This window comes from Streptomyces sp. NBC_01166, from assembly GCF_045039765.1.
GTDB lineage: Bacteria > Actinomycetota > Actinomycetes > Streptomycetales > Streptomycetaceae > Streptomyces.
Window position 1 is genome coordinate 1,829,158 of the sequence record NZ_CP108613.1, and the last position, 55,626, is coordinate 1,884,783.

Consider the following 55,626-nt stretch of genomic DNA (forward strand, 5'->3'; position numbering starts at 1 on the left):
CCCGCCGTCGTGCACGGTGACTACCGCCTGGACAACGTCCTCATCGGTCAGGACGACCGGATCAAGGCGGTCCTGGACTGGGAGATGTCCACGCTCGGCGACCCGCTCACGGACCTCGGCCTGCTCGTGATGTACAGCTCCGACCTGGGCCTGCCCGAGTCGCCCGTCTCGACCACCAGCGGCGCCCCCGGCCATCCCGGCCCCGCCGAGCTGATCGAGCGCTACGCCGCCCGGTCCGGCCGCGACACCTCCGCCATCTCCTGGTACACGGCCTTCGCGTGGTTCAAGCTCGCCGTGATCCTCGAGGGCATCCACTACCGCTACACCCTGGGCCAGACCGTCGGCGCCGGCTTCGACCGCATCGGCGACCTGGTCCCGGTCTTCATCTCGCACGGCCTCACCACCCTCCAGGAAGGCTGATCACCCCGTGGACTTCGCATTCGACGCCCGTACCGAAGAGCTGCGCACCAAGCTGCTCACGTTCATGGACGAGCACGTCCACCCCGCCGAGGAGGTGGCCGAGGAGCAGCGCGCGCGGCTGGCGTCGCCGTGGGACACCCCGCAGGTCGTGGAGGACCTGAAGGCGGAGGCGCGCAGGCAGGGCCTGTGGAACCTCTTCCTGCCCGACGCGGAGTACGGCGCCGGGCTGACCAACCTCCAGTACGCCCCGCTGGCCGAGATCACCGGCCGCAGCCCCCACCTGGCGCCGACCGCGCTGAACTGCGCGGCGCCGGACACCGGGAACATGGAGGTGCTCTTCCAGTTCGGCTCGGAGGCGCAGAAGAAGCAGTGGCTGGAGCCGCTGCTCGCCGGGGAGATCCGCTCGGCGTTCGCGATGACGGAGCCCGACGTGGCCTCGTCGGACGCGACGAACATCGAGACCCGGATCGCCCGTGACGGCGACGAGTACGTCATCAACGGGCGCAAGTGGTACATCTCCGGGGCGATGAACCCGGACTGCGCGATCTTCATCGTGATGGGGAAGACCGACCCGGACAACGAGGACATCCGCCGTCAGCAGTCGATGATCCTGGTCCCGCGTGACACCCCGGGCCTGGAGGTGCGCCGTGCGATGCAGGTGTACGGCTACGAGGACCACTCCCACGGCGGCCACGCCGAGGTCGTCTTCACCGACGTACGCGTGCCCGCCGCCAATCTGATCGGCGAGGAGGGCGGCGGCTTCGCCATCGCCCAGGCGCGGCTGGGCCCGGGACGGATCCACCACTGCATGCGGCTGATCGGGATGGCCGAGCGCGCGATCGAGCTGATGTGCCGGCGGGCCGTGGCCCGTACGGCCTTCGGCAAGCCGCTGGCGCAGCAGGGCGTGGTCCAGAACTGGATCGCGGACGCCCGGGTGACGGTGGAGCAGCTGCGGCTGCTGGTGCTGAAGACGGCCTGGCTGATGGACACGGTGGGCAACCGCGGTGCGCACACCGAGATCCAGTCGATCAAGATCGCCACCCCGCGGGCGGTGTGCGACATCCTCGACCAGGCGGTGCAGCTGTACGGCGCCGGCGGCGTCAGCCAGGACTTCCCGCTGGCCGAACTCTGGTCGTCGGCACGGACGCTGCGGCTGGCGGACGGGCCTGACGAGGTGCACCAGCGGTCGCTGGCGCGGCGCGAGATCAAGAAGTACCTCTGAGCCCGATGCGGGGAGGCGCCCCCCGTGGCACCTCCCCGGCCGGTCAGAAGGTGAGCCCCCAGCTGTCGATGTAGCCGGTGTCCTGAGCGGCGACGTCCCGGACCTGGAGCTTCCAGGCCCCGTTGGCCGCCTCGGCGGACGCGTTGACCGTGTACGTCGCGATCACGTTGTCGGCCGAGTCGCTGCCGCTGGAGTTCTTCAGCCGGTAGGCGGTCCCGTCCGGCGCGAGCAGGTCGACGACGAGGTCACCGCGGTAGGTGTGCTTGATGTCGACGGCCACCTTGAGGGCCGAAGGGGCGTTGCCCGTACGGCCGGTGACGGAGACCGGCGAGGTCACGGCGGCCCCGTTGTCGGGGACGGCGACATCGGCGGCGTTGGTGAACACCGTGCCGGTCGGCGGGGTGACCGTGCCCGCCGACAGGGTCCAGACGGCGTGGGCGACCGCGTCGCTGTTGCGGTCCAGGGCCGTGTCGTTGATGTTGGCCGTCGTGTCGCACGAGGAGTGGTAGCAGCGGTCGAAGGACTGGCCCGCCGTGCCGCCCCACTTCTGCGCCTGGGCGCTCGTCTTCGTGTAGTCCGCGCCGGAGAAGAGCCCGCCCACGGGGACGCCCGCGTTCTTGAACGGGGCGTGGTCGGAGCGGCCGTCGCCTTCGGTCTCTATCTCGGTGGGTATCGACAGACCCGCGTAGTAGTCCTTGAAGGTCTGCTCGATGACCGGGTCGTCGTCGTAGACGAAGTAGCCGGGGTTGGGCGAGCCGATCATGTCGAAGTTGAGGTACCCGGCGAGCTTGGAACGCTCGGCGGTGGCCAGGTTGTTGACGTAGTACTTCGAGCCGACGAGTCCCAGCTCCTCGGCGCCCCACCAGGCGAAGCGCAGGTGCTTGTCCGGCGCGAGCTGAGCCCGGGAGACCGCGAGGGCGGTCTCCAGCACGGCGGCCGAGCCCGATCCGTTGTCGTTGATGCCGGCGCCGGAGGTCACCGAGTCGAGGTGGGACCCGGCCATAAGGACCTGGTTCGGGTCGCCGCCCGGCCAGTCGGCGATCAGGTTGTACCCGGTGGCCCCGCCGGAGGTGAACTGCTGGAGCGCCGTGGTGTATCCGGCGGCGTCCAGCTTGGCCTTCACGTAGTCGACGGACGCCTTGTAACCGGCCCTCCCGTGGGCCCGGTTGCCGCCGTTGGCGGTGGCGATCGACTGGAGCTGGGTGAGGTGCGCCTTGACGTTGGCGAGCGGGATGTCGGGGGCCGCGGCGGCGGCTCGGGGTGCGGCCTGGGCGGCCGGGGCGGCTGTCGCCAGCAGGGCGGCGACCGCGAGCGCGGCGGCGGAGAGGGATCTGCGACGGGCAGGTCTCATCGGGGGGCTCCGGATTCCGTTCGGGGACTGACGGAACGTGCGGGGGTCCCCGGGCGTGCACGACCGGGGCCTGGAGCGGTGGGGCTGGAAGCGCGCCCCCGATGCTCGGGTAGATGACCGAGCACCGTCAAGGGTGGATTCCGGACAGGCGTGTTCGCTGACCGGACACGCTCCTCTGGAACCGACGTACGCGTGCGCCGGAGCGTCTGGCGGCGGGGCACGCGCCGGGGGCGCTCGTCTGTGGTGTTCTGCCTGTTCAGCACGTTTCGCGCGCCGTGGCCCGGCCTCTTGGCGGGGTGTTCCGGTGGCCGCACACTCCGATTGGGATCCCGGTCGGGAGCCCCGCCCATGGCGTCGCGTGAAACGAGAGGCCCTCCATGCTCCCGCTCCGTCTGTCCGCCGCAGCCCTGTCCGCCGCGGCCCTCCTGCTGGCCGCCGCCTCCACCACCGCGTCCGCTCACACGCACGACACGAAGACGCACACCACCGTGCCGGACATCGCCGGCGGAGGCTTCGAGACGCCCGTCGTCCCGGCTCCGTCCCTCTTCACCACCTACCTCGGCGGGCAGGCCGTCGGCCCCTGGGCGGGCGGCGGCAACAGCGTCGACCTGACCTCCGACCGCCTGTGGGACGCCGCCGAGGGCAGCCAGTCGCTGGACCTCAACGGCAGTACGTCCGGCAGCGTCTCGCAGGAGATATCGACGCACCCCCTGACCTCGTACGTCGTCAGCTTCGAACTGGCCGGCAATCCGGCCTGGGCGCCCGCCCTGAAGACGGGTGAACTCAGAGTGGACGGCGTCCCCGTGAAGACGTTCAGCTTCGACGTCACGGGCCACGGTTTCCGGAACATGGGCTACACCCGGCAGACCGCCGTCTTCACCAACCTGCTGAAGAGCTCCGTCACCCTCACCTTCGCCAGCACCAGCCCCGGCCTCGGCGGCCCGGTCATCGACGACGTCCGGGTCCGGAGCTGCCTGCTGGTGCTCTGTCCGCCCGTCTCCTGATGCCGGATTCGCCGGGGCTTGTCAGTGCCGTCCGATAGCTTCCGGGGTATGGGGAGTTCTGGTGGGTCGCTGACGACCCGGTCCACGGCCGGCCTGCGCGGCCTCATGGAATCGGCCGGCTTCACGGAGGTCGAGGACGGGGAGTCACCGGCGGAGGGCTGGCAGGTGGCCGACTTCGCGGAGTACGGCCGACGCAGCGTGGCGGATCTCGTACGGCAAACCGGCGCCCCGGCGATCCTGGTGTCCTTCCTGGACAGCGATGTGGCGTTCGTCGAAGCGGTCACACCGGAGGGCGGGACGTGGGAGGCCGTCCTCAACCGCGACATGGCCGATGACTACGGCATACCGCTCGACCGATTCCCGGTCGGAGCCGCCGCGAGAGAGGCACTGGCCTGGGCGACCGCCGCAGGACTGACGGCGGATGAGGAGCTCCTGCATCAGGCCCTCACCGGGGCGGCGGCGTTCGCGGAGGAGCTGTCGTCGCTGCTGTTCACCGCTCTGGGCCTGTCGGGCCGGAGCTGAACGTCCAGGGGGCGGCGCAGCGCCCGGAGGGCCCGGTGCGCCGGGGCACCTCCGGGCCGGCCGCCATGTGCGGCCGGCGGGGCGGGCGCCGGGACGCCGTCAGGGGCGCAGCGCCCTCAGCAGCAGGTCGGCCAGGTGGTCCGCGACCTCCTGCTGGCTGAGCGGGCCGTCCGGGCTGTACCACGTGGACAGGTGGTGGACCGAGCCGAAGTGGTAGTCGACGACCAGGTCGGCCGGGGTCGCGGCGGAGAAGACTCCGGCGTTCTGGCCCTCTTCGATCAGGGCGCGGAAGCGTTCGTGGTAGCGCCGCCGTTCCATCCGGACCTGCTTGTTCTTCTCCGGGCTCAGGTGGTGCATCGAGCGGAAGAAGATCGAGGCGTCGTCGAGGTTGTCGATGGTGGTGACCACCACGTCCGCCGCCGCGTCACGCAGCCGCTGCTCGATCGGCGCCTCGGCGTTCGCGTAGGCGTCGAGCCGCTCCTGCTGGAGCCGCAGCACCCGGGCGTAGACCTCCTGGAGGAGGTCTTCCTTGGAGCCGAAGTAGTGGTAGAGCGCCCCTTTGGTGACGCCCGCCGCCTCGACGATCTCCTGGACGGAGGTGCGGTCGTACCCCTGTTCCGCGAAGAGCCGGGTGGCGGCGGCCAGCAGCCTCTGGGGGACGGGCGTACCGTTCCCGTCCGTCGCCTTGGCCATTGCCGCCACCTGTCCTCTCGTACCGTGCGTGAACTGTTCTAACGGGGGGAACGCAGTTCCCGCCTGAGGATCTTCCCACTCGCCGTCTTCGGGAGCTCGGTCAGGATCTCCACTTCACGCGGGTACTTGTAGGCGGCCAGCCGTTCCTTGCAGTACGCGCTGAGCTCGCCGGGCTCCGTCGCGGCGCCCGGCCGCAGGCTGACGTAGGCCCGGACGGTCTCCCCCCGATAGGCGTCGGGGACTCCCACGACGGCCGCCTCGCGGACCGCCGGGTGGGTGTAGAGGACGTCCTCGACCTCCCGGGGCCAGACCTTGAAGCCGGAGGCGTTGATCATGTCCTTCTTGCGGTCCACGACGTAGAGCCAGCCCGCCGTGTCCATGAAGCCGATGTCCCCGGTGCGCAGCTCGCCGTCCGGGAAGGCGGCCTCGGTGGCCTCCGGAAGGTTCCAGTAGCCGGAGACGACCTGCGGTCCGCGTACGGCGATCTCGCCCTGTTCGCCGAAGGGGACGTCGTCGCCCTTCTCGTCGATGATCCTGACCACGGTGTCGGGCCCGGGGACGCCGACGGACAGGGTCCCGGACACGGGGTCGACGGGCGCCTCGTGCTCCGGTGGTACGGAGGCGCAGGGCGCGGTGCACTCGGTGAGTCCGTAGCCGTTGCGGATGTACGGGCCGAACCCCTCGCGGAACTTCTCGACCAGGGCGGGAGGCAACGGCGCGCCGCCCGAGGAGATCACCTCGAAGGAGGCGAAGTGCTCCCGGGTGACGTCCGGGTGCGCGGCGAGCGCCATGAAGGCGGTCGACGGGCCCACCGTGTAGGCGGGCCGGTGCTCGGCGAAGGCCTCCAGGACGACGCTCGCCTCGAAGCGGTACGCGAGGACCAGAGTGCCCGCGTTGGCGATACAGGCGGCGAGCTGGCAGACCATGCCGGTGATGTGGAAGAGCGGGGCGAGCGCGAAGTAGGACGAGCCCTCCTCGATGGGGTGACCGGCCCGCTGACGCTCCGCGTTGATCATGATGTTGCCCTGGGAGTTCATGGCCCCCTTGGGGGTGCCGCTCGTCCCGGACGTGTAGCTGATCAGGGCGGTGTCCGACGCGGTGAGCTCCCGGCCCTCGGGGGCCGCGAGACCGCGACGGGCCACCTCCACCAGATCGGAGGCCCGGTCGCCGGGGCCGGGCGCGGGGAGCCGCTCGAAGCCGAGCACGCGCGGGTCGTCGGCCGACTGGAGGTCGAGCTCGCAGGCCGTGAGAACTGTCGTCACGCTCGGTGCGGCCTCCGCGGTGGCCCGCAGATAGGACTCCCAGGCCCGGTCGGAGCAGATGAGGGCGGTCACCTCCGCGTCCTTCAGCACATGCCCGACCTCGCCGGACTTGTACATCGGGTTGAGCGGGACGACGGTCGCGCCGGCCTTCCAGGCCCCGAGCAGCGCGAGCACGAAGTGCGGGGTGTTCTGGAGCATGATCGCGACCCGGTCGCCCCGCCGCAGCCCCTCGGCAGCGAGGTGCCCCGCCACGGAGTCGGACAGCTCGTCCGTCTCGCGGTAGCTGAGCCGCCCGTCGAAGTAGGCGAGCGCGGTGTGGTCCGGGGCCCGTCCGACGGCTGCCCGGAAGGCGTGCACCATGGTCTCGGCGGGGTGGACGGGGGCGAGCTGGGCCTCGCTGAGCAGGGCCGTCCAGGGCTTCGCCGCGTAGATCGACTCGGTCATGCGCCGGCCTCCTCCCACTTCTGCTGCAGGTGGTTCATGTTGCCGATCCAGTGGTCGGGGTCCTTGGCGCGGGCACGGTAGTAGCCGGCCACCTCGGGGTGCGGCAGGACGAGGAAGCGGTCCTGCTCCATGGCGTCGAACAGGGCGTCGGCGACGGCCTCCGGCTCGATCGCGGTGGGCGCGAGCACGAGGTCGCCCGCGGAGCCGGCGGCCGTGAGCATGTCCGTGCGCACACCCTGGGGGCAGATCGTGTGGACCTTGATCCCGCGGTGCCGGTAGGTCAGTGAGAGCCACTCGGCGAAGGCGACGGCGCCGTGCTTCGTCACGCTGTACGGGGCGGCGCCGATCATGGTCAGCAGGCCGGCCGCCGACGCGGTGGAGACGAAGCGGCCGCTGCCGCGCTCCAGCCACTCCGGCAGCAGTGCCTTGGCCGCGCGGACGTGCGCCATGACGTTGACGTCCCAGGCCCGGGCCCAGACGTCCTCCTCCGCGAAGGCGTCGCCGCCCGAGGCGAGGCCGGCATTGGCGCAGTACACGTCCACGGTGCCGCCGAGCGCCTCGCGCGCGGCGTCCACGATGACGGAGGCGTCGCCGGCCACGACCGTGCCGCCGATCTCCTCGGCGAGCGCCTTGACCCGCTCGCCGTCCAGGTCGTTGACGACGACCCGCGCGCCCTCCGCGGCGAATCTGCGGGCGAGGGCGGCCCCGATGCCGCCTCCGGCTCCCGTCACCACTACGCCAGCGCCCTGCACCGTACTCATCGGTCCCGCCTCTCTCAGCCGTCTTCCTGGCAGACTAACCAGTCGGTATGTGATCGGGGAAGGGGTTCGGGGCAGGACTGGGAATCTGCCCAGTCATGGGCGTTCCGTGCGGCCCGCACCCGCGCTAGCGTGCGTGACCATGACAGTCGACGCGATCATGGAGGTAGCGGAATGACCCTGTCCAGACGTGGTTTGCTGGCTGTCGGCGGTGCGATGGGAGCCCTCGCGACCACCACCGCGGGGCCGGGGACGGCCGTCGCGGCCGGCCGGGGACACGGCGCCGGGGGTGCCGGGGTACGTACCGGCTTCGAACGGCTCGCCGCCGACGGTTACCGGCTGCTGGCCGGGCAGAAGGTGGGTGTCGTCACCAATCCGACCGGGATCACCGCCGACGTACGCCACATCGTCGACGTGATGCACCCCGACGACCGGGTGAACCTGACCGCGGTCTTCGGCCCCGAGCACGGCTTCCGGGGAACGGCGCAGGCGGGCGGCTCGGAGGGGCGGTACGACGACCCGGCGACCGGGCTGCCGGTCTACGACACGTACCTGAAGAGCGGGCAGGCGCTTGCCGACGTCTTCACCGCGTCAGGTGTCGACACGGTGGTCTTCGACATCCAGGACGCGGGCGCCCGCTTCTACACGTACATCTGGACCCTGTACGACTGCATGGAGGCGGCGGCGCTGGCGGGCAAGCGGTTCGTCGTCCTGGACCGGCCGAATCCGGTGACCGGCCGGGCGGCTCTGGGGCCCGTCCTCGATCCGGCCTTCGCCACCTTTGTGGGTCGCCGGGAGATCTCCCAGGCGCACGGGATGACGGTGGCGGAGCTCGCACTGCTCTTCAACGCGGAGTTCCTGGCGGACCGTCCGGTGGAACTGGACGTGGTGAAGATGTCCGGATGGCACCGCAAGGACTTCTTCGACACAACGGGCCTGCCGTGGGTGCCTCCGAGCCCCAACATGCCGACACCGGAGACCGCGGTGGTCTACTCCGGGACGTGTCTGTTCGAGGGGACGAACCTCTCCGAGGGCCGGGGGACGACACGGCCGTTCGAGCTGCTCGGCGCGGAGGGCATCGACCACCGGTGGGCGGCGGCCGCGAACGGCCTGGAGCTGCCCGGGGTCGCCTTCCGTGAGGCGTACTTCGCGCCGACGTTCTCCAAGTTCCAGGGGAAGACGGTGGGCGGGGTCCAGGTGCACGTCCAGGACCGGGAAGCCTTCGACCCCGTACGCACGGGAATCGCCCTGCTGGTCACGGCGAAGCGGACCTGGAGCGGGTTCGCGTGGCGGGCGGACAACTGGATCGACAAGCTCACGGGCAACACCCGGGTCCGCACGATGATCGACGCGGGGGCGGACACCGACGAGGTGGTGGGCGCCTGGGCGGCGGACCTGGCGGCGTTCCGGAAGGTGCGGCGGGAACACCTGCTGTACCGGTGAACACGGAGGCGGGGTGGCACGGGCTCGGCCCGCACCACCCCGCCTCCGTCTCACCTCACTTGCGGAAGTAGCCGGTGATGTCCGCGATCAGGTCCAGGCTGCCCGACCGGTTGTAGAAACTCACCTTGCCGTTCACCACGGGAACGATCACCAGGTTCGGAGCCGTCTCACCCTTCACCAGGTTCAGGTTCGACGCGGCCGTCCGCGTCGTCCCGTCCGGATAGACCGACACGTAGCTCGTCGGCGCCGTCACGTTCGTCGCCGTCACGTTCAGCACGACCGCCGTGACACCCTCGGCCGGCACACCGTTGACGCCCGCCACCTGCAGCGTCACGACACTGTCCGCACCCACCGGCGCCTTCGCCACACCCAGACCCTCACGCGTGTCCATCACACGCTTCGGACCGAGGTTGATGTGGGACGCGCCTTCGTCGCCGGAGGTGAAGTAGCCGGTGATGTCCGCGATCAGGTCGAGCGTGCCCGACCGGTTGTAGAAACTCACCTTGCCGTTCACCACGGGAACGATCACCAGGTTCGGAGCCGTCTGACCCTTCACCAGGTTCAGGTTCGACGCGGCCGTCCGCGTCGTCCCGTCCGGATAGACCGACACGTAGCTCGTCGGCGCCGTCACGTTCGTCGCCGTCACGTTCAGCACGACCGCCGTGACACCCTCGGCCGGCACACCGTTGACGCCCGCCACCTGCAGCGTCACGACACTGTCCGCACCCACCGGCGCCTTCGCCACACCCAGACCCTCACGCGTGTCCATCACACGCTCCGGCCCGAGGTTGACGTGCGTGGAACCCTCGCCGACGGAGGTGAAGTAGCCGGTGATGTCCGCGATCAGGTCCAGGGTCCCCGACCGGTTGTAGAAACTCACCTTGCCGTTCACCACGGGAACGATCACCAAATTCGGAGCCGTCTCACCCTTCACCAGGTTCAGGTTCGACGCGGCCGTCCGCGTCGTCCCGTCCGGATAGACCGACACATAGCTCGTCTCCCCCGTCACGTTCGTCGCCGTCACGTTCAGCACGACGGCACCCACACCGGTGGCCGGGACTCCGTTCGTGCCGGTCACCGGGAGGGTGACCACACTGTCCGGACCGACGGGCTCCTTCGGTGCGCCCAGTCCCGTACGCGTGTCCATCAGACGCTGCGGGGTGAGGGGCACGAACTTCTTCGGACTCGGCACGTTCACGTTCACCGCGGCGGTGGTCGTGGCCTTGCCGGACTGGTGGACGGCCTTCACCGCGACCTTGTGGCTGCCCGGGACGAGTGTCGTGGAGGCGGTGCGCGCCTTGCCCGCGACGGTGGTCACGCTCTTGCCGTCGACGAGGAGCTCGAACCCGCCGATCAGCGAGGTCGGCGTGGTCGTCGACCAGTTCACCGAGACCGGGCCCGGCGTCTCGTAGCCGGAGTCCACGGCGAACGCCCCGCCGGCGACCGAGGTGACCTTGAGTGCCTGGACGGGGCCCGCGGCCAGTGTGCGGATGGCCGGAAGCTGCGGGTAGAGCTTCATGCCGGGGCACTCGGTGTTGAAGCCGTCCCGGTGACCCGAGATCTGGTTGAACGAGTAGGACTGGCCGGCGACGAACTCCTTGCCGGAGTAGTTCTTCTGCGTGGCGCCGGCGACCAGCGTGGTGCTGCCGGCCGGGTCACCGCCGTACTGCCCGAGCTTGTACGCGGCCACCCGGGCGGTCGCCTCGAGAGCGACGTTGGGCGCGCCGGTGTCCGTGTAGTTGCCGATGATCGCGACACTGGTCGACTCGCTGTTGAAGCCGTACGTGTGCGCGCCCATGACGGGCTGGTCGATGCCGCCCTGACGGCCCTCGAAGATCGTTCCGCACTTGTCGACGAGGAAGTTGTAGCCGAGGTCGCGCCAGCCGTTCGTCTTCACGTGGTAGACGTGCAGGGCTCGCACGACGGCCGCCGAATCCGCGCAGTTGTAGGTGCCGTCGGTGGTGTGGTGCACGAAGACGGCCTTGATGACGCCGCCTTCCAGGTAGATCGGTCCCTCGTTGTTCAGGGACTCGTCGGCGCCCCACTGCTCGCGGGTGACGACCGGGGGCTGCGGAACCGTCGACGGCGGGCCCGGGTCGACCTCGGCGGACGCGAAGGCGGCGGGCTGTGCGTCCGTGCCGCCGCCCGGTGCAGCGCCGGTCCCGGCGGCGGGGTCGACCATGTCGAGGCGGAGGCCGGCCGGCAGGGTGCCGGAGGCCGCCCCGTCACTCACCCGCACCTCGGCGCCGTCCGAGCGTCCGACCCAGACGGGCTCCGTGGAGCCGCGTTCCGTGGGGCGCTCGCCGTCGAGGCCGGGAAGGTACGGCTCCAGCGCGATCCAGTCGGTCCACTCGCCGGTCCCGGCGGCCCGGGTACGTACCTCGATCGTGCCCTTGATCTCGGCGTCGGCGTCGGGCCAGGACAGGCCCAGCATGCCGAACGGTTCGGTGGTACGCCGGGAGAGGGTGGCCTCGCCACGTCCCTCGGACTTCAGGGCGAGCTTGTGCACCTCGCTCCTGACCGGACCGTCCTGGCCCGCCGCGCCGTAGACCCCCGTCCCGGCGGCCGGCCGGCCCTCGTTCCGCACGTTTCCCGCATCGGCGCCGTTCGCGACGTTCTGGAACCCCAGAACGGCGACGACGCCGAGGGCGGCGGCCACAGCCGTACCGCGCACACGATTCAATCTCAAGTTGTCCCCACCCCTTGATGAACACGTCATTGTTGAACGGCGAAATGCTACTGGTCGGCACTGACAACCGACGGCAGGTTTTCCGCCGAAACGTATCCGTCCTGCGAATGACGAGGGCCCCCGCACCGCCAGGAACAGCGTTACGGGGGCCGATTTCTGTCGTCTCGTCAGTTACGGGCGGTTCGCGCCGGGCCGGGCTCAGCGGTGCGAGGGGAACTCCACGACCTGCTGGTAGGTCGGCCGGTTCTGCCAGTGGATCGACTTCTGTGAGATCCCGCCCAGCGGGCGGTGGACGATCGCGTCGGTGCACCACTGCTCACCGGCCTCACAGCTGTCGTCACCCGGGTAGACCGTGGTCGCTGGTACGGCGGCCGCCTCCTTCAGGGTGCTGAGGAGGGCGGACCGGCAGGCGCTCAGGTCGCCGTTGCCGCAGTACGTTTTCGCCAGCGGCCCCTTGACGGTCTGCCCGAGGACCTGGCGCAGGTCCTTGTCGGCGAAGCCCCACCAGCCGTACTGGAAGGCGGAGCCGCTGTGCGCCCCGCTCGGCCCGTGGCTGGCCGCCGGGGACTCGTCCGTGGCCAGGTTCGCGGTCAGGGCGGTGTAGAGGCCGTCACCCAGTCCGGGGCGGAACTCCGCCTCGACCAGTTTCGGCCACCACGCGTCCATGATCCGTACCGCGTCCGCGTGCGTGTACGTGTGGGAGCCCGGGCTGGTCTCCTTGCGCTGAGACCCGGCCGCCCGCCAGGAATCCAGCTGCTGGACCACCGCGTTGAGCTCCGGGTCGGTGACCGGCTGGGAGCGGAGCACCTTCAGGAGCTCGGGCAGCAGCTGCTCGCCGCGCAGATCGGTGAGCGCCGCTTCCTCCATGGCGCGGGTGAGGGAGGCACGGGTCACCCCGCCCTCCTCGACCAGTTCGGACACCCGGTCGTCGAGCAGGTCACCCCGGTGCACGGCGCCGAAGCCGAACGCGGCGGTGGAGTAGTCCTCGGCCTGACGGTTGTTCCAGGAGATGTAGTAGTCCTGCCCGCTGGAGTGCGGGTGCTCGGCGAACGGCGTGTAGTCGGTGGTGTTGGCCGCCGGATCGTAGCCCCGCCACTCGTACGCCTTCTCGGCCTTGACCGGCAGCGCGGCGTCCACCCCGTCCGCTCGCACGGGGTTCATGCCGCTGTTGTAGTAGGCCGTGGTGCGGGAGTCCGCGTAGAACCAGTTGAAGGCGTAGTCGATGTGGCTCGCCGCCTGCTGGAAGGAGGCGGCGTCCGTCACGTACGCCGGGTCGTTGAGCAACTGGAAGCCGATGATCGAGTCGGCCTCGTGGCGGTAGGTGGTGCGCAGCGAGGTGTACGCGACGGGCTTGCCGTCCACCGTGGCGCGGTGGGTGACGATGCCGTAGTCCGTGCGCCACACCTGCATGCGGTATGAGCCCTTGGCGGTGGAGTCGGCGACGGTGGGCTTCCAGGAGTTGGCGCGTTCCAGCTTCTCCATGGCCGTGCAGGCGCCGTCGTTCCGGTAGTGCGTGGAGTCCTTGGTGGGGGCGGAGCCGTCGGGTTCGCAGAGCTCGACGGCGTACGTGTCGGTGATGTCCTGCGCCGCCGAGGTGGCGCTCCAGGCGTAGTCCTGACCGCGGCCCATCTGGATGTACATGCCGACTCCGGCGAAGGAGACGCCGCGGGCGCTGATGCCCGGGCCCTGGAGCTCCTGGAGCATCATCAGCTGCGGGGCGAAGTAGCCGGTCTGGGGGCCCATGACGGCGATCGGGTTGCCGCTCGCGGTGTGCCGGCCGGACACCAGGAGGGCGTTGGACATGCCCCGCTTCTGGGCGGCGTCGCCGGATCCGGGCAGCGATCCCTCCGGGATGACGCCGTCGTCGTACATCCCCTGGGCCGGTGCGAGGCGGGCGGGCGCGTCGACAGGGTTTTTCCTGTCGGTGCCCGCCGAGCCGGTCCGGTCGTATATCAGCGGTTCCGGGGTGACGGATCCCGCGTCGGGAAGAGCCGTCCCCCGGGCCTTGTCGGGCTTGCCGGCGTACGGGAACGAGGTGCCGTCGTGAACGGTGAGAACGGCCTCGGGGTCGTTGCGCTGGCGGAAGGATTCCCAGACCCGGGTGCCCTCCTCGACGCCGTACTTCTGCTGCGCGGCGAGCAGCGAGAGGGCGGCCTGGACCTCACCGCCGCCTCCGCCGCCGAACTGTCCGCCGACGACCGAGGCGATCGAGATCAGGTCGGTCAGCTCGAACGGCTGGATCTCGCCGATGTTCGTGATCGAGTCGATCTTCCCGGTGAGGACGTACTCGCCCGGGAAGTAGCGGCCCTTCTTGGACTTCTCGCGGTAGGAGTTGATCCCGTCGACGTAGGCCTGCGCGTCGGCCATCGCCTGCTCGCCGCGCGCACCCTCGGTGGTCCTGATCCGTTCGACCTGCGCTTCGAGGTCCGCCTCGGTGTACGGAGCCTGTGGCCAGAACTGCTGCTCGAGGCCCTGGTTGGCCAGTGCCCCGCCGGCGAAGGAGGTCAGCTGGCCGCGCCCGATGTGCCGGAACAGGTCCATCAGCCACAGCCGGTCCTGTCCGGCGGCGAACCCGGCGCCGAACTCCGTGCCGTAGCGGGTGGTGCCCTTGATGTGGGGCACGCCGCTCTTCTTGTCGCGTGTGATCGTGACGTCCTCGCGCGGCTTGGTCACGGACTCGACCTGATCGGCGGCGACCCCGAAGGAGGCGTCGTTGAAGAAGTCGGTCAGCTTCCGGTCGGTGAGGCCCGTATGCCCCTCGACCAGGCCGTTGTAGCGGTCGAGCTGGTCGTCGCTGTGCGCGGGGTGGGTGCCGAACGCCTTGTTGCCGAGGATCTCGACGAGCGTGGCGTTGCCGTTCTCGCCGGGCGGCAGGATGTCGGCGCACTGGCTGCCGCAGTGGTCGGTGACGGCGAGGGGCTCCGGCTCCGCCGCTCCGGCGCTGGGCGCCGAGGCGAGCAGGGACGTACCGAGAGCGAGGACGGCCGCGACTGTGGCGGCTCTGAGCGTGCGGGTGCGTGGGGGCATGCGTGCTCCTCCGGGTGGCCGATGCGCCGGAGGTTACTGGCGGTACACCCCGCCGGTAAGATGAACATCAGTCACTTTTTCCGAATCGCCACATGCGCACACCCGACCTCACATGGATCGTCTCAGCCCGTGGACGCGTTTCACCTTTGGATGGAGCCGAATCGGGCAGTCGTACGTCCATCCCTTGACGCCGAAGTACGAGCGACGGAGGTGGCAGTGCCATGGCCGGTTTCCGGAGTCTTGCGAGACAGGTCCGCGATCCGCGGGGCGATCTGGCTTTGCGGCGGTACTCGCTGCGCAAATGCCTGGAGCGATTCGCCCCGTACGGTCATCGGGCGACCTGGGATCATCTGTGCGCGCGGCACGGAATCGAGCCCGAGGACCGGGCCCCCGACCCGGTGCGCCTGATCCGCGCACTGGAGGAACTGGAGGAGGCGCGGGCCGTCTGGCTCGCGTACGAGGCGGGCTTCGCCGAGCGGCGGCGCCGTGAGAAGCACGACGGGCTGCGGCGGCCCGGCGCATTCGACGACTGGCACCGGCGGACCTGGGGCGGCAACGGGATCGCGCACTGCGAGGATCCGGGGGTCCATCCCGGCGCACCCCTGGCCGAGGTCCTGGGACGGCTGATCGCGGCCCTGGGCGCCAAGCCCGGCGCCGCGTGCCCGGTCTGCACGGGAACCGGCATCATCTGGCGACAGGACCTGGACCGCGAACCGTGGGCCGGTCCGGTCTGCACGGGCTGCGGCATCGTCGTCCCCCGGCCCGTCCTGACGGCGAAGGCGCTGGCCGAGGCCAGAAGGGCACGGACCAGGGCCCTGGCATCGGCGGCCTGAGCACCGCGGTCACGGAGCGACAGGGGCGCGCTCAGGAACGGTCGGCCGCGCCCCGCTCGGGCATCAGACGCGACCCGGTCATCCGGTCACCGAAGACGTCATCAGGGTTGGACAGCACACAGGTCTCCAGCGACAGGCAGCCGCAGCCGATGCAGTCGGTGAGGTGGTCGCGCAGCCGGCCCAGCTGCTTGATGCGCTCGTCCAGCTCCGAGCGCCAGGCACGCGAGAGCCGGGCCCAGTCCTCATGGTTCGGCGTGCGCTCCTCCGGCAGCTCGGCCAGCGCCTCCCTGATGGTGGCGAGCGGGATGCCCACCCGCTGCGCCGCCCGGACGAACGCCACCCGGCGCAGCGCGTCCCTGGTGTAGCGGCGCTGGTTGCCGCTGGTGCGGCTGCTGCTGATCAGGCCCTTGGACTCGTAGAAGTGCAGGGCGGACACCGCGGCGCCGCTGCGTGCGGAGAGCTGGCCGACGGTGAGTTCATGGAGTGACTGCGGGATCTGTGGCACTCCCCCCACCCTAATGGCCGCTTTCCGGCCTGTGCGGCCGCTCGGAAAACCCGCCGGTCCGTCGTTGACAGGACCGCGCGGCCCAACCATGCTGAGCAAGCGCTTAGACACCGCCCTGGAGGGCGACCGACAGCCGGAAGGCAGGGACCAGGAACATGGCAGAGCCGAAGATCTTCACGTCCGCACAGGAGCTGCGGGACGGGGTGGGCCAGGAGCTCGGTCACAGCGATTGGCTGGAGATCGAGCAGAAGAGGATCGACCAGTTCGCCGAGGCCACGGGCGACCACCAGTGGATCCACGTGGACCCGGAACGCGCCGCGGCCGGGCCCTTCGGCACCACGATCGCGCACGGCTACCTGACGCTGTCGCTGCTGCCGGTGCTCGTCCCGCAGATTCTGCGCGTCGAGGGCGCGAAGATGGGCATCAACTACGGGACCAACAAGGTCCGCTTCCCCTCGACCGTCCCGGTGGGCTCGCGGCTGCGCGCCACGGCCGTGCTCAAGAACGTCGAGGAGGCGGGCGGCGGCGTGCAGGTGACCGCCCTCGTCACCGTCGAGCGCGAGGGCGGCGACAAGCCGGCCTGCGTCGCGGAATCGGTCTCGCGCTACTACTTCTGATCCCGGGGCGCGCCCGCCCTCCGGAGCGCGCCGCGGTTTCCGATCCGTACGGAGTGCGCCGGGCCCGCGGGGGCGCCCGGCGTCACTTCTGGGCGCCCACCATGCGCAGGACGAGGTCCGCGTAGAGGGTGCCGACCTCCTCGGGCGTCCGGCTGCCCTGCGCGTTGAACCAGCGCGCCACGTCGATGCACAGGGACAGCACGGCGAGCGTGGTGCCGGGAACGTCCGGTACGTCGAACTCCCCCGCCCGGACACCGTCTCCGATGATCCGGCGCACCACGGCGTCGGTCTGCCTGCGCAGGGCCACGATCTCGGTGCGGTGGTCCTCGCCGAGAGCCTCCAGCTCGTACTGCACGACCCGGGCCGTGGTGTGCCGCTCCGCGTGCCAGCTGACGAAGGACCGGACCGCCTCGGCGAGCCGCTCGGCCGCCGTGCCGTCCTTGCCGGCCGCCGTCTCCAGGAGGAGCAGGGCCCGGTCGTGGCCGATCCTGCTGATCCGGTGGAGCAGCTCTTCCTTGGTCTTGTAGTGGATGTAGAGCGCGGCCGGGCTCATACCGGCCCGGCCGGCGATGTCACGGGTCGTGGTGGCGTGGTAGCCACGCTCCGCGAAGGCCTCGACGGCGGCGACGAGCAGTCGCCGGGCCGCTTCGGGCGTCACCTCGCTCCACGGCGTGTTCTCGCCGTCGGTCTCCTCCGCCGTGCTCATCGCCACGTGCCCCTTTCCGCTGGCAGGACGAACACCATACCGCGAACCTGAGCAAGCGCTTAGAGCACTCATGGGGTGAGACCGGTCAGAGCTTCTGGAAGGGATCGTGCTCGGCGAGGATCTTCTCCAGCCTGGCCTGGTCGACCCGGCTGACGATCTGCCCCGCCTCCTGCCGGTCCCTGATGACCTTGGCGAGGGTGAAGCACGAGGTGACCAGATAGAGGACGCCGATGGCGAGGAAGGCCCGCACCCAGGCGTCGGCGTCGAGGAAGAAGATACCGAGGGCCACGGCTCCCATGGCCACGCCGAAGGAGAGGACGGCCTGTCCGTAGAAGGCGGCGGTGCTCTGCTGCTTGACCGATGTTGTCTCACTCATGTGCACAGCATCCGGCGCCGGGGTGCGCCCCGGTATCCGTCGGCGTACTCAGCCGGTACTCATCGACGGCGGCGCGCGGGCCGGGCGGCCGGGCGACGGCTCCGCCCGGGGCCGGACCCGGCCCCGGGCGGAGCCGGACCTCAGGAAGACATCGCGCCCCGGTCGGACTCGCTGCGCAGTACGCAGAACTCGTTGCCCTCGGGGTCCGCGAGGACGGCCCAGCCCGCGCCGCCGGGTTCCCGGCGGTCGGCGACCAGGGTGGCACCGAGGCCCAGCAGGCGCTCGACCTCTTCCTCGCGCGAGCTCTCGGGGCGCAGGCACAGATGGACCCGGTTCTTGACCGTCTTCGGTTCCGGCACCTGGTTGAAGTACAGCGCCGGGCCCTCGGGCAGCACCACCTGGGTCTCGTGATCACCCGGCCCGTCCTCCGGGTGCGGCGGGCACCCGGTCACCTCACCCCAGAACCGGGCCAGTTCATAGGCATCCACACAGTCGATCGCCACGTTCTGCAGTACTGAGACCATGCGCGGAAGCCTGCCCGAGCACCACCCGGTCCGCCAGCCACTTGCTCGCGGACCTCCGGCACACCGGCTTCCGGACCGCCCCTAGAAGGCCGACACCCCGGTCAGCGCCCGGCCGATGATCAGCTTCTGGATCTGACTGGTGCCCTCGTACAGCGTCATCACGCGGGCGTCCCTGACCAGCTTGCCGACGGGGTACTCGTCGATGTAGCCGTAACCGCCGAACACCTGCAGGGCGTTGTTCGCCGCACGGACCGCGGCCTCGGAGGCGAAGAGCTTCGCCGTGGACGCTGCGGTGGCGAACTCCTGGCCGCGGTCGATGAGATCGGCGACCCGCCAGGTCAGCATGCGGGCGGCGTCGACGTCCACGGAGATGTCGCTGATGAGCTCCTGGACGAGCTGGTAGCTCGCGATGGACTTGCCGAACTGCTCACGCTCCCCGGCGTAGCGCACGGCGGCGTCCAGGGCGGCCTGCGCGATGCCGACACAGCCGGCCGCGACCGACATCCGGCCCTTGGCCAGGGCGGACATGGCGATGGAGAAGCCCTTGCCCTCGGGGCCCAGGAGCGTGGAGGCGGGGACGCGGACGTCCTCCAGGACCAGTTCGGCCGTGGCCTGGCCGCGCAGCCCGAGCTTGCCGTGGACGGTGCGCCGGGTCAGGCCGGGGGCGTCAGCCGGCACCAGGAAGGCGGAGACACCGCGGTGGCCGGGGGTGTCGTCGGTGCGGGCGAACAGCAGGACGACGTCGGCCCAGGTGCCGTTGGTGATGAACATCTTGGAGCCGTTGATGACGTAGTCGTCGCCGTCCCGCACGGCCCTGGTCGTGAGGTTCCCGGCGTCCGAACCGGTGCCCGGCTCGGTGAGACCGAAGCAGCCGATGGCCTCACCCGCGGTGAGTTTCGGCAGCCACTGCTGCTTCTGCTCCTCGCTGCCCCACGACGAGATCGTCTTGGCGACCAGGCCGAGCGATACGGAGACGATGCCGCGCACCGAGGAGTCACCACGGCCGAGCTCCTCGGTCACCAGGCAGTACGCGAGGTGGTCGCCGCCCGAGCCGCCGTACTCCTCCGGGATCGTCAGCCCGAGGAAGCCGAGGGCGCCCAGCTTCTTCACGATCGACTTGTCGACACTCTCGGCGCGGTCCCACTCGACGACATGCGGGGTGATCTCCCGCGCGACGAAGTCCTCGGCGAGCTGCCGGACGGCATCCTGCTCCTCGCTCAGCTCCAGGTTCATCCTGCGACACCCCACTTTTAATTAGCACTGCTAGTTTTCTGCTTGCAGGCCCTACTATGTGCCGCATGGCCCGACCGCGCAAGCCCCTCCTCAGCAGAGACCGCATCGTCGAGGCGGCGAGCGCGCTCGTCGACGCGGAAGGCCTGGACGCCGTCTCGACCCGCCGGCTCGCCGCGGAGCTGGGTGTGAGCGGGCCGTCGCTCTACAACCACTTCCGGAACAAGGACGAGATCCTCGACGCGGTCGCCGACGCCGTGTCCGCGCAGGTCGACCTGTCGATGTTCGAGGAGGACGACGCTCGCGACTGGCCCGCCGCCCTGCACGACTGGGCCGTCTCCTACCGCGCGGCGCTCGCCGAGCACCCGCACATCGTCCCGGTGCTCGCCCAGGGGCCCGGCCGCCGCCCGGCCGGCCTGCGGGTCGCGGACGCGGTCTTCGGGGCCATGGTGCGGGCCGGCTGGCCGCCCGCCCAGGCCACCTACATCGGCGCGCTGATGCGCTACTTCATCACCGGGTCGGCGCTCGGCTCCTTCGCCCGCGGTTTCGTCGACGACGAGACGGCGTACGACCCCGCCGACTACCCGCACCTCGGCCAGGCCCATCTGCTGGCCGACCGCCGGCAGCAGGTCGACGAGGGCGCGTTCGAGACCGGGCTGCGCGCCCTGCTGGACGGCCTCGCTCTGCAGTACGAGCAGACGGCCCCCGGCCGCACGGTTCGGCCCGCGCCGAACGGTGCCTGACGCATCCTGGACCCATGGCCCGTACGACACCGCACGATCCGGCCGCGCCACGGCTGGCCGCTCTGGCCTCCCTGCTCGCCGACGAGACCCGCGCCGCCTTCTGCCTGGCCCTGCTCGACGGCCGGGCCTGGACCGCGGGCGAGCTGGCCCGAGGCGCGGGCGTGGCCGCCTCGACAGCGAGTGAACATCTGTCCAAGCTGGTCGCGGGCGGACTGCTGGCCGAGGAGCGCCAGGGCCGCCACCGCTATCTGCGGCTCGCCGACGGGCGGATCGCGCAGCTGGTCGAGGAGCTGGCCGCCCATGCCGCTCCCGGTCCAACGACTCCCCCGCGCACCTTGCGCGAGGCGAACCTCCAGCATGCGCTGGCCCGGGGGCGCACCTGTTACGACCATCTCGCCGGCCGGCTCGGCATCCGCATCACCGACGCGATGACCGAGCGCGGACTCCTGCGGCAGGACACCGGTTTCGCGCTGACCGAGGACGGCCTGGAATGGTTCGGCGCGCTCGGTATCCCCCTGGCCACCGCTTCGCGGAGGCCCCTGGCGCGGGGGTGTCTGGACTGGACCGAGCGCCGGCAGCACCTGGCGGGGACCGCGGGTGCCGCGCTGTGCCGCCATCTGCTGGACGCCGGATGGTGCGAGCGGGTCGGGACGGGGCGCGCTGTCCGGGCCACCCCTGCGGGGCTCCGCGCCCTGTCGGCGTACCTGTCCATCGAGCCGGCGACGATTGACGTGAGCTGACAATTCGGTGGGCCCCGAAGCGTTCCCGGCTTACCGTCGTGGCCATGACGACGACACCGACAGCGCGCCCCGCCGCACCGGCCGCCTCCGGACGCGACTGGCGCGCCCCGGCCGCCGCGTGCACCACGGTCATCCTCTGGGCCTCCGCGTTCGTCTCCATCCGCAGCGCGGGCGAGGCGTACTCGCCGGGGGCGCTGGCCCTGGGCCGGCTCCTCGCGGGCACGCTGACGCTCGGAGCGATCCTGCTGGTACGCCGCGAGGGGCTGCCGTCCCGGGCCGCGTGGCCGGGCGTCATCGGCTCCGGGCTGCTCTGGTTCGGCCTGTACATGGTGGTGCTCAACTGGGGTGAGCAGCAGGTCGACGCCGGCACGGCGGCCATGATCGTGAACGTCGGACCGATCCTGATGGCCCTCCTGGGCGCCCGGCTGCTCGGGGAGGGGCTGCCGCGCCGGCTCCTGACGGGCATGGCGGTCTCGTTCGCGGGCGCCGTCGTCGTCGGTCTCTCCATGTCCGGCCACGGGAGTTCCTCCGTGCTCGGCGTGCTCCTGTGCCTGCTGGCCGCGGTGTCGTACGCGGGCGGGGTGGTCATCCAGAAGCCCGCGCTGCGCCACGGATCACCCCTGCAGATCACCACGTTCGGCTGCCTCATCGGGACGGTGGCCTGCCTGCCGTTCACCGGCGTACTGGTCTCCGAGGCGGCCGACGCTCCCCTGTCCGCCACGCTGAACATGGTCTATCTCGGGGTGTTCCCGACGGCGCTGGCCTTCACGACCTGGGCCTACGCACTGGCCCGGACCACCGCGGGCCGGATGGGCGCGACGACGTACGCGGTGCCGGCCCTGGTGGTGCTGATGTCCTGGCTGCTGCTCGACGAGGTGCCCGCGCTGCTCACCGTCGCGGGCGGGCTGCTCTGCCTGGCCGGGGTCGCGGTCTCGCGGACCCGTGCGCGGGCCGGCCGCGCGGGAGCGGCGGACCCTGTGGCGCCTGCGGATTCCTAGGGGCCCGAAGTCCTGCGTGGGAGGAGCTTAGGTCCCTGACACCGGCCGGGGGTGAGGCCGGACACTTGAAGAGATCCAGATGACCGGCCACCACCGCAGGAGGCACGCCTCATGCAGTCCTTGCTCCGCTCCGCCCTCGACCTACCGGGGCAGGCCGCTGCCGCGGCGGCGGCTGCCGCCGCTCCTTCCGTGTTCAACACCCAGCCCTGGTCGCTCGCCGTCGGCCCGGAGGGACTCGACGTGTACGCGGACCCGGGCCGGGCGTCGCTGCCGACGGCGTCGGCGGAGCGCGACGTCCACCTGTCGTGCGGGGCGGCGGTCCTCAACGCCCGGGCCGCACTCGCACGCCTGGGTCACGGAGCACGGGTGTCGCTGCTGCCCGACGCCGGCGACCCGCTGCTGGTGGCGCGGATCACGGTGACCGACGAGGCTCCCGACCATGTGCTGGGCCGGCTGTACGGCTGGGTGCACCTGCGCCGCACCAACCGGTACCCGTTCGCCCCCGAGCCCCTTCCGTCGGACGTGGTGGCGCTCCTGCACGACGCCGCGGGCCAGGAGGGGGCGAGCCTGCGGCTGCTGGACCGGGAGCCGGAGTACCAGCGCATGCTGTCCCTGATCCGGCGGGCGACGTGCGACGAGGAGGCGGCCGTCCGGGAGGACAGGGTCGCCCGGCTCTCCCCGGACAGCGCTCCCTCCGTCATTCCGGTCGGAAGTCTCGGACCTGTGCCCCGCCGCGGCGGCTACGACGACCCGCCCGTACGGGACATGGCCGAGGGAACCGACCTCCCCGGGCGCACGTATGCGGACTTCGAACCGCACCCGGACCTGGCCGTCCTGGAGACCCCGGGCGACGACCCCGCCTCCTGGGTGGCGGCCGGACAGGCCCTGCAGAGGCTGCTGCTCACAGCCGCGGAACACGCGGTCGCCGCCTCGTTCGCCAACCAGCCGCTGGAGGACGCCAACCTGCGCGACGACGTGTCGGCGAGTGCCGCGCACTACGGGCACCCGCAGATGGTCCTGCGCGTCGGCTATCCCCGGACGCAGCCGCCCCCCACTCCCCGCCGGCCACTGGGCGAGGCACTCCGCCGCGCGGGCGACTGACACCCGGCACCGCCTCGGTGGGGCCGCGGGGCGGAGCCGTGCGTTCCACGGCCCCGCACCTGTGCCGGCCGGAATGCGCGATCGGTCCTAGAAGACGACCAGCGCGCGGCCGCCCTTGCCGGCGATCATGTTGTCGAAGGCCGCCGGGATGCCGTCGAGCGAGATCCGCTCCGTCACCAGCATGGAGAGGTCGAACCGTTCGGCGCGGATGTGTTCGGCGAGCACCGGCAGGTCGCGCGCCGGGTCGCTGTTGCCGTAGACGCAGCCGGTGAGGGAACGGCCCCAGTGGAAGATCTCCAGGGCGTTGAAGGTCACCTGCTGGTCCTTGCCGCCGATGCCGACGACCGTGGTGCGGCCGCCGCGCCGGGTCGACTCCCAGGCTCCGCGGATCGTGGCGGGCCGGCCCACGCACTCCACGGCGACGTCGGCGCCCTGACCGCCGGTGAGCTTGCGGACGGCGCGCGGCGTGGTGTCGGACGCGACGACGTAGTCGGTGGCACCCGCCCGGCGGGCGAGTTCCTCCTTCTCCGGTGACACGTCCACGGCGATGATCTTCGACGCTCCGGCGATACGGGCGGCCTGGAGGACGGCGAGGCCGACCCCGCCGATCCCGAAGACGACGACGCTCTCGCCCTCGCGCACCCGGGCGGAGTGGTGGACCGCCCCGTAGCCGGTGAGGACCGCACAGCCCAGCAGGGCCGCGTCGTCGAGCGGGATGCCGGCCGGGGCGGGCAGCACGCAGTTGGCGGCGACGACGGTCTCCTGGGCGAAGGCCGCGACGTTCAGGCCGGGGTGGAGCTCGGTGCCGTCGGCCGTACGGGCGTGGATGTTGGCCGCGCCCTTGAGGGCGTCGGCGCAGAGCCAGACCTCGCCGATCCCGCAGTGGAAGCACGCCCCGCAGGACGGCGCCCAGTTGAGGACCACCGGGTCGCCCGCGGCGACATGGGTGACGTCCTCGCCGACGGAGAGCACCGTTCCGGCGCCCTCGTGGCCGAGGACGGCGGGGACGGGCAGTCGCATGGTGCCGTTGGACAGGGACAGGTCGGAGTGGCAGACACCGGCGGCGGCGAGAGAGACGCTCACCTGGCCGGGGCCGGGCTCCGGGAGTTCGATGTCGGTGATCTCCAGGGGAGCTCCGACGGCGGGCAGTACAGCGGCGCGGACCACGAACAGACTCCTCGGTGGATCGGCGTGGGGGTCAGAACTGCAGGGACTTGGTCTGGAGGTACTCGGAGAGGCCGTGCGGGCCGAGCTCGCGGCCCACCCCCGACTGCTTGTAACCGCCGAAGGGCGCGAGGGGGTTGAAGCGTCCGCCGTTGATGTCGACCTGCCCGGTGTCCATGCGGCGGGCGAAGGCCACGGCCTCCTCGTCGTCCGCGCCCCAGACGGCGCCGGCCAGCCCGTACACGGTGTCGTTGGCGATCCGCAGGGCGTCGTCCACGTCCTCGTACCGCAGGATCGAGAGGACCGGGCCGAAGATCTCCTCCTGCGCGATGGTCATGCCGGGCGTGACGTCGGCGAACACCGTGGGGCTGACGTAGTAGCCCTGGTCCTTGGGCGCCTCGGGGCCTCCCGCGACGAGGCGGGCGCCCTCCTCGATGCCCTTCTCGATGTAACCCCGCACCCGGGCCTGCTGCTTGGCGTTGACGACGGGGCCGACCCGCTCGCCGGGCACGTACTTGGCGACGGCCGTGGCGGCCAGACTCACGGCCTCCTCGTACCGCTCGGAGTCGACGAGCATCCGGGTCCAGGCGCTGCACGTCTGACCGGAGTTGGACATCACGTTGGCCACGCCGACGTTGACGGCCTTCGCGAGGTCGGCCCCGGGCAAGATGACGTTGGCGGACTTGCCGCCGAGCTCCAGCGCGACGCGCTTGACGGCCGCGCCCGCGGTGGCGCCGATCTGCTTGCCCACAGCCGTGGATCCGGTGAACGAGACGAGGTCGACGTCCTCGTGCTCGGCGAGGGCCTGTCCGGCGACCGCCCCGATGCCGGTGACCAGGTTGAAGACGCCGGCCGGCAGGCCCGCCTCCTGGACGGCCTCGGCGAAGAGCTGCGCGGTGAGCGGGGTGTCCTCGGCGGGCTTGAGGACGACGGTGCAGCCCGCGGCGAGCGCCGGGGCGACCTTGGCGACGATCTGGTGGAGCGGGTAGTTCCAGGGCGTGATCGCACCGACGACGCCGACGGGCTCCAGCAGGACGGTGGAGTTGCCGAGCTTCTCCTCGAAGGAGTACGAGGCGGCGAGTTCGGCGTACGAACCGGCGACCAGCACCGGTACCCCCGCGTGCACCGCCTGGGACATCGGCAGCGGCGAGCCGAGCTCGGCGGTGACGGTCTCGGCGATCTCGTCCTTGCGGGCGGCGAGCACGTCGCGCAGCGCGGCGATCCGCGCGGCACGGTCGGCGGGCGGGGTGGCCGCCCAGCCGGGGAACGCGGCGCGCGCGGCGCGTACCGCGGCGTCGACGTCCTCGGCGGTGCCCGCCGGGACGTGTCCGATGACCTGCTCGTCCGCCGGGTTCACGACCGGGATCGTGTCCCGGCCCGAGGCGGGCCGCCACTCCCCGCCGATGTACATCCCGTCATGCGCCTTCATGGCTGTTCCTCCCGGGCTCGCTGTGCCTGCCGCCGAAGCCGTGCGTCGTACGGACGGATGCCGTCCCGGCCCCAAACTAGCGCTGTTAGTTTTTTGGCGCCAGGGAACCACCGGAGACACAGATCACGCACGGCCGACGGCCACACTCGCACGCCGGGCCCGGGGATGTCCCGGGGTGGGAGGAGAGCGGCCGGGCCCGGGGCCGCGTCAGGCCGGATCCCGCTCGGCCCGGGAGCGTTCGGCACGGGGAGCCGGGGCCTCGGGGGCCGGACCGGGGTCCGGAGCCGCGCCCGCCGCCCCGGCTCCCCCGCCGCCCCGCAGCCCGAGTCCCGCCGCCCCGACGAGCAGGGCGCCGAGCATCACGAACGGCGCGGCGGTGCCCGCGACCCCGGCGATCAGTCCGGCCGAGGCGGGGGCCGCGACCTGGCCGAGCCGGTTGCCGGTGAGCCTGAGGGCGAGCGCGGTGGAGCGGGCAGCCGCGGGGGCCGCCTGGACGACGGTCGTCATCGAGAGGGGCTGGCCGACCCCCAGGCAGAAGCCCAGCACGGCGAGCATCACGGCGAGGCCCCACACCGGGACGGGCAGGGCGACGGCGGCGCAGAGGAGACCGCCGAGCAGGCAGGTCGTGGAGAGCAGCGCCGCCCTGCCGACCGCGCGCAGCATCGGTGTCATGACGAGCCGGCAGGCGATGGTCGCTGCGGCCCGCAGGCTGAGCAGCAGGCCGACGGTGGCGGGCGCGATACCACGGTGCTCGCCGACCACCGGCAGATAGGCGGTGAGGATGTCGGTGGCACTGAGCACGGCGAGGCTGATGAGGATGCCGGCCGGGACTCCCCGGGTGCGCAGGATGCTGCCCACCGGCACCTTCGGGGCCGCCTCCCGGGGCCGGTCGGCGGACCTGCGGTGCTCGATGCGCCAGAGGGACGTGAAGGAGACCGCGGCGACGACCGCCGAGACGAGCAGGGCGAGGGCGCTCGTACGGGCCATCGCGCCGTCCCGCTCGGAGATGAGATAGCCCGCGGCGATCGGTCCGACGAGCTGGCCGAGCGAGGCGCCGATGGTGAAGTGGCCGAAATTGCGGTCCTGTTCGGCGGGGGCGGACTGCCGGGCGACGAGCGACTGGGCGCCGATCACGAAGCAGAGGTGGCCGAGGCCCATGACTCCGCTCCAGGCGGCGAGCGCGGGGAGGGAGCCCGCGGTGCCGCTGAGCGCGCAGCCGCCGCCGATCAGGACGACCCCGACGGGCAGCAGCGGAGCGCAGCGGCCGTGATCGGTGCGCCGGCCGAGCGGTACGGCGGCGAAGAGCGGCAGGAGCGCGTACACACCGGCGATCACGCCGATCGCGCGCTCGTCGGCGCCCAGCGAGAGGGCCCGGTAGGAGACGGCGGGCCGCGCCATCGACACCGCCCCCTGCGCGAAGGCGAAGGCGATGACGAGGCGCAGCAGCCAGCCCCTGCCGGGCCGTGGTTCCGGAGGCATCAGATGATCCCGAAGAGGATTCCGGCTCCGAGGACCACCAGCGAGGTGAGCACGGCCCACTTGACGGTGAAGCGGGTGTGGTCGCCGAACTCGACCTTGGCCATGCCGACCAGGACGTAGACGGCGGGCACGAGCGGGGACGACATGTGCAGCGGCTGACCCACGATGGAGGCGCGGGCGACCTCCAGGGGGGAGACGCCGTGGGCGGCGCCGGCCTCGGCGAGCACGGGCAGAACTCCGAAGTAGAAGCCGTCGTTGGACATGAAGTAGGTGAGGGGGAGGCTCAGGACACCGGTGACGATGGCCATGTGCGGGCCCATGCCGTCGGGGATCGCCCCGACGAGCCAGTCCGCCATGTGTTCGACCATACCGGTGCCGGTCAGCACGCCGGTGAAGACGGCCGCGGCGAAGACCATGCCGGAGACGTTGAGCACGTTGTCGGCGTGGGCCGCGATCCGGGCTCGCTGGTCGGGCATGTGGGGGAAGTTGACGGTGAGGGCGAGGGCCGCACCGAGCAGGAAGAGCACCGGGATCGGCATGAGTTCCAGGATCATCGCGGCCAGCAGGGCGACGGTGAGGCCGGCGTTGAACCAGTAGAGCTTCGGGCGGAGCGTGGACCGGTCGGGGTCGAGCCCCTTGAACTCCTCGTCCTCCTCGTCCTCCTCGGTCCCTTCGGCCCCGGCCCCCTCGGTGCCCGCACCGCCGGTGCCCTTCGGAGCCTTCGTGAGGCGGTCGCCGCCGCTGCCCGCGCCGACGAGGACGGTCTCGGGCTCGGTCACCAGGGCCTCGTCGAGGGTGAGCATGCCGAGCCGCTTGCGCTCGCGGCGGCCCAGGACACAGGCCAGGAGGATGACGGCGAGCAGGCCGACGGCGAGAGCCGGGATCATCGGGACGAAGATGTCGGCCGCGTCCACCTTGAGCGCGGTGGCCGCGCGGGCGGTGGGGCCGCCCCAGGGCAGGGTGTTCATGACCCCGTTCGCGGTGGCGGCGACACCGGTCATCACGACCAGGCTCATCTTCAGCCGCTTGTAGAGCGGGTACATCGCCGAGACCGTGATCATGAAGGTGGTGGAGCCGTCGCCGTCCAGCGAGACGACCGCGGCGAGCAGGGCCGTCCCGATGACGATCCGCATCGGGTCGGCCTTGCAGAAGCGCAGGATGCCCCGGACGATCGGGTCGAAGAGGCCGACGTCGATCATCACGCCGAAGTAGACGATGGCGAACATCAGCATCGCCGCGGTCGGCGCGAGGGTGCCGACCCCTTCGATGACGTAGTCACCGAGCTGCGCGCCCTGCCCGACGGCCACGCAGAACAGGGCGGGGATCAGGACCAGCGCCGCGATCGGCGACATCTTCTTCATCATGATCAGGACCAGGAAGGTCGCGATCATGGCAAAGCCGAGGATTGTCAACATATGGGATACCTAACGTTCACCTTTGAACTCTCACCGGTGTCGGCGGTCCGGATGACGTTAGGGGCCCTGAAGCAGCGTTAACAAGATGTTGACGCGTGAGCAATACGAGCAAAACCCCAGGTCAACGAGTTGGTGTTACGGAGACGGGGACGGCGTTGAGCACCGCGGTGCCGGACAGCGGGTCCAGGAGGCTGCCGTCCAGGAGCTGGTTCACGTTGACACCCGGATCCGCCCCGGCGACCGACATGCGGGTGCCCGGCCGGCTGTGGCCCCAGCCGTGCGGGAGGCTCACGACCCCGGCCCGCACCGAGTCGGTGATCTCGGCGGGCGCCTCGACCTCGCCGCCCGCGGCTGTGATCCGGGCGGTGTCGCCGTCCGCGAGTCCGATCCGGGCCGCGTCGTCGGGGTGGATCTGCAGGGTGCAGACGTTCGAGCCGCCACGCAGCGCGGCGACGTTGTGCATCCAGCTGTTGTTGGACCGCAGATGGCGGCGGCCGACGAGGACGAGGCCGTCGGGCCGCGCGCCCAGCGACGCGCGGAGGCGGGGGAGATCGGCGGCGATCGGCGCCGGGAAGAGCTCGATGCGGCCGCTGCGCGTCCTGAGCACCTGGGGGACACGCGGCTCCAGCGGGCCGAGATCGATCCCGTGGGGCCGCGTGAGGAGCTGCTCCAGCGTGAGCTCGTACGGACCGAGGCGCAGCATGAGGTCGAGGCGCCGTTCGGCCCCGGTGCTGCCGGTCAGGTCGGCCGCGAGGGACTCGGGGAGTCCCGCCTTGGCGATCATGGTGGTGATCACCAGGTCGTCGACGGCCTCGGGCGGCGCGCCGTGGTTGCCGCCGACGGCGAGAACCAGCCGGGCGAGGATCTCGCTCTCGTCCATCCGCCCCTCCTCCAGGGGCACGGCGGGGCCGCTGTAACGGACCTGGTTACGGACGGCCAGGGAGTTGAACGCGAAGTCGAAGTGGGCGCTCTGCGAGGGCGGCGGCGGGGGCAGCACGACGTCCGCGTGGCGCGCGGTCTCGTTGAGGTACGGATCGACGCTGATCATGAAGTCGAGGCCGTCGGCGAGCGCCCGGTCCAGGCGGTCCCCGTCGGGCGCGGAGAGCACCGGGTTGCCCGCGATGACGATCAGCGCCCGGATCCGGCCCTCCCCCGGTGTCTCGATCTCCTCGGCGAGTGCGGCCACGGGCAGTTCGCCCTTGGCCTCGGGGTGTCCGGAGACCCGGCTGCTCCAGCGGCCGAGGGAGAAGCCCTTCCCCGGCCCGGCGGCGCGCGGGGCACGGCCGGTGGCGGAGAGCGGGAAGAGGGCGCCGCCGGGGCGGTCGAGGTTGCCGGTGAGGATGTTCAGTACGTCGACGAGCCAGCTGGCCAGGGTGCCGTGCTCGACGGTGCAGCTGCCGATGCGCCCGTAGACGGCCGCGGAGGGTGCGGCGGCCAGCTCGCGGGCGATCTCCCGGATGGTGTCCGCGTCCAGGCCACAGGCCCCGGCGACCGCCTCGGGGGTGAAGTCGGAGACGGCTTCGGTCAGTTCGTCGTAACCGTCGAGGTGCTCCGCGAGCGCTCCGGGGTCGGCGAGCTTCTCCTCGACGACGACCTGGGTGAGTGCGGCGAGCAGCAGGGCGTCGGTGCCGGGCCTGATCGCGGCGTGCCGGTCGGCGAGGCGGGCGGTGCGAGTGCGGCGCGGGTCGATGACGGTGAGGGTGCCGCCCCGCTTGCGGAGCGCCTTGAGCTTGCCCGGGAAGTCGGGCGCCGTGCACAGACTGCCGTTGGACTCCAGCGGGTTGGCGCCGATCAGCAGCAGATGGGCGGTGCGGTCCAGGTCCGGTACGGGGATGGCGTTGGCGTCACCGAAGAGCAGTCCGCTGGAGACGTGCTTGGGCATCTGGTCCAGGGTGCTGGCGGTGAAGACGTTGCGGGTGCCGAGCGTGGACAGCAGCAGCGGCGGGTAGAGCCCGCCCGCCATCGTGTGCACATTGGGGTTGCCGAGGAAGACTCCGACGGCATGCTTGCCGTGCTCCGCGATCAGCGCCGGGATCTTCGCGGCGATCGCGTCGAAGGCCTCGCCCCAGGTCGCCTCGCGCAGGACGCCGTCCGTGCGGACGAGCGGGGTGCGCAGTCGGTCCGGGTCGGAGTCGAGCCCTCCGAAGGATGCCCCCTTGGGGCAGATGAACCCCTTGCTGAACACGTCCTCGCGGTCACCGCGGGCACCGGTGACCTCGGTCCCCTCGATCGTGAGGGTGAGTCCGCAGGTGGCCTCGCAGAGCGGGCAGACACGCAGAGCGGTACGGGATTCGTGGGACATGGGCCCTCCCCGGGGCGGCGGCAGCGGTGGCGCGCGGGCGTGAACCGGCGTCCCGCGGCGCGCTCGGCGGGCGCGGGCTCCCGGCGAATCGAGCATACCGACCGGTACGGATGCTGGCGAGGCTCTGGAGCGACCCGTTGTCCCGCCGCCCCGAGCCGGTCGGCCCGCCGCCCCGCACCGTCAGTCGAGGACGCCCGCGAGATAGGCCCGGAGCAGCACCCGGGTCTCCGCTATCAGGTCCGGGTCCCCCTCGGGGTCGGTGCGGAAGGCCAGTTGGAGCAGGGCGTCAGCGGCCTGCACGCAGACCAGGACGGTGCGGAGCAGGCGGGCGTCCGAGGCGGCCCCGTCACGCCCCCGGCCGAGATGCCCGGAGAGCAGCTCCGTCAGGCGGCCCGCGACGCGCCGGTTCACCTCCGCGTCGAGCGGCCCCGGGACGGGCACGGGAGGACCGAAGTCGACGAGGGCGAAGCCGGCGACGGAGCGCTTCATCGCCAGGTACTCGTCGAGCACGGCGTCGATGGCCGCGCGCCACTCCCGCTCCGGGATCGCCTCCAGTCTGGCGACGACCCGGCCGGCGTAGACCTCCAGGTTGCGCTCGGCCAGGGCGTCGACGAGCGCCCTCTTGTTGGGGAAGAAGCGGTAGACGGAGCCGATGGGCACGCCGGCCCGGTCGGCGACCGCCCGGGTGGAGAGCTGCTCGTAGCCGGTCTCGTCGAGCAGCACGGCGCCGGCGTCGAGGATGCGGGCGAGGCGGTCGGCGCTGCGCTGCTGCACGGGGACGCGTCGGAGGTTCGTATGAGCGTGGGACACGGCTCCATGATGCCTGTATGCCGTTGACGGGCCACGTTTCGATTCCTACGGTGATCCATAGGATTCTTCGTCAGGGGATCCACGGGATTCCTCATCCAACGGGAGCGCATGATGAGCGGCATCGAGCAGGCGAGGAAAACGGCGGAGAATCTCGGCCACATGTCGGGCTTCGGCAACGAGCACAGTTCGGAGGCCGTTCCGGGCGCCCTGCCCCACGGCCGCAACTCGCCCCAGCGCGCACCGCTCGGGCTGTACGCGGAACAGCTGAGCGGCTCGGCCTTCACCGAACCCCGCGCCCGTAACCGCCGCTCCTGGCTCTACCGGATCCGTCCGTCGGCCGCCCATCCCGCCTTCGTCCGCATCGACAACGGCACCCTGCGCACCGCCCCCTTCACGGAGACGGTCCCCGACCCGAACCGGCTGCGCTGGGACCCGCTCCCCGAACCCGCGCCCGGCACGGACTTCCTCACCGGCCTGTGGACGCTGGGCGGCAACGGCGACGCCACGCAGCGCACCGGCATGGCCGTGCACCTCTACAGCGCGGACACCTCCATGACGGACCGGGTGTTCAGCGACTCCGACGGGGAACTCCTGATCGTCCCCGAGCGCGGCGGCCTGCTCCTCCGCACCGAACTGGGCCTGCTGCGGGCCGAGCCCGGCCATGTGGCGCTGATCCCGCGTGGCGTCCGCTTCCGTGTCGAGCTGCTGGACACGACCGCCCGCGGCTACGTCTGCGAGAACTACGGGCAGCCCTTCGTCCTGCCCGACCTGGGGCCCATCGGCGCCAACGGCCTGGCGAACGCCCGGGACTTCCTCGCGCCCGTCGCCGCGTTCGAGGACCGCGAGGGCCCGGTCGAGGTGATCAACAAGTTCTGCGGGAACCTCTGGTCGGCGACGTACACCCACTCGCCGCTCGACGTCGTCGCCTGGCACGGCAACCACACGCCGTACGTCTACGACCTGCGCCACTTCAATGTGATGGGCACGATCAGCTACGACCACCCGGACCCGTCGATCTTCACGGTGCTGACCTCCCCGTCCGACACCCCGGGGCTGGCCGGCGTCGACTTCGTCGTCTTCGCCCCGCGCTGGCTGGTCGGCGAGGACACCTTCCGCCCGCCGTACTTCCACCGCAACGTGATGAGCGAGTACATGGGCCTGATCGAGGGCGCGTACGACGCCAAGGCCGGCGGCTTCGTGCCGGGCGGCGGCTCGCTGCACAACATGATGTCCGCGCACGGCCCGGACCGTGAGACCTTCGACCGGGCGAGCGCGGCGGAGCTGAAGCCGCAGAAGATCGACGACGGCCTGGCGTTCATGTTCGAGACCCGCTGGCCGGTCACGGCGACCGCGCAGGCCGCGGGGACGGACCGTCTCCAGCGCGGGTACGACGACGTGTGGCAGGGTCTGAGCCGCAACTTCCGGCCGTGAGACCGCACCGCAGAGAGTTCGGGTGAACCAGATGGATCAGGTGAACGAGGCGAGCCCGCCCGGCTTCGCCCCCGACTCCCTGGTGCTGAACAGGAAGCTGCCCCTCTGGTACCAGGTCTCGCAGTCACTGCGGGCCTCCATACTGGGCCGCCCCCAGGACTCCTCGGCGCGGCTGCCCACGGAGGAGCAGCTCGCACTGCACTACGGCGTCAGCGTCCTCACCATGCGCCAGGCCCTCAAGGAGCTGGAGACCGAGGGGCTGATCAGCAGACACCGGCGGCGCGGCACGTTCATCGAGCCGCGCGCCCGGCGGGTGTCGCCGGTCCGGCTGCTGGGTTCGATCGACGCGATCGTCGCCCAGCAGTCGGGCGAGCGCACGACCGTGCTCGGCCACGGCCGGGCGCCCGTTCCCGGCGACCTCGCCGAGTTCTTCCCGGACTGCCCCGAGGTGGTGAGCTACCGGCGGCTCCGCTGCGACGACGCGACGGACGAGCCCACCAACTGGGCGGAGAACGCGGTGCGCCCGGAGATCGCCGACCGGCTCGACGTGGCCGATCTGGAGCGGTGGCCGATGACGAAGGTGCTGCGTGACTCCCTCGGCGTACGCATCGCCCGGATCACGGACACCGTCGAGGCGCGCCTCGCCGACCCCGTCACGGCCGAGCTGCTCGGGGTCCCGCTGCTCAGCCCGATCCTGCACTACACGGGCGTGACGTACGACGAGGACGGCACGGTGGTGGACGTGGCGCGCATCCGCTACCGGGGCGACCGCTTCTCCTTCTCCGTGACCGTCGAGGCGCACTGACGGCGGGCCCGAGACGGGCGGTCGTCACGGGGGAGGCCGTTACGATGCCGGGGGCGGCGGACGTGGCGAGGGGGAGGACGACACGGTGGCAGCACGGGTGGCGGCCGGAGCCGGCGGGGGCGACGCGCTCCCGCTGCTGGACGACCTCATGCCCTGGTCGGTGCGCCCCCTGAGACCGGGACGCCCCTGGGTGACGGCCCCCGACGCCTCCTCGCTCCGGGCCCGCTGGGACCTGCTGGCACGGGCGGAGGGCGCCGAGCAGGAACGGCTGTTCCGGCCCAGCCGCTCCCGTACGCCGCTGACCCCGGCCGCGGCGCTGCCGGGCAGGTCCACCGGCACGAGTGCGTTCGCCCGGGACCCCGGACCGTATCCCGAACCGGTGCGGATCGCGCACGGGCCCTTCGACGAACAGTGGCTGATTCCCGACCACCGGCTGCTCGACGCGGCCCGCCCCGAGCTGTGGCGCGTGGCCGACGGGCACCAGCTCTTCGCCGTCGAGCACGGATACGTGCCCCAGGACGGCGGCCCGGCCCTCTCCGCGACCGCGCTGCTGCCCGACGGGCACTCCCCTGCGGGGCGGCCAGGCCGGATACGGCCGCTCTACCGGCGGCCGGGCGGCCTGGAGCCCAATCTCGCACCCGGCCTGACCGCCGAGCTGACCGCGCGCTACGGGGTACCGGTCAACGCCGGATCCGTCCTCGCCTGGACCCTTGCCGCCGCCCGTCCCTCCCCCGCCGGGCCGCTCGTCCCGCTGCCCGCCGACGGCGAGCTGTGGGAGCGGGGCGTGGAGCTCGGCCAGGAGCTGCTGCGGCTCCAGCTGCGCGGGGCACGTGGCGGTGAACGTCCGCGGCTGCCGGGCGGCCGGCGCCCGTATGTGCGGGCCGCGATCCCGCCCCGGCCCGACGGGCTGCGCTACGACGCCGAGGAGGAGACGCTCGTCGTCGGCGAGGGGCGCGTCTCCCCCGTTCCCGCCGGTGCCTGGGAGTTCCGGGTCAGCGGGGCACGGATGCTGGAGCTGTGGTTCGAGCGCCGCACGGCGGCGGGTGAGGGCCTCGCGGCGGTGGGGCCGCGCGGCTGGCCGCAGGAGCGGACCTCGGAACTGCTGGAGCTGATCACCGTCCTGGCGCTGCTCGCCGGACTGCGGCCCCGGCAACAGGCGCTGCGGGAGCGGCTGGAGGAGGCGGAGGCCCTCACCAGGGACGGGCTCCGCACGGCCGGGGTGCTTCCCGTCCCGGCGCCGGCCCGGCGTCCCGCGTCTGTGCTGGATCACCAGGAGGAGGGCCCGGAGGGGCAGTTCGCGCTGTTGTGAGAGAGCGGGAAGTGGTCACCGCTGTCGGCGTGTCGCGAACGCTGCCGCTCCGGCGCCGCGCTGCCGGGCGGGGCGCCGGCGCCGATGGGGTGCCGTACCGGCGCTGATGGAGCACACCGACGCAACGCTGCCGGCCCTGGGGATGACGGACGGGCGGAGAGCAGCACTGCGCCGGGACGGAGTGATCGTGGACGCGGCCCTGAGCGGAGGGCCGCACCGGTCGTGGAGCCGTCGGTCAGCGGCGGCTGCCGAAGAGCGAGCGCCGCAGTCGCCGCAGCGGGGCGAAGAGCGAGACACGCGCGCTCCTGCTCCTGCGGGTGTGCGCGGCGTCGCGCGAGGTGAGCTCGAGCATCAGCAGCGTCGCCTCCGCCGATTCCCGCTGCGGAACGGCGGGGCCGCCCAGCACTGCGAGATGGCGGTCGAGGCGCGAACTGGTCGCACCGCTCCCACATGTAATGGCAGGCACACGCGGCCTGCTGCGCACCGTTATCTGTTCCATGTCACTCCCCACCCGTACGAGGGCACCCGGCCCGGGCAGGTTAACCCTATCGTCCCGCGGTGACACTCGTGTATCCCGGCCGCAGGATTGCACACCCGTACACGGGGGTTGACGGCCCGTTACCGGATCCTGTCGGTTCCGGGACGGGTTGCATTAGCTTGGAGGGGATTCGTCCGTACTGCGCACCGCTGCTGATGGAGAGTCACCGATGAGTGAAGTCCCGGGAACCGGACGTGTGATCGCGGATCGTTACCGTCTTCTGGACCCGCTCGGCGAGGGCGCGGCGGGCATCGTGTGGCGCGCCCGCGACGAGGTGCTCGGGCGCGAGGTGGCGGTGAAGGAGGTGCGGGCCCCGGCGGAGCTGTCCGACGACGGCACCGGGCTTCTGCATGCCCGCCTGGAGCGGGAGGCCCGGGAGGCGACCCGTGTCACGCACCGCAACGCCGTCACCGTGCACGACGTCGTCACCCAGGACTCCCGGCCCTGGATCGTGATGGAGCTGGTCCGGGGGCTCGCCCTCTCCGACGTGCTGGACGCCGACGGCCCGCTGTCCCCCCGGCGGGCGGCCCGGGTCGGGGCGGAGGTGCTCGCGGCCCTGCGCGGCGCCCATGAGGCCGGCGTGCTGCACCGTGACGTGAAGCCGGGCAACGTGCTGCTGGCCAACGACGGGCGGGTGATGCTGAAGGACTTCGGCATCACCCCGGCCGACGGCTCGTCCGGCCTCACGGGTGAGCCCATCGGCTCCCCGGAATACCTCGCGCCCGAGCGCACGCAGGGGCGCACGCCGGGGCCCGAATCCGACCTCTGGTCGCTGGGCGTGCTTCTGTACACCGCCACCGAGGGGCGGTCACCGTTCGGCAGGGACGCTCCGCCGGACACCTTGCGCGCGGTCGGCGAGGAGGAGCCGCCGCCGCTCCGGCGGGCGGGCGCGCTCGCCCCTGTCATCGAGGGGCTGCTGCGCAAGGATCCGGCCGAGCGGCTCACGGCCGGGGACGCGGAGCACCGGCTGCGGATCCTGGCCGCGGGCGGGACCGGGACGCCCGGCGGCGGAGCGGCCGGCCCGCCGCCCACGCCGCCGACGGGCGAAACGGCCGTGGCGGCCGGGGAACCGGAGTCCGTCACGGGCAACCCGGAGCCCGTCGGCCTGACGAGGCGCACGGGCGTTCTGGTGGCCGTGGGGGCGATTGTCGCGCTGCTCGTCGCCGGGGGCCTCGTCTGGGCACTGACGGGCGACGACGACACGGACGAGAGGGGCGACGGGAAGACAGCGACGCACACCTGGGCGGCGTCGGCGGAGGCCTCGGGGCACACCCCCGTGAAGGCCGTGGAGCTCTTCGTGGCGAGCGGGAAGGAGACCCCGCGGGGCGGAGTCCCCTCCTCGGCGGACGGCTGAGCCGGCGCGCTGCGCCGCGGGGGTGCGGTCAGGCCTTCGAGTTGAGGACGGGCAGGTAGCCGCCCGACTGCCCGGCGGCCGTGGGGTGGTAGGACTCACCGATGTTGAGCCAGTTCACGCTGTGCAGCCAGGCGCTGCCCGAGCAGATCTCGTGCCCGGTGAAGGTCGAGGTGACGTCGCCGAAGGTGAACCCGTGGTCCGCCGCGCGCTTGGCGGTGGCGGCGTTGAGGTAGTCGGCGGCGCCGTTGATGGCGGAGCGTTCCTTCTCGCTCAGGCCGGCGATGCAGCCGCCGCCGAGCTTGTAGAAGCGGGGGTAGCCGAGGACGACCACGTGGGCCGCGGGCGCTTTGGCGCTGATCGCCGCGTACACGGAGTCCAGTTTGCCGGGGAGGGTCGAGTCGACGTAGGCGCGGGCGGTGGCGATCCTGCTCAGGCAGGTGGCCTCGGACTGCAGGACGCAGGTGGTCATGACGTCGGCGAAGCCGGCGTCGTTACCGCCGATGGAGATCGAGACGAGGTCGGTCGCGGAGGTCAGGGGGCCGAGCTGACCGGCTGTCACGTCGCCTGTCCTGGCTCCTGAGCACGCGGTGAAGGCGAACGAGGCGGGGTTGTTGGCCGCCTTCCAGAGGACGGGGTACGCGCGGGTGCTGCGCTTGCAGTCGCCGCTCGCGCTGTCGTAGGCGCCGGCTCCGACACCTGACGAGTACGAGTCACCCAGGGCCACATAGTCGACGGACTGTGCGGATTCCTGGGCCTGGGCGACGCTCGCACCGGTCAGAGCGAGAACGGTGCCGAGCAGGAGAGAGGACGAGAACGCCACGAGTCTGGACATTTTCATGGAACCTCCTTGGGCAGGATCTCTGCCTACTCCGTGGTAGCAGTACTGCCCCGAATTCCGGAAGTGTCCATGCCAAAAAGCTTCGACAACGTCTCCTTGACGCCCCCGTGGCGGTACGTCACATCGAAATCCGGCATCCGGCGCGCCGGGGGGCAAAGTTACGCGGCGAGGAGGGAGACCGTGCGGTGCCGGGAGATCGTCGCCGCCGAACCGGGCGCCCCTCCGGCCTCCTTCGCCCATCCCTACGGCTACTCCACCCGCCGGGTGCGGCGGCCGGCGCGCGCGGCGGGCTTCGCCCAGGCCCTCGCCGTGGGCAACGCCCTGGCGCCCCGCCGTCAGGGGCCGTACGCCCTGGAGCGGGTGACGGCCCGCCGCGGTACGGGCGCCGGCGAGTTCGCTGGGCTGGTCGAGGGCCGGGCTGTCGCACGGGCGTTCGCTGTGGACCGGGCGCTCACGAAGGGGTTCGCCGTGGTGCGCGGCGCGCGCCGGGCGGTCCGCGGGTTCCGGGGCTCCGGGCCGGCGGACACACCGGGCTGAGCCCCGCTCCCCTGGGGTCTTCCGCCTGGTCCGGGCGGAAGACCCCAGGGGCAGCTGCTGAAACGTGGGTGCGCGGGGCGCCGCCGTACCGGATCATGGGCGCCATGTCTGCCAACCCCGAGTCCGCCCTGCCGATCCGGCTCAACGTCGACGACAGCGATTCGCCGTCCGACGTCGTGGACGCGCTGTTCCTGGGCCGCTTCGCGACGGGCGAGCAGCCGTACTCCCACAGCTCCTCCCTCGACCGCGTCAAGTCGGGAGCGACCCTGCTGCCCGCGGCGGCCGAGGTCCTGAGGTCCGCCCGTGACGACGACCGCAGCGCGACCCTCGCCGAAGGCGACGGATGGACGCTGCTGATCTCGCGGTGGAACCGGGGCGCCGACGTCACGGTCACCGCCACCACCGCCGAGCTGGCCCAGAAGGTCCTGGCCGAGGCGACCGACGGGGCCCAGGACGAGCCGGAGCCGCAGCCCGAGAACGTGACCATGGGCTTCTGGTACGTGTCCCCGCGCCGCGGCCCGCACCGCACCACCCGGCAGATCGCCGCCGGCACCTGGGAGGAGGTCCGGTCCAACTACACGGCTCCGGTGGCCGATGCGATGGACCGGCTGATGAAGGTCACCCCCGACGACATCGCCGGCCGGCTGCTCCTGCTGCACGGCCCTCCCGGCACCGGCAAGACCTCGGCGCTGCGCACCCTCGCCCGGTCCTGGCGCGACTGGTGCCAGGTCGACTGCGTGCTGGATCCGGAGCGGCTCTTCAACGACGTCGGCTATCTGATGGACATCGCCATCGGCGAGGACGACGGTTCGGCGAAGGGGCGTTGGCGGCTGCTGCTCCTGGAGGACTGCGACGAGCTGATCCGCGGCGAGGCGAAGCACACGGCGGGTCAGGCGCTGTCCCGGCTGCTCAATCTGACGGACGGCCTGCTCGGCCAGGGCCGCAATGTGCTGGTGGGGGTGACCACCAACGAGGACCTGGAGCGGCTGCACCCCGCGGTGGTCAGGCCCGGCCGCTGCCTCGCCCGTATCGAGGTGGGTTCGCTGACCCGTGCGGAGTCGGTCTCCTGGCTGGGTACGGAGGAAGGGCTCGGCCGCGAGGGCGCCACGCTCGCCGAGCTGTACGCCCTGCGGCGGGGCAGCGGTCCCCCGTCCGTGCCGAAGCAGGACGCGGGTGCCGACGCGGGGCTGTACCTCTGAGCTGCGTTTCTGACCGGCCCGGCTACCGCGTGTAGGCGGCCCGTACCGCATCCTCCGCCAGGGCGAGCGCGTCGGCCCTGGAGAGGCCGAGGCGCCGGGCCTGCTCGGCGTACTCCTGCGCAGCTGTCGCCGCGTGGCGGGCCGCCGCGTCCCCCGCGGCGGCGATGAACGTCCCGTTGCGCCCCCGCGTCTCGATGACCCCGTCGCCCTCCAGCGCGCGGTAGGCCTTCGCCACGGTGTTGGCGGCGAGGCCCAGCTCCCCGGCGAGGCCGCGCACGGTCGGGAGGCGGTAGCCGACGGGCAGGGCGCCGGAGCGGGCCTGTTCGGACAGCTGGGCGCGCAGCTGTTCGTACGGGGCGGTGGCGGAGTCCGGGTCAACGGCGATCTTCAGGGTCACGCGCCGATTCTCTCCCACCGCCGGAAAATCGGAGGCGGCCGGGCGGGGCGCCCGCGTACCGTCCGGCGCATGACGGTGATGGTGCGTGACTTCCGGCCCTCCGACGCGGAGGCCTGGGTACAGGTGCGGCGTGCCGCGCTGCCCTACATGGTGACGACTCCGGAGCAGGTCCTGAGCGACCTGGCCGAGGCCCACCCCGGCCGGCACTACCGGCTGCTGGTCGCCGAGGAGGACGGCGAGGTGATCGGGACCGCGCAGGTGGGCATCTCCCACGAGAGCCCGGATCCGGGCCAGGGGTTCTGCAATCCGTACGTACGTCCGGACAGGACGGGCCGGGGCGCGGGGTCGCTCCTGGCGCGGAACGGCGAGGAGCATCTGGCGGACGTGGGCGCGACCGCCGTCTACACGTGGGTGCTCGACGAACCGGGCAACCGCTCGTTCGCCGAGAAGCGCGGCTACGCGGCGCGCAGGCCGGCGCACTTCCTCCGTCTCGGTCTTGCGGAGGGCGCCCTGCCCCCGCGTCCGGAGCTCCCCGCCGGGGTCGAGCTGCTCACGGCCGCCGACTTCGAGGACGACCCGCGTCCGATGTTCGAGGCCGACGCGGAGACGACCGCGGACGAGCCGAGCGACGTCCCGGTGGAGTTCGCCGACTACGAGGACTGGCTGGCCACGACCTGGCGGCGGCCCGGCTTCGACCACGCGCTCACCACGGTCGTGACGGTGGACGGGCAGATCGCGGCGTTCAGCGCGGCTGTGACCGACGGTCTCAACCGCTACTCGTCGGCCATGACCGGCACCCTGCGCGCCTTCCGGGGCAGGGGGCTGGCGAAGCTCGCCAAGAGCGACTCGCTGCACCGGGCGCGCGCCGCCGGATACACGGACGCCTACACGGGCAACGACGCCGACAACGCTCCGATGCTGGCGGTCAACCGCTGGTTCGGCTACGAGATCTGCGCCACGGAGGTGCGTCATGTCCGCCGTCTCCACTGAGAACGCCCTGTCCGTCCACCTGGTCAAGGCGGGCAGCACCAAGATCCGCTACCCGGCGGGCCTCGTCCGCGACGACGGCACCCGCATCACCGTCCGGGCCCCCTGGGCGGCGCCGCACACCCGTGACTTCGGTTTCGTACGGTTCGAGCCGGGCGATGTCCTCACCGAGCACTACTGGCGTGACCGGTGGTACGCGGTGAAGGAGGTACGCACCGGGGGCGGGCAGCTGAAGGGCTGGTACTGCGACGTCACCCGGCCCGCCGTGCTGCGGGGCGCCGAACTCCTGGTCGAGGACCTGGACCTGGATCTGTGGGTGCCGGCGGACGGCTCGTCCGTGCTGCGGCTCGACGAGGACGAGTTCGAGGAGAGCGGCCTGGCCGCCCGCGACCCGTCGGCGGCGGAGGCGGCCGTCCGGGCCCTCGACGAGCTGGAACACCTCGCCCGCACCGAGGGGCTGGCAGGACTCGTCACCTGAGCAGGGCACGGGGACCCCGAGGCGGGCGGCCCCGTACCCGCCATCTCCTGCACTTGCCGTCACCAACGAATCCGGGGGAATCCGTGGAGCGACCGGACGACCGCACCGCATTCGCCGTGCGCTTCTCGGCCGAACTCGTCGCCTGGGTGGCCACTCCCTGGGCGCTGGCCCCCCACTCCTGGGTGCTCGCCGTCCTGGCGGTGGTCGTCCTGATCGGCCTTCCCACCGTCTTCTCGACCCCTGGCGACAAGGCTCAGGTGATCGTCCCGGTGCCGGGCTCGGTCACGATCCTGCTGGTGCTGCTGCAGCTCGCCGCTGCCGTGATCTCCGCGTGGGCGGCCTGGCCCGCCTGGGCTGCCGTCCTCGTGTCCCTCCTGGCCGCCGCCACGCTCGTCACCGAACGGCGGCGCTGGCGGTGGCTGGTCACGGTGGATCACACGGGGTGACACACCCTGGCCGTCGCCGGCCCCGGCGCCACCCACCGGGCCGGCACCGGCGGACGGTCTCAGCCCGACGGGCGCTCAGCCACCACGCGGCCGGGCTCAGGGGGCAGGAAGCGTCGCAGCACCGGGGCGACGAGATCGGCCAGCGTGCCCGCGTCCATGTCCGTCGCCTCTTCCTCCGGCGTCTGCGCACTGTCCGCCCACCGCAGCAGCCCCAGCACGAGGTGGGGATCGTCCTCCCGGTCGCTGCCGGCAGCGGCCGCGACGGGGTCCAGGCCGCGCAGCAGCGCCCGTACGAGAACGCCCTCGCCCCACCCGGCCTCCATCGGTTCCGGCAGCCTGCCCAGCCAGACCAGCAGGGCGAGCGCGCGCCGGTGTCCGTCCGGCTCGGATTCGGCCAGGAGACCGCTCAGCTCATCCACGCGCGCCGCGTCGAGATCGGCGCATTCGCGCCCCGGCACCTCCCTCAGCCGCGTCCGCAGCACTCCCGGCACGTGGCGCGCCTCCAGGAGCTCGGCCCCGTGCGGCCCTCTGCCCGCCTGCCGGAACTGCGGTCGACCCTCGCGCAGCTCCAGCGCGTACGCGAGCCGGGTGGAGAGGAGAGCCAACCGCCTGGCGGTCCCCTGCCGGGCCAGCAGGAGCAGGAGTCCGGCCGGGTCGGCGAGCTCGAGATTGCCGCAGAACCGGCCGCCCTCCCACAGCAGGGCGTCGTTCCCGTGCAGGCTCGCCCGTCCGAGCAACTGCCCCTCGCCGCCGCGCAGAGCGAGAGTCGTACTGCCGAGGCAGCGGCAGCCGTCGTCCCCGACGGTGCCTCGCGTCGACAGGGTCCTCAGCTCCGCGAGAGCTTCCGCCGAGTCGATCCGCGCGAGCACCGTCCGTCCGTCCAGCGGTTCCGGGCCCTCTCCTCCGGCCAGCACCTCGACGAGACGGGTGCCCGCCCACACCTCGTCCCACCACTTCTCCACCGGATGCCCCATGGCGCCCAGTCTGCCCTCCCCGTAAGAACCGTGCGGTCGCAGGACGGAAGCGGGTCAGCCCTCCGGTCCCGAAGCGCAACTCGGCCGTCGCCGGGGCCGTTCAGCTCCAGGGCGCGACCAGCTCCACCTCGTGCCCCGCCGTGTTCGCCAGGCGGGCGGCGTAGGGCCCGCTCGCGTCGGCGTCCGGAGGGAGGCCGGTCGACAGCGGCCGCCAGCCGTGCCCCGTAGCCTCCGCCAGCAGGGCGTCGAGCGTGGCCCGGTCGCGGACGTGGAACGCCAGGCGGCTGACTCCCGGGCGCGGGCTGTCGTGCCGGCCGTCGGTCGGTCCGGGCGTGTGTGCGACCACCACATAGCTGTCGCCGCGCCGCCAGCTCCGGCCGTGCGCCCAGCGCTGGTACGGGACATGGCCGAGGCGTCCGAGCAGCCAGCCCCACTCCGCGTCGGCCTCGGCCGGGTCGGGCGCCCACAGCTCGACGTGGTGCAGCCGGCCGGTGGGGGCCGCCGCGACCGGCAGCGGGACGGCGCGCCGGGTGCCCCGCGGTGCGTACGCGACGGTGTCGTCGTCCTCGTGCCAGTGGATCAGGAAGCGCTGCTCGGCGCGGTACCCGTCCAGGCCCGCACGGCAGTACGCCACCATGTCGTCGGGCAGCGCGTCCAGGGGGAACCAGTCCAGCTCGGAGCACTTGTCCGGCTCCGCGTTCCGGGGCGGGCGCGCGGGGTCGTGATCCGCCTCGAAGAACCAGCCCATCCTGGGATTACCGCCCGGTCCCCTGTGCTGCATGACCAGGGCCACCCGGAGCTCGTCCGGATCCAGCTCGACGCCGATCTCCTCCGCCGCCTCCCGGATCATCGCCGCCCGGACGTCCTCGCCGTCCTCCGCGTGACCGGAGGGGGCGTGGAGCAGCCCGTCGGCATAGCCCGTGCCGGCCCGCCGGGCGAGCAGCACGTCGGGGCCCCTGCGCAGGATGAGGTGGACGTCGACCACCTCGGTGTGCCGGTGCGGCGGCTCGGCGCGGGCCACCAGGGCGTACCTGTCGTCGTCGACCTCCTTGCCCCAGAGCCGGGAGTCCCCGGACAGCGGCTCGTGGTGGACGCGCTCCGTGTGCTCGGCGAGGAGTGCGGTGAGGTCGGCCGCGGGGATCCCGGTGCCGTTCCACACGCCCTCGACGAGCACCAGCCGTCCGCCGGGCCGCAGCAGCGAGAACCAGTGCCGCAGGACGGCCGCCGGGTCGGGCAGCAGCCACACGATGTGCCGGGCGAGGATCACGTCGAACCGCTGCTTGCCGACCGGCGGGCGCGCCGCGTCGCCGACGAACACCTCGGTGCCCGTCCCGGCCAGCTTGGCACGCGCCTGCTCCACCATCCGGGCCGAGCGGTCGACGGCGGTGACGCGGTGCCCCTGGCCGGCGGCGAGCAGGGCCAGGCTGCCCGTACCGCATCCGAGATCGAGGACCGCGGAGCGCGCGGTGGGCAGCCAGGTCTCCATCCGTCGCGCCCAGGCGCTGCGGACCACCGGGTCGTGGAGGCCGTGGTCGGGCTCCTCGTCGAAGGAGTCGGCGGCGGCGTCCCAGTCGATCGTGGTCATGTCCGCAATCCTCTCAGCCGCCACCGACAATTCCTCAGCCCCGGTTCCGCCCCACGGCCTTCCTCACCAGTGGCCAGGCCAGGATCAGCGCGACGATGACGTAGACCGTCACGGAGAACGGGGTGTTGACCAGTCCGGTCACGCTGCCGTCGCTGATCTGGAGGGCGCGCCGCAGCTGTTGTTCGGCGGACGGGCCGAGGATGACCGCGATGATCGCGGGCAGCACCGGCAGGCCGTACCGCCGCATTCCGAAGCCGATCAGCCCGATGACCAGCAGGATCACCAGGTCGACGGCCTCCCCGCCCACCGCGTACGCCCCGACGGCGGCGAAGAACAGGATGCCCGCGTAGAGGTAGGGGCGCGGGATCCTCAGCAGCTTCGCCCAGAGCGGCGCGAGGGGCAGGTTCAGGGCGAGCAGCAGCACCATGCCGACGAAGAGGGAGGCGATCAGGCCCCAGACCAGCTCGGGTTCGCGTTCGAACAGGAGCGGGCCGGGCTGGATGCCGTACTGCTGGAAGGCTGCCAGCATGACGGCGGCGACGGCCGTGGTGGGCAGGCCGAGCGTGAGCATGGAGACCAGCGTTCCCGCGGCGGAGGCGGAGGCCGCCGACTCCGGCCCGGCGACGCCCTCGATGGCGCCCTTGCCGAACTCGTCGCGGTGCTTGGAGAGCCGCTTCTCGGTGACGTACGAGAGGAAGGTGGGGATCTCCGCGCCGCCCGCCGGGATCGCGCCGAACGGGAAGCCGATGAGGGGCCCGCGCAGCCACGACTTCCAGGTGCGCCGGACGTCGTCCCTGCCCAGCCAGGGGCGGCCGACGGGGATCGGCTTCCCGCTGGTGCGGCGCAGGTGGGCGGCGACCCAGAGGGCCTCCCCGATGGCGAAGAGTCCGACGGCCACGATCACCACGTCGATGCCGTCGGCCAGTTGGAGGGAGCCGAAGGTGAGGCGCTGCTGGCCCGTCATCTGGTCCAGGCCGACGAGGCCGATGGTGAGGCCGATGAGGAGCGACGCGAGACCGCGGATCCGGGAGGAGCCGAGGACGGAGGTGACGGCGATGAAGGCCAGCACCATGATGGCGAAGTAGTCGGGGGCGCCGATGTCGACGGCGAGCGAGGCGACGGTCGGGGCGAGGACGACCAGCAGGATCGTGCCGATCATGCCGCCGGCGAAGTGACCGACGGCGGCGGCGGCGAGCGCCTGTGCGCCGCGCCCGGCCTTCGCCATCGGGTTGCCCTCGATCGCGGCGACGACGGCCGCGCTCTCCCCCGGGGTGTTGAGGAGGATCGAGGTGGTGGAACCGCCGAACATCGCGCCGTAGTAGATCCCGGCGAACATGATGAAGGCGCCGGTCGGTTCGAGGCCGTACGTCACCGGAAGCAGCAGTGCCACGGCCATGGCGGGGCCGATGCCGGGGAGCACACCGATGGCCGTGCCGAGGAGGACGCCGAGCGCGGCCCAGAGCAGGTTGACCGGCGTGAGCGCCGTGCCGAAGCCGTCGATGAGGGAGTTGAGGGAATCCATCGGTCAGAGCACCCCCATCAGCGGGCCGCCCGGGAGGGGCACCCCGAGCAGGTTGTCGAAGACGAAGTAGGTCACCAGGGACAGTCCGGCCGCGATGAGCGGATCGCGGTCGAAGTGGCGGCTGCCCAGCGCGTAGGCCGAGCCCCAGAAGAGCAGGGCGCCGGAGACGGGGAAGCCGAGCGGGCCTATGAGGACGGCGAAGGCGAGGAAGACGCCGGTGAGCAGGGCGACGGTGCGCCGGTCAGCGGGTTCGTCGAGGTCGACGTCCTCGCCGGCCTCCGCCTCGCCGCGGCCGCCTCGCAGGACGTCGACGGCCAGCAGCACGGCGACGGCCAGCAGCCCGATGCCGACGGCGACCGGGACGGTCCTGGGACCGACGGGTCCGCGCTGGGTGATGTCCACGCTCATCGTCAGGGCGTCGGTCAGGACCAGGACGCCGAGCACGAGCAGCAGGACGCAGACGCCGAGCTCGGAGTGCTCGCGCAGCCAGGCGCGCGCGGTGGCGGGCCGGGCGGGGGTGTTCTCGTCGCTCACAGTCCCAGCTCCTTGAGGACGGTGGCGACGCGGCGGTCCTGGGCGTCCAGGAAGTCACCGAAGGCGTCACCGGTGAGGAAGGCGTCGTCCCAGCCGTTCTTCTTCATGGAGTCCCGCCACTGCTTCGAGTCGTGCAGCTCGCTGACCAGCCCGACGAGCTTGTCGCGCTCGGCCCGGGAGAGCCCGGGCGGGGCGACGATGCCGCGCCAGTTGGTGAAGTCGGTGTCGAGGCCGGCCTCGCGGAGGGTGGGCGCGTCGAGGCCCGGGACCCGCTTCGGGCCGGTGACGGCGAGCAGCCGGAGCTCGCCGGCCTCGATCTGGTCGAGGTACTCGCCGACGCCGGAGACACCGAAGCCCACCTTGTTGCCGAGGATCGAGGCGAGCAGTTCGCCGCCGCCGTCGAACGGGATGTAGTTGACCTGCTTGGGTGCGATCCCGGCGGCCTTCGCCATCAGCATCGGCGCCAGGTGGTCGGGCCCGCCCGGCGAGGAGCCGCCGCCGACCGGGATCTTCCCCGGGTCCTTCTTCCAGGCGGTGAGCAGCTGGCCGATCGTCCTGTACGGGGAGTCCTTGGCGACGACGACGATGTCCTGCTCCTCGGTGAGCCGGGCGATCGGGGTCGTGTCACCCAGGGTTTTGGGTGATTTGTTGGTGTGCACGGCGCCCACGACACCGAGGCCCATGGACATGGCGAGCTTGCCGTTGCCGTGCTCGGCGGCCAGCCGGGTCACGCCGACGGTGCCGCCGGCGCCGGGCAGGTTGAACACCTCGATGCCGTGGGTGAGCCCCGCGTCCTCGGCGTTCTTCGCCGCGGTGCGCGCCGTGATGTCGTAACCGCCGCCGGGTGTGTTGGGAACCATGAAGCGCAGTCCGGGGATCTGCGTGCCTGTGTCGGAACCGCTGCCGGTGGACAGCAGCGGCGGCCCGACGAGCACCAGCAGCGCTGCCCCGAACAGGGCGAGTGGAGTGCGCAGTCGCACCGGATGCCGCCTTTCGAGCTCTACGTGTACGGGTGTGATCGCGTGTGAGGTGGCCCACATGTTGCCTGCGCGTTAACGACCTGTCGCCTTTCCGGAATCAATGGACGTTGTGGTCGTTGTGGTCGCGCCCTACCGTGGCCGCGTGACGAAAGTGCTGGTGGTGGACGACGACTTCATGGTCGCGAAGCTGCACAGCCGGTATGTGTCCGCATTGGACGGTTTTACGGTCGTCGGCGTGGCCCACACGGGCGCCGAGGCCCTGCGCGCGGCCAGCAGAACACGTCCTGACCTGGTCCTGCTCGACATCTACCTGCCCGACATGGACGGGATTCAGGTCCTGCGGGAGCTGCGTGCGGCGGAGGAGCGGGACGGCGGCGCCCACAGTGCGGACGCTCTCTTCATCACCGCCGCCCGCGATGCCGGGGTGGTCAGGGCCGCCCTGCGGGCGGGCGCCCTGCACTACCTGATCAAACCGTTCCACCGCTCCGCCCTCCAGGAGCAGTTGCAGCACGTGGCCTCGCTGCGCCATCGCCTGGACGCGCTGGACGAGGCCCGCCAGGAGGCCCGCCAGGAGGATGTGGACCGTATCTTCGGCACCCGTCCGCCGGGCTCCCGCGAGCTCCCCAAGGGCCTGGCGGCCCACACCGCGGACCTGGTCGAACGTGTCCTGCGCGAGCACCCGGACGGTCTGTCGGCCTCCGAGTGCGCCGAGGCGGGCGCCCTCTCCCGGGTCAGCGCGCGCCGCTACCTGGAGTACTTCGCGGAGACGGGCCGGGCCGAGGTGTCGCTGCGCTACGGCGGCACTGGCCGGCCGGAGCGCCGCTACCGCGCGGTGTCCTGAGACCGGCCGGCGCAGGAGGCGGCGTGTCCGTGCCGGCCGGTTTCCCCGAGCCGCTCACCGCATAGCTGTCCTGTTCACGTAACGCTCGGCCCCCGGCCATACGCCGCGTGTGAGCATGACATCAATTCCCGGCAGCGTGTCCGAGGTTGGCGCAGATCAACCGAGGAGGGCGTAACCCGTGGTCGCGAATTCCGTGTCCCGCAGGCAGATGTTCGGATTCGGCGGGGCGGCAGCCGCCGCGCTGATGCTCGGGACGGGGGCGTGGGAGGCGCAGTCCGCGTTCGCCGCACCCACCCTGAAGGGTGACCCGTTCACCCTGGGTGTCGCCTCGGGCGACCCGACGTCGGACGGCGTCGTGCTCTGGACCCGCCTGGCTCCCGAACCCTTCGCACAGGACGGGCTCGGCGGCATGCCGGCGAAGCCGGTCCGTGTCCAGTACGAGGTGTCGCTCGACGAGCGGTTCCGCCGGGTCGTACGCCGGGGCAGCGTCGTCGCGACTCCCGAACTGGCGCACTCCGTCCACCCCGAGGTGCACGGGCTCGCCCCCGACCGCACGTACTGGTTCCGCTTCAAGGCCGGCTCCTCGATCTCCCCCGTGGGCCGTACGCGCACCACTCCGGCACCCTCGGACGACCCGCGCGAGCTGAAGTTCGCCTTCGCCTCCTGCCAGGCCTGGCAGGACGGCTACTTCACGGCGTACCACCACATGGCGCAGGAGGACCTGGACCTGGTGGTGCACCTCGGCGACTACCTGTACGAGCACGGCGTCAAGACGAACAAGCGCGGCGTGACGACCGATTCGAAGTTCCACACGGAGACCCTCGACCTCGCCCGCTACCGCCTCCAGTACGGCCTCTACAAGTCCGAGGCCCCGCTGCGCGAGGCGCACGCCAACTTCCCGTGGATCATGACGTTCGACGACCACGAGGTGGAGAACAACTGGGCGGACGAGACCTCCGAGAACAACGAGGACCCGAAGACCTTCATGCAGCGCAGGACCGACGCCTTCCAGGCCCTGTACGAGCACGCGCCGCTGCGCCGGCCCCAGTTGCCCGAGGGCCCCGACGTCCAGATGTACCGCAGGCTCCCCTACGGCCGGCTCGCCGACTTCACCATGCTCGACACACGCCAGTACCGTGACGACCAGGCGTGCGGCGACGGCTCGTCGGCCGACTGCGACGACCGCTTCGACAAGGGCCGGACCCTGCTCGGGGCCCGGCAGCGCGCCTGGGTGCTCAAGGGCTTCAGCCGCTCGCAGGCGCGCTGGCGGATCCTCGGCAACCAGGCCCCGATGGGCCAGACCGACCAGGACCCGGGCCCGGCGACGAACGTCTTCATGGATCCGTGGGACGGTTACGTCGCCGAGCGCAACCGGCTCCTCGCGGAGGCGGACACGCGCGGGGTGCGCAACCTGGTCGTGATCACGGGTGACCGCCACCAGAACTACGCCTGGGATCTCAAGCGCGACTTCGCCGACCCGGAGTCGCCGACCGTCGGCTCGGAGTTCGTGGGCACCTCGATCACCAGCGGGGGCGACGGCGCGGACATGACGGCCCAGGGCGAGACCTTCCTCGCGGCGAACCCGCACATGAAGTTCTTCAACAACCAGCGCGGCTACGTACGCGTCACGGTGGACCGCGAGCGGTGGACGAGCGACTTCCGCGTCCTGCCCTTCGTGACGAAGCCGGACGCCACGATCAGCACCCGCGCGAGCGTGGTCGTGGAGGACGGCACACCGGGCGTCCAGGTCTGACCCCGGGGCCCGGGGGCGGGGGGCCCGGGGCGCCCCGGGCCCGAAACCCGTTCTCGCCGCGCCTCGACGCCTGCCAGCATCGACGGATGGACGATGACGACGCGTTGTACCCCTCCGACCTGATCGGCGTACGGCTGCTGGGCGTGACCGCCCCGGTGAGCCGTCCGGTCCCGTCCCTGTGGCTGCATCCGGAAGGGGCTGCGCCTGTCCGGTTCCACGCGGACGGATTCACCCTGTCGCTCACGGCGGAACCCTGGACCGAGGACACCTCGGTGGTGTCCGGCCCTCAGGACGTCGCGCTGACGCACTTCGTGGGCGGGACGACCCGTTCGGTCCGGGAGATCCGCTACCGCGGGGGCACCGTCGACCACGTGTGCGGCCTGACGATCGGGTTCAGCGACGGAGAGGTACGCCTGCTGGCCCTCGACGGGGAGCTGGTCGTCGCCCACGGCCGGCACCTGGGCGCTGTCGAGGCCCGTCTGCACGAGGACGTCACTCTGGCCCAGGTCGTCAGGACCTGTCCGGCCTTCCCCTCCCAGTGGGATGCCTGGACGACGGACGACCAGTACCTGTATCTCCGTTACCGGCACGGAGTGGGCAGCGTGGAGCAGCATCCGAGCGAGGACCCCGACACGTGGGACGGCGAGGGCTCCAGGCTCCTGACCATGTGGGACGACGGAACCGACGGCGGAGAGATCGCGCTCCCCGACTTCCTCACGGAGGCCGGTCTGCGACTGGCACCGGACGCGGAGGTCTCCGTCCTGACCACCTGGCTCACAGGCCGGTCTTCCTGAGCCCTCCCCTAACCATCCCTTAAGCCCGCCATAACGATCGCCACCTGCGCCTTTCCCGGCCCGGATCCGCTTCCGGCGGCGGCTAGCTTGCTGATCACCAGACCTGGTCAACAGCCTTGCCGCCGAAGGAGAAACACCACCATGGCCGTCATCACCACCGCTCGCCGCAAGGTCGCCGGAGCCGTCGTCGCGCTCGGCGTCGCGCCGCTCGCGCTGACCGGGCTGTCCGCCTCCCCGGCCGCCGCCCACGGTTCGCTGAGCGATCCGGTCAGCCGGGTCTCGGCCTGTTTCGCGGAGGGGCCGGAGAGCCCGCGGTCGGCGGCCTGCCAGGCGGCGGTCGCGGCGGGAGGGACCCAGGCGCTGTACGACTGGAACGGCGTGAACATCGCCAACGCGGCCGGTCAGCACCGCGAGTTGATCCCGGACGGCAAGCTGTGCAGCGCGGGCAACGACAAGTTCAAGGGGCTCGACCTGCCGCGCGCCGACTGGCCGTCCACGCCCATGGAGGCGGGCAGCCACACCTTCCGGTTCCGGGCGACGGCTCCGCACAAGGGCTCGTTCGAGCTGTACCTGACCAAGGCGAGCTACGACCCGGCTCAGCCCCTGAAGTGGTCGGACCTCCAGGAGAAGCCGTTCGCCACGGCCACCGACCCGACGCTGGAGGACGGTTCGTACGTCTTCGACGGCACCGTGCCGGAGGCGTCGGGACGGCAGTTGATCTACACGGTCTGGCAGCGGTCGGACTCCCCCGAGGCCTTCTACGCCTGCTCCGACGTGGTCTTCGGCGGCGAGAAGTCCGGCAGCGGTTCCGTCGCGGCCGCGCCCGCGCCCACCGCGTCCGCCCCGTCCGAGCAGGAGATCGACGAGGGGGCCGAGCAGTCGTCCGTCGAGCACGGCGGACACGGGGACGACGACGCCTCGACCGGCGCGGAGGTCACCGAGGCGGCCCCGGCCGAGGGCACCGGGGCGAACGCGCCCGAGCCGAACAACGTCGCCGCCTCCCCCGCGGACACGGCCCCGGCGGACGAGGCCCTCGCCGAGACGGGTGGCAGCAGCAGCACCTCGTACCTCGCGATGGGAGGAGCCGCCGCGCTGGCCCTCGGGGCGAGCGCCCTGTTCGTCTCGGTCCGCCGCAGGTCCTCGGGCGGCGCGCACCGCGCCTGACCGGTGGTGACGGCGGGGCCTCCGGAACCTCCGGGGGCCCCGCCGCGCGTCTCAGCCGACGACCGAGGCGCAGGTGGTCGGGGTGGCGTGCGCCGGGTCGAGGGCGTTCACCACCTCGTGGAAGGCGATCCTGTCGATGGTCCCGATCGCGACGTGCTCGGACAGGTCGACCGGACACAGGTCCTGGAGCAGGACGTTGCGTACGTTCGGTCCGTCCAGGTACTGCGTGCGGTACGGGGTCACGACTTCGTCGTACCGGGTCGCGATGACGGTGTAGCGGACCCCGGGCACGGTGTCGCCGCCCGCGTTGAGCTTCGTGATGAAGGCGGAGCCGGCGATCTGGTCGGCGAGGCCCGGGGTGTTCTTCGTGAGGAGGTCCTCGGCGCCCGGGAAGTACGGCAGCAGCTGGGTGAGGCCGAGAAGCGTGGTGCCGTGGTTGTCGGGGGCGATCCCGACGAGGGCGTTCACCTTGTCGGCTCCGCCGAGGAACTTCAGGTAGTAATTGGGCATCATGCCGCCCTGGGAGTGGCCGACGAGGTCGGCCTCGGGCGCGCCGGTGGCGCCGAGCACCTTGTCGACGAACACGTCGAGCTGTCCTGCAGACTTCTCGATCGGGCCGAGTCCGTTGAAGAACGGCACGCCCGGGAGCTGTCCGTAGTCCAGCGAGAAGACGCAGTAGCCCCGGTTGACGAGGTACGGCGCGAGGACCAGCCAGTTGTCGACCGAGTTCCCGAAGGTTCCGTGGACGAGGACGACCGGCCGGGGGTGGGCTGCGGAGGGTTTGCAGGAGTAGTCGTTCCATCCACGGGACGGAGCGGCGGCTTCCGCCGCGGTCGCGGTCGCCGTGGGGGCGACGAGCGCGGCGACGGTGAGGAGCAGGGCGGCGAGGGTGCGGCGTGCGCGTGGGGAGCGCCGGGCACGGGTCCAGGGCAGCATCGGGTGGTCTCCTTGCGGCTCAAGGGAGTTGCGATGTCGGTGCGCCCTGCGGTCCGGACCACAGCGAATGACGTTTTTTCAACGTGCTCATGCCAAGTTACGCACGGGTAAGGTCAGGGGGGAAGTTACGCGTCGGTAAAAAGATTCCGGCGTCCCGGGGTCAGGCCGCGAGCCGCCCCGGCTTCACGGCCCCGGGGCCGAACCTGGCCCGCAGCCTGTCGGACACGGCCTCGATCCGCCGTGTCCGCTCGTCCACCGGGTCGAAGGTGAGCTGGTGGGCGGCGCGTTCCGCGTCGTGAAGCCCCTCCGCCCGCAGCCCGATCCCCCGCACCCGCGCCCGCTGCAGGGCGAACGAGTCCTGGATCCGGTATGCGAGCGAGGTGAGCGCCGCCGAGTGGGCGGTGGGCTCCGGGAGCGTACGGCTGCGGGTCAGCGTCGCGTAACCGGTCCGGTCGGCGTAGCGCACGGAGACCGCGAGCGATCGGCACACCTGGCCGTCGCCGCGCAGCCTGGCCCCCAGCTCCTCGGTGAGCGACAGGAGCGCGCGGCGGTGCTGCTCCGGGTCCAGCTCGTCGCGGGGGAAGGAGCGTTCGGCGGCGATCGACCGGGCGGCGGCGTTAGGCACGACCCGCGTACGGTCGATGCCGTTGGCCCGCTCCCACAGCTCGCGCCCGGTCCGTACGCCGGTGATCCGCTGCAGGGTGGCGAGCGGTGCGGCGGCTATCCGGCCGATGGAGTCGAGCCCGTATCCGCACAGGGTGCGCGCGGTCGCCGTCCCGACGCCGTCCAGCGCGGCGGCGGGCTTGGACGCGAGGAAGCCGGCGTGCTCACCGGGGGGCACCACGAAGGTGGTGCCGGGTGTCGCCTGCCGTGCGGCCATCCTGGCCAGCATGGGGTTGGAGGCCGCACCGATCGCGCAGTCCACGCCGTGCAGGGCGAGGGCGCGCACCCGGATCACGGAGGCCAGACCCGCCGCGTCCTGTCCGAAGTAGCGCAGCGCGCCGCTGACATCGGCGAGCGCGGCGCCGGGCGGGGCCGCCTCGACGACCGGGGTGAACGCCCCGAGGAGGGCGAGCAGTCCCTCGTAACCCGCGCTGTCCGGCAGTCCGCCGCCGATCCGGCGGAACCGCAGGCACAGGACGGCCGGCTGTTCGTTCATCCCGCGCTCCCCTGGCTCCGGTGCCACAGCTTCCTCCCGGTGGGCGTCCCTTCACCGGCCGGCTGGAGATCGGACCACGGGTTCATCTCGTAGCCGGTCGGCAGCTGGATGCGGCGGCCGTCGTCGGAGGCCTCCTCCTCGCCGGAGGCGGGCTCCTCCGCCAGCCGTGCCGCGACCGCGTCGAGGCCGCCGGTGCGCCGCAGTTCGACCAGCTCCGCCAGGTTCCAGGCCGCCGAGCCGACCACACTCATGCTGCGCGCGCCGCGCCGCTGGACCACCCCGCGCACGAGCAGCAGCCAGGAGTGGAAGACGGTGTGCGCGCAGGCGGCGTGGCTGTCGTCGAAGAAGGCGAGGTCGACCAGGCCCGTCCCGTCGTCCAGGGTGGTGAAGATGACCCGGCGGCCGGAGCGGACCGGCGGGGTCTGGGTGGCCACCTTGGCGCCCGCGACCAGCACGGTCTCCCCGTGCCCCGCCTCCCGCAGCCGCTGGGCGGAGACCGCGCCGAGCTCCTTCAGGAAGGCGTGGTGATCGCCCATCAGATGGCGCGACACGTCCATGCTGAGGACGCCGAGCTCGGCACTGAGGCGTTCGGCGTCGTTGAGGTCGGGCAGCCCGACGGTGCCGGTCCGGTGCCCGCCGCCGAGCGGGAGCTGGGCGCCCGCCGCGCCGGAACCGGAGCTCCGCTGGGCGCGGTGGAGCTCGGACAGGTGCAGCAGCAGGTCCCTGCGGTTGGCGCCGAAGGCGTCCAGCGCGCCGACCTGGGCCAGCCGCTCGGCGGCCGGCTTCCCGGGCCTGGCCCGCTGCCAGAAGTCCAGCAGCGAGGTGTAGGGCTGCCCGGCCTCGATCCGGGCGACCTCGGCCTCACTGATGCCGTGGACGTCCGAGAGGGCCAGCCGCAATCCCCATTTATCACCGTTGTCGCCAGACACCAGTTCGATCCTATGAGCGGCCGCCGACCGGTTCACGTCCAGCGGCAGCACCGGTACCCCGCGCCGCCGCGCGTCCGCGAGCAGCAGCCGCTTCGGGTACATCCCGGGGTCGTGCGTGAGCAGCCCGGCGTAGAAGGCCGCCGGGTGGTGCGCCTTGAGCCAGGCCGACTGGTACGTCGGCACGGCGAAGGCGACCGCGTGCGCCTTGCAGAAGCCGTAGCTCCCGAACGCCTCGATGATCTCCCAGGCGCGGGCGATCACCTCGGCGCCGTACTTCCTCCGCGCCGCCCGCTGTGCGAACCAGACCCTGATCCGGGCCTGCGACTCGG

The 55,626-nt window shown here is 71.9% G+C and carries 51 protein-coding genes and 1 pseudogene (2 of these 52 cut by a window edge); 24 read left to right on the top strand and 28 right to left on the bottom strand.

Annotation, left to right across the window (positions count from 1 at the left end; all coding sequences use genetic code 11):
- Nucleotides 1-420 carry the 3' portion of a phosphotransferase family protein gene (locus OG379_RS08465; RefSeq protein ID WP_405660845.1) on the top strand. Its footprint begins 603 nt before the window's first position, so the window shows 420 of its 1,023 coding nt (coding positions 604-1,023); its start codon lies beyond the left edge, outside the window; it ends in the stop codon at nt 418-420.
- A 7-nt stretch (nt 421-427) separates the two neighbouring features.
- The gene (locus tag OG379_RS08470; protein WP_393758046.1) at nt 428-1,642 is read left to right on the top strand and encodes an acyl-CoA dehydrogenase family protein; all 1,215 of its coding nucleotides are present in this window, start codon (nt 428-430) and stop codon (nt 1,640-1,642) included.
- A gap of 43 nt (nt 1,643-1,685) precedes the next feature.
- On the opposite strand, the gene OG379_RS08475 is transcribed toward OG379_RS08470, so the two are convergent.
- A complete protein-coding gene (locus OG379_RS08475; RefSeq protein ID WP_405660848.1) occupies nt 1,686-2,993 on the bottom strand; it encodes a M28 family metallopeptidase in 1,308 nt (435 codons plus the stop codon).
- Between the two features lie 377 nt (nt 2,994-3,370).
- Between OG379_RS08475 and OG379_RS08480 the strand changes: the two genes are divergently transcribed.
- A complete protein-coding gene (locus OG379_RS08480; RefSeq protein ID WP_405660851.1) occupies nt 3,371-3,997 on the top strand; it encodes a DUF642 domain-containing protein in 627 nt (208 codons plus the stop codon).
- A gap of 48 nt (nt 3,998-4,045) precedes the next feature.
- Entirely contained in the window at nt 4,046-4,519 is a 474-nt protein-coding gene (locus OG379_RS08485) for a hypothetical protein (protein WP_405660853.1), read from the top strand.
- A gap of 99 nt (nt 4,520-4,618) precedes the next feature.
- Here the strand turns inward: OG379_RS08485 and OG379_RS08490 are convergent, their stop codons facing one another.
- From OG379_RS08490 to OG379_RS08500, 3 genes are read right to left on the bottom strand one after another with little or no spacing between them, the layout of a single operon-like run.
- Nucleotides 4,619-5,212 carry a TetR/AcrR family transcriptional regulator gene (locus OG379_RS08490; RefSeq protein ID WP_393758038.1) on the bottom strand — a complete coding sequence of 198 codons (594 nt, stop codon included), beginning with the start codon at nt 5,210-5,212 and terminating at the stop codon, nt 4,619-4,621.
- A 38-nt stretch (nt 5,213-5,250) separates the two neighbouring features.
- On the bottom strand, nt 5,251-6,918 hold the full coding sequence (locus OG379_RS08495) for an AMP-binding protein (protein WP_405660857.1): 1,668 nt from the start codon (nt 6,916-6,918) through the stop codon (nt 5,251-5,253).
- The gene (locus tag OG379_RS08500; RefSeq protein ID WP_405660859.1) at nt 6,915-7,679 is read right to left on the bottom strand and encodes an SDR family oxidoreductase; all 765 of its coding nucleotides are present in this window, start codon (nt 7,677-7,679) and stop codon (nt 6,915-6,917) included. Before OG379_RS08500 ends, OG379_RS08495 begins: the two co-directional genes overlap by 4 nt.
- A gap of 171 nt (nt 7,680-7,850) precedes the next feature.
- Here OG379_RS08500 and OG379_RS08505 point away from each other — a divergent pair, with 171 nt between their 5' ends.
- A complete protein-coding gene (locus OG379_RS08505) occupies nt 7,851-9,119 on the top strand; it encodes an exo-beta-N-acetylmuramidase NamZ domain-containing protein (protein ID WP_405660861.1) in 1,269 nt (422 codons plus the stop codon).
- A gap of 55 nt (nt 9,120-9,174) precedes the next feature.
- Here OG379_RS08505 and OG379_RS08510 read toward each other — a convergent pair whose 3' ends face one another.
- Nucleotides 9,175-11,808, bottom strand: coding sequence for a peptidoglycan recognition protein (locus OG379_RS08510; RefSeq protein ID WP_405660863.1), 2,634 nt, complete (start codon nt 11,806-11,808; stop codon nt 9,175-9,177).
- A gap of 198 nt (nt 11,809-12,006) precedes the next feature.
- Complete coding sequence (locus tag OG379_RS08515) at nt 12,007-14,835, bottom strand: penicillin acylase family protein (RefSeq protein ID WP_405660866.1); 2,829 nt, start codon at nt 14,833-14,835, stop codon at nt 12,007-12,009.
- Nucleotides 14,836-15,056: 221 nt separating this feature from the next.
- Here OG379_RS08515 and OG379_RS08520 point away from each other — a divergent pair, with 221 nt between their 5' ends.
- Nucleotides 15,057-15,668 (top strand): hypothetical protein, encoded by a 612-nt coding sequence (locus OG379_RS08520; RefSeq protein WP_405660867.1) that lies wholly within the window; start codon nt 15,057-15,059, stop codon nt 15,666-15,668.
- A 31-nt stretch (nt 15,669-15,699) separates the two neighbouring features.
- On the opposite strand, the gene soxR is transcribed toward OG379_RS08520, so the two are convergent.
- Nucleotides 15,700-16,173 carry a redox-sensitive transcriptional activator SoxR gene (soxR, locus tag OG379_RS08525; RefSeq protein WP_405660869.1) on the bottom strand — a complete coding sequence of 158 codons (474 nt, stop codon included), beginning with the start codon at nt 16,171-16,173 and terminating at the stop codon, nt 15,700-15,702.
- A 155-nt stretch (nt 16,174-16,328) separates the two neighbouring features.
- Between soxR and OG379_RS08530 the strand changes: the two genes are divergently transcribed.
- The gene (locus OG379_RS08530; RefSeq protein WP_030124806.1) at nt 16,329-16,790 is read left to right on the top strand and encodes a MaoC family dehydratase; all 462 of its coding nucleotides are present in this window, start codon (nt 16,329-16,331) and stop codon (nt 16,788-16,790) included.
- Between the two features lie 82 nt (nt 16,791-16,872).
- Here OG379_RS08530 and OG379_RS08535 read toward each other — a convergent pair whose 3' ends face one another.
- From OG379_RS08535 to OG379_RS08550, 4 genes are all read right to left on the bottom strand, one after another.
- Nucleotides 16,873-17,496 carry a TetR/AcrR family transcriptional regulator gene (locus OG379_RS08535; RefSeq protein WP_393758021.1) on the bottom strand — a complete coding sequence of 208 codons (624 nt, stop codon included), beginning with the start codon at nt 17,494-17,496 and terminating at the stop codon, nt 16,873-16,875.
- Between the two features lie 85 nt (nt 17,497-17,581).
- Nucleotides 17,582-17,872, bottom strand: a complete 291-nt coding sequence (locus OG379_RS08540) for a YiaA/YiaB family inner membrane protein (RefSeq protein ID WP_031099588.1) — start codon at nt 17,870-17,872, stop codon at nt 17,582-17,584.
- Nucleotides 17,873-18,012: 140 nt separating this feature from the next.
- Nucleotides 18,013-18,396 carry a VOC family protein gene (locus OG379_RS08545; protein WP_405660872.1) on the bottom strand — a complete coding sequence of 128 codons (384 nt, stop codon included), beginning with the start codon at nt 18,394-18,396 and terminating at the stop codon, nt 18,013-18,015.
- Nucleotides 18,397-18,477: 81 nt separating this feature from the next.
- Nucleotides 18,478-19,629: an acyl-CoA dehydrogenase family protein gene (locus OG379_RS08550; protein ID WP_393758017.1), complete on the bottom strand. Its 1,152-nt coding sequence runs from the start codon at nt 19,627-19,629 to the stop codon at nt 18,478-18,480.
- 65 nt (nt 19,630-19,694) lie between these two features.
- Between OG379_RS08550 and OG379_RS08555 the strand changes: the two genes are divergently transcribed.
- The 4 genes from OG379_RS08555 to OG379_RS08570 all read left to right on the top strand — a co-directional run bounded on the left by OG379_RS08555 (nt 19,695) and on the right by OG379_RS08570 (nt 23,208).
- Nucleotides 19,695-20,369, top strand: a complete 675-nt coding sequence (locus OG379_RS08555; RefSeq protein ID WP_405660875.1) for a TetR/AcrR family transcriptional regulator — start codon at nt 19,695-19,697, stop codon at nt 20,367-20,369.
- 14 nt (nt 20,370-20,383) lie between these two features.
- Nucleotides 20,384-21,109: an ArsR/SmtB family transcription factor gene (locus tag OG379_RS08560; RefSeq protein WP_405660878.1), complete on the top strand. Its 726-nt coding sequence runs from the start codon at nt 20,384-20,386 to the stop codon at nt 21,107-21,109.
- 44 nt (nt 21,110-21,153) lie between these two features.
- Nucleotides 21,154-22,107: a DMT family transporter gene (locus OG379_RS08565; RefSeq protein ID WP_393758011.1), complete on the top strand. Its 954-nt coding sequence runs from the start codon at nt 21,154-21,156 to the stop codon at nt 22,105-22,107.
- A gap of 111 nt (nt 22,108-22,218) precedes the next feature.
- Nucleotides 22,219-23,208 (top strand): Acg family FMN-binding oxidoreductase, encoded by a 990-nt coding sequence (locus OG379_RS08570; protein ID WP_405660881.1) that lies wholly within the window; start codon nt 22,219-22,221, stop codon nt 23,206-23,208.
- Between the two features lie 87 nt (nt 23,209-23,295).
- Here OG379_RS08570 and OG379_RS08575 read toward each other — a convergent pair whose 3' ends face one another.
- The 6 genes from OG379_RS08575 to OG379_RS08600 all read right to left on the bottom strand — a co-directional run bounded on the left by OG379_RS08575 (nt 23,296) and on the right by OG379_RS08600 (nt 31,807).
- The gene (locus OG379_RS08575) at nt 23,296-24,375 is read right to left on the bottom strand and encodes a Zn-dependent alcohol dehydrogenase (protein ID WP_405660884.1); all 1,080 of its coding nucleotides are present in this window, start codon (nt 24,373-24,375) and stop codon (nt 23,296-23,298) included.
- Nucleotides 24,376-24,406: 31 nt separating this feature from the next.
- The gene (locus OG379_RS08580) at nt 24,407-25,801 is read right to left on the bottom strand and encodes an aldehyde dehydrogenase family protein (protein WP_405660887.1); all 1,395 of its coding nucleotides are present in this window, start codon (nt 25,799-25,801) and stop codon (nt 24,407-24,409) included.
- Nucleotides 25,802-26,008: 207 nt separating this feature from the next.
- A complete protein-coding gene (locus OG379_RS08585) occupies nt 26,009-27,280 on the bottom strand; it encodes an MFS transporter (protein WP_405660890.1) in 1,272 nt (423 codons plus the stop codon).
- The gene (locus OG379_RS08590) at nt 27,280-28,695 is read right to left on the bottom strand and encodes a CitMHS family transporter (protein WP_405660892.1); all 1,416 of its coding nucleotides are present in this window, start codon (nt 28,693-28,695) and stop codon (nt 27,280-27,282) included. The genes OG379_RS08585 and OG379_RS08590 overlap by 1 nt, the downstream gene beginning before the upstream one ends.
- 121 nt (nt 28,696-28,816) lie before the next feature.
- Nucleotides 28,817-30,997 (bottom strand): molybdopterin oxidoreductase family protein, encoded by a 2,181-nt coding sequence (locus OG379_RS08595; protein WP_405660894.1) that lies wholly within the window; start codon nt 30,995-30,997, stop codon nt 28,817-28,819.
- Nucleotides 30,998-31,177: 180 nt separating this feature from the next.
- Nucleotides 31,178-31,807: a TetR family transcriptional regulator gene (locus tag OG379_RS08600; RefSeq protein ID WP_405660897.1), complete on the bottom strand. Its 630-nt coding sequence runs from the start codon at nt 31,805-31,807 to the stop codon at nt 31,178-31,180.
- 111 nt (nt 31,808-31,918) lie between these two features.
- On the opposite strand from OG379_RS08600, the gene hmgA reads away from it, so the two are divergent.
- The 3 genes from hmgA (at nt 31,919) to OG379_RS08615 (ending at nt 35,352) form a co-directional block, all read left to right on the top strand.
- Nucleotides 31,919-33,238 (top strand): homogentisate 1,2-dioxygenase, encoded by a 1,320-nt coding sequence (gene hmgA / locus OG379_RS08605; RefSeq protein ID WP_405660899.1) that lies wholly within the window; start codon nt 31,919-31,921, stop codon nt 33,236-33,238.
- Between the two features lie 31 nt (nt 33,239-33,269).
- Nucleotides 33,270-34,043, top strand: coding sequence for a GntR family transcriptional regulator (locus tag OG379_RS08610; RefSeq protein WP_405660901.1), 774 nt, complete (start codon nt 33,270-33,272; stop codon nt 34,041-34,043).
- An 85-nt stretch (nt 34,044-34,128) separates the two neighbouring features.
- Nucleotides 34,129-35,352 carry a type ISP restriction/modification enzyme gene (locus OG379_RS08615; RefSeq protein ID WP_405660903.1) on the top strand — a complete coding sequence of 408 codons (1,224 nt, stop codon included), beginning with the start codon at nt 34,129-34,131 and terminating at the stop codon, nt 35,350-35,352.
- Nucleotides 35,353-35,587: 235 nt separating this feature from the next.
- Here OG379_RS08615 and OG379_RS08620 read toward each other — a convergent pair whose 3' ends face one another.
- Nucleotides 35,588-35,851, bottom strand: coding sequence for a hypothetical protein (locus tag OG379_RS08620; protein WP_104790182.1), 264 nt, complete (start codon nt 35,849-35,851; stop codon nt 35,588-35,590).
- A 208-nt stretch (nt 35,852-36,059) separates the two neighbouring features.
- Between OG379_RS08620 and OG379_RS08625 the strand changes: the two genes are divergently transcribed.
- Nucleotides 36,060-37,244, top strand: coding sequence for a serine/threonine-protein kinase (locus OG379_RS08625; RefSeq protein WP_405660907.1), 1,185 nt, complete (start codon nt 36,060-36,062; stop codon nt 37,242-37,244).
- A gap of 28 nt (nt 37,245-37,272) precedes the next feature.
- On the opposite strand, the gene OG379_RS08630 is transcribed toward OG379_RS08625, so the two are convergent.
- A complete protein-coding gene (locus tag OG379_RS08630; RefSeq protein ID WP_405660908.1) occupies nt 37,273-38,082 on the bottom strand; it encodes an SGNH/GDSL hydrolase family protein in 810 nt (269 codons plus the stop codon).
- A 168-nt stretch (nt 38,083-38,250) separates the two neighbouring features.
- Between OG379_RS08630 and OG379_RS08635 the strand changes: the two are divergent.
- Nucleotides 38,251-38,619 (top strand): annotated as a pseudogene (locus OG379_RS08635) (polysaccharide deacetylase family protein); the annotation flags it as partial.
- A gap of 104 nt (nt 38,620-38,723) precedes the next feature.
- On the top strand, nt 38,724-39,818 hold the full coding sequence (locus OG379_RS08640) for a DUF5925 domain-containing protein (RefSeq protein ID WP_405660911.1): 1,095 nt from the start codon (nt 38,724-38,726) through the stop codon (nt 39,816-39,818).
- Between the two features lie 22 nt (nt 39,819-39,840).
- Here OG379_RS08640 and OG379_RS08645 read toward each other — a convergent pair whose 3' ends face one another.
- A complete protein-coding gene (locus OG379_RS08645) occupies nt 39,841-40,215 on the bottom strand; it encodes a GntR family transcriptional regulator (RefSeq protein ID WP_362931778.1) in 375 nt (124 codons plus the stop codon).
- A gap of 69 nt (nt 40,216-40,284) precedes the next feature.
- Here OG379_RS08645 and OG379_RS08650 point away from each other — a divergent pair, with 69 nt between their 5' ends.
- From OG379_RS08650 to OG379_RS08660, 3 genes are all read left to right on the top strand, one after another.
- Nucleotides 40,285-41,205 (top strand): GNAT family N-acetyltransferase, encoded by a 921-nt coding sequence (locus OG379_RS08650; protein WP_405660914.1) that lies wholly within the window; start codon nt 40,285-40,287, stop codon nt 41,203-41,205.
- The gene (locus OG379_RS08655; RefSeq protein ID WP_405660916.1) at nt 41,186-41,680 is read left to right on the top strand and encodes a DUF402 domain-containing protein; all 495 of its coding nucleotides are present in this window, start codon (nt 41,186-41,188) and stop codon (nt 41,678-41,680) included. The genes OG379_RS08650 and OG379_RS08655 overlap by 20 nt, the downstream gene beginning before the upstream one ends.
- An 83-nt stretch (nt 41,681-41,763) precedes the next feature.
- Nucleotides 41,764-42,126, top strand: a complete 363-nt coding sequence (locus OG379_RS08660; protein WP_405660918.1) for a hypothetical protein — start codon at nt 41,764-41,766, stop codon at nt 42,124-42,126.
- A 59-nt stretch (nt 42,127-42,185) separates the two neighbouring features.
- Here OG379_RS08660 and OG379_RS08665 read toward each other — a convergent pair whose 3' ends face one another.
- The 5 genes from OG379_RS08665 to OG379_RS08685 form a co-directional block, all read right to left on the bottom strand.
- The gene (locus OG379_RS08665) at nt 42,186-43,100 is read right to left on the bottom strand and encodes a hypothetical protein (RefSeq protein WP_405660920.1); all 915 of its coding nucleotides are present in this window, start codon (nt 43,098-43,100) and stop codon (nt 42,186-42,188) included.
- Nucleotides 43,101-43,200: 100 nt separating this feature from the next.
- Entirely contained in the window at nt 43,201-44,685 is a 1,485-nt protein-coding gene (locus OG379_RS08670) for a trifunctional class I SAM-dependent methyltransferase/NUDIX hydrolase/VOC family protein (RefSeq protein WP_405660921.1), read from the bottom strand.
- A gap of 34 nt (nt 44,686-44,719) precedes the next feature.
- Nucleotides 44,720-46,207 carry a tripartite tricarboxylate transporter permease gene (locus tag OG379_RS08675; protein WP_393757976.1) on the bottom strand — a complete coding sequence of 496 codons (1,488 nt, stop codon included), beginning with the start codon at nt 46,205-46,207 and terminating at the stop codon, nt 44,720-44,722.
- 3 nt (nt 46,208-46,210) lie between these two features.
- Nucleotides 46,211-46,741 carry a tripartite tricarboxylate transporter TctB family protein gene (locus OG379_RS08680; protein WP_356714706.1) on the bottom strand — a complete coding sequence of 177 codons (531 nt, stop codon included), beginning with the start codon at nt 46,739-46,741 and terminating at the stop codon, nt 46,211-46,213.
- Nucleotides 46,738-47,721: a Bug family tripartite tricarboxylate transporter substrate binding protein gene (locus OG379_RS08685; RefSeq protein WP_405660925.1), complete on the bottom strand. Its 984-nt coding sequence runs from the start codon at nt 47,719-47,721 to the stop codon at nt 46,738-46,740. Before OG379_RS08685 ends, OG379_RS08680 begins: the two co-directional genes overlap by 4 nt.
- A 100-nt stretch (nt 47,722-47,821) precedes the next feature.
- Between OG379_RS08685 and OG379_RS08690 the strand changes: the two genes are divergently transcribed.
- The 4 genes from OG379_RS08690 (at nt 47,822) to OG379_RS08705 (ending at nt 52,273) form a co-directional block, all read left to right on the top strand.
- Nucleotides 47,822-48,562, top strand: a complete 741-nt coding sequence (locus OG379_RS08690) for a response regulator (protein WP_393757972.1) — start codon at nt 47,822-47,824, stop codon at nt 48,560-48,562.
- A 178-nt stretch (nt 48,563-48,740) separates the two neighbouring features.
- A complete protein-coding gene (locus tag OG379_RS08695) occupies nt 48,741-50,315 on the top strand; it encodes an alkaline phosphatase D family protein (protein WP_405660927.1) in 1,575 nt (524 codons plus the stop codon).
- Nucleotides 50,316-50,401: 86 nt separating this feature from the next.
- Nucleotides 50,402-51,109 carry a hypothetical protein gene (locus tag OG379_RS08700; RefSeq protein WP_405660929.1) on the top strand — a complete coding sequence of 236 codons (708 nt, stop codon included), beginning with the start codon at nt 50,402-50,404 and terminating at the stop codon, nt 51,107-51,109.
- Between the two features lie 141 nt (nt 51,110-51,250).
- On the top strand, nt 51,251-52,273 hold the full coding sequence (locus tag OG379_RS08705) for a lytic polysaccharide monooxygenase (RefSeq protein ID WP_405660931.1): 1,023 nt from the start codon (nt 51,251-51,253) through the stop codon (nt 52,271-52,273).
- Between the two features lie 51 nt (nt 52,274-52,324).
- On the opposite strand, the gene OG379_RS08710 is transcribed toward OG379_RS08705, so the two are convergent.
- From OG379_RS08710 to OG379_RS08720, 3 genes are all read right to left on the bottom strand, one after another.
- Nucleotides 52,325-53,209 carry an esterase/lipase family protein gene (locus OG379_RS08710; RefSeq protein WP_405660933.1) on the bottom strand — a complete coding sequence of 295 codons (885 nt, stop codon included), beginning with the start codon at nt 53,207-53,209 and terminating at the stop codon, nt 52,325-52,327.
- Between the two features lie 160 nt (nt 53,210-53,369).
- Nucleotides 53,370-54,368, bottom strand: a complete 999-nt coding sequence (locus OG379_RS08715; protein WP_405660935.1) for a hypothetical protein — start codon at nt 54,366-54,368, stop codon at nt 53,370-53,372.
- Nucleotides 54,365-55,626, bottom strand: the 3' end of a protein-coding gene (locus OG379_RS08720; RefSeq protein ID WP_405660937.1) for a DNA polymerase III subunit alpha. It continues 2,197 nt past the right edge of the window; only the last 1,262 of its 3,459 coding nucleotides appear in the window; its start codon lies beyond the right edge, outside the window — the gene reads right to left on this strand; the stop codon is at nt 54,365-54,367. The genes OG379_RS08715 and OG379_RS08720 overlap by 4 nt, the downstream gene beginning before the upstream one ends.

What these genes read in the sequence shown, in the direction of transcription:
- OG379_RS08475 (WP_405660848.1), bottom strand. Translation starts at nt 2,993, where the DNA reads ATGAGACCTGCCCGTCGCAGATCCCTCTCCGCCGCCGCGCTCGCGGTC.
- OG379_RS08515 (WP_405660866.1), bottom strand. Translation starts at nt 14,835, where the DNA reads ATGCCCCCACGCACCCGCACGCTCAGAGCCGCCACAGTCGCGGCCGTC.
- OG379_RS08530 (WP_030124806.1), top strand. Translation starts at nt 16,329, where the DNA reads ATGGCAGAGCCGAAGATCTTCACGTCCGCACAGGAGCTGCGGGACGGG.
- OG379_RS08610 (WP_405660901.1), top strand. Translation starts at nt 33,270, where the DNA reads ATGGATCAGGTGAACGAGGCGAGCCCGCCCGGCTTCGCCCCCGACTCC.
- OG379_RS08495 (WP_405660857.1), bottom strand. Translation starts at nt 6,918, where the DNA reads ATGACCGAGTCGATCTACGCGGCGAAGCCCTGGACGGCCCTGCTCAGC.
- OG379_RS08620 (WP_104790182.1), bottom strand. Translation starts at nt 35,851, where the DNA reads ATGGAACAGATAACGGTGCGCAGCAGGCCGCGTGTGCCTGCCATTACA.
- OG379_RS08555 (WP_405660875.1), top strand. Translation starts at nt 19,695, where the DNA reads ATGGCCCGACCGCGCAAGCCCCTCCTCAGCAGAGACCGCATCGTCGAG.
- OG379_RS08655 (WP_405660916.1), top strand. Translation starts at nt 41,186, where the DNA reads ATGTCCGCCGTCTCCACTGAGAACGCCCTGTCCGTCCACCTGGTCAAG.
- OG379_RS08625 (WP_405660907.1), top strand. Translation starts at nt 36,060, where the DNA reads ATGAGTGAAGTCCCGGGAACCGGACGTGTGATCGCGGATCGTTACCGT.
- OG379_RS08565 (WP_393758011.1), top strand. Translation starts at nt 21,154, where the DNA reads ATGACGACGACACCGACAGCGCGCCCCGCCGCACCGGCCGCCTCCGGA.
- OG379_RS08690 (WP_393757972.1), top strand. Translation starts at nt 47,822, where the DNA reads ATGGACGTTGTGGTCGTTGTGGTCGCGCCCTACCGTGGCCGCGTGACG.
- OG379_RS08570 (WP_405660881.1), top strand. Translation starts at nt 22,219, where the DNA reads ATGCAGTCCTTGCTCCGCTCCGCCCTCGACCTACCGGGGCAGGCCGCT.
- OG379_RS08490 (WP_393758038.1), bottom strand. Translation starts at nt 5,212, where the DNA reads ATGGCCAAGGCGACGGACGGGAACGGTACGCCCGTCCCCCAGAGGCTG.
- OG379_RS08710 (WP_405660933.1), bottom strand. Translation starts at nt 53,209, where the DNA reads ATGCTGCCCTGGACCCGTGCCCGGCGCTCCCCACGCGCACGCCGCACC.
- OG379_RS08520 (WP_405660867.1), top strand. Translation starts at nt 15,057, where the DNA reads ATGGCCGGTTTCCGGAGTCTTGCGAGACAGGTCCGCGATCCGCGGGGC.
- OG379_RS08540 (WP_031099588.1), bottom strand. Translation starts at nt 17,872, where the DNA reads ATGAGTGAGACAACATCGGTCAAGCAGCAGAGCACCGCCGCCTTCTAC.
- OG379_RS08585 (WP_405660890.1), bottom strand. Translation starts at nt 27,280, where the DNA reads ATGCCTCCGGAACCACGGCCCGGCAGGGGCTGGCTGCTGCGCCTCGTC.
- OG379_RS08580 (WP_405660887.1), bottom strand. Translation starts at nt 25,801, where the DNA reads ATGAAGGCGCATGACGGGATGTACATCGGCGGGGAGTGGCGGCCCGCC.
- OG379_RS08650 (WP_405660914.1), top strand. Translation starts at nt 40,285, where the DNA reads ATGACGGTGATGGTGCGTGACTTCCGGCCCTCCGACGCGGAGGCCTGG.
- OG379_RS08505 (WP_405660861.1), top strand. Translation starts at nt 7,851, where the DNA reads ATGACCCTGTCCAGACGTGGTTTGCTGGCTGTCGGCGGTGCGATGGGA.
- OG379_RS08590 (WP_405660892.1), bottom strand. Translation starts at nt 28,695, where the DNA reads ATGTTGACAATCCTCGGCTTTGCCATGATCGCGACCTTCCTGGTCCTG.
- hmgA (WP_405660899.1), top strand. Translation starts at nt 31,919, where the DNA reads ATGAGCGGCATCGAGCAGGCGAGGAAAACGGCGGAGAATCTCGGCCAC.
- OG379_RS08480 (WP_405660851.1), top strand. Translation starts at nt 3,371, where the DNA reads ATGCTCCCGCTCCGTCTGTCCGCCGCAGCCCTGTCCGCCGCGGCCCTC.
- OG379_RS08675 (WP_393757976.1), bottom strand. Translation starts at nt 46,207, where the DNA reads ATGGATTCCCTCAACTCCCTCATCGACGGCTTCGGCACGGCGCTCACG.
- OG379_RS08715 (WP_405660935.1), bottom strand. Translation starts at nt 54,368, where the DNA reads ATGAACGAACAGCCGGCCGTCCTGTGCCTGCGGTTCCGCCGGATCGGC.
- OG379_RS08640 (WP_405660911.1), top strand. Translation starts at nt 38,724, where the DNA reads ATGTCTGCCAACCCCGAGTCCGCCCTGCCGATCCGGCTCAACGTCGAC.
- OG379_RS08485 (WP_405660853.1), top strand. Translation starts at nt 4,046, where the DNA reads ATGGGGAGTTCTGGTGGGTCGCTGACGACCCGGTCCACGGCCGGCCTG.
- OG379_RS08700 (WP_405660929.1), top strand. Translation starts at nt 50,402, where the DNA reads ATGGACGATGACGACGCGTTGTACCCCTCCGACCTGATCGGCGTACGG.
- OG379_RS08595 (WP_405660894.1), bottom strand. Translation starts at nt 30,997, where the DNA reads ATGTCCCACGAATCCCGTACCGCTCTGCGTGTCTGCCCGCTCTGCGAG.
- OG379_RS08665 (WP_405660920.1), bottom strand. Translation starts at nt 43,100, where the DNA reads ATGGGGCATCCGGTGGAGAAGTGGTGGGACGAGGTGTGGGCGGGCACC.
- OG379_RS08560 (WP_405660878.1), top strand. Translation starts at nt 20,384, where the DNA reads ATGGCCCGTACGACACCGCACGATCCGGCCGCGCCACGGCTGGCCGCT.
- OG379_RS08535 (WP_393758021.1), bottom strand. Translation starts at nt 17,496, where the DNA reads ATGAGCACGGCGGAGGAGACCGACGGCGAGAACACGCCGTGGAGCGAG.
- OG379_RS08500 (WP_405660859.1), bottom strand. Translation starts at nt 7,679, where the DNA reads ATGAGTACGGTGCAGGGCGCTGGCGTAGTGGTGACGGGAGCCGGAGGC.
- OG379_RS08630 (WP_405660908.1), bottom strand. Translation starts at nt 38,082, where the DNA reads ATGAAAATGTCCAGACTCGTGGCGTTCTCGTCCTCTCTCCTGCTCGGC.
- OG379_RS08545 (WP_405660872.1), bottom strand. Translation starts at nt 18,396, where the DNA reads ATGGTCTCAGTACTGCAGAACGTGGCGATCGACTGTGTGGATGCCTAT.
- OG379_RS08670 (WP_405660921.1), bottom strand. Translation starts at nt 44,685, where the DNA reads ATGACCACGATCGACTGGGACGCCGCCGCCGACTCCTTCGACGAGGAG.
- OG379_RS08705 (WP_405660931.1), top strand. Translation starts at nt 51,251, where the DNA reads ATGGCCGTCATCACCACCGCTCGCCGCAAGGTCGCCGGAGCCGTCGTC.
- OG379_RS08550 (WP_393758017.1), bottom strand. Translation starts at nt 19,629, where the DNA reads ATGAACCTGGAGCTGAGCGAGGAGCAGGATGCCGTCCGGCAGCTCGCC.